This window comes from Tianweitania populi, assembly GCF_014652875.1.
Lineage (GTDB): Bacteria > Pseudomonadota > Alphaproteobacteria > Rhizobiales > Rhizobiaceae > Tianweitania > Tianweitania populi.
This window is the reverse complement of record NZ_BMZQ01000001.1, coordinates 1075401-1130665: the sequence shown is the minus strand read 5'-3', so window position 1 is coordinate 1130665 and position 55265 is coordinate 1075401. Positions and strand designations below refer to the sequence as shown.

Here is a 55265-nt window from a genome sequence, read left to right as displayed (position 1 = left end):
TACCAGCGCGCTCCTGGCCTGTCGGACGTTCCGTTCGCCGTGCAGATGGAACCGAACCTGGTGGTCGAGTTCTACTCGCGCTAATCAACGCCCTCGGGTGTACGAATTGGAAAGGCCGTGCTTCATGCGCGGCCTTTTTGCTATTCTCAGGCAGGTTGCTGCAAAATCCTTTGGCCGTGCTATAGGACGCCGCCATGAACATTCACGCGCCCATACAGCTCGACATCACCGACGAACCGGCGGATGCCTGCCATCCGATGTTTCGCGAGGTGCCGGGCTCGGTGGGATTCAACAAGCTTCGCAAGCGCTTGCTGCGCAATGTTCGCCAGGCGATCGAGGATTTTGCCATGGTCACGCCCGGCCAACGCTGGCTGGTGGCGCTGTCCGGCGGCAAGGATTCGTATGGGCTGATGGCGCTGCTGCTCGACCTGAAGTGGCGCGGACTGCTGCCGGTTGAGCTGATCGCCTGCAACCTCGATCAGGGCCAGCCGAACTTTCCCAAGCACATCCTGCCGGACTATCTGACCAGGCACGGCATTGCGCACCGGATCGAATATCAGGACACCTATTCGGTGGTGACGGATAAGCTGCCGGAAACGAGCACTTATTGCTCGCTGTGCTCACGCCTGCGCCGCGGCCATCTGTATCGCGTGGCGCGGGAAGAAGGCTGTCAGGCGCTGGTGCTGGGGCATCACCGCGAAGACATCCTCGAGACCTTCTTCCTCAACCTGTTCCACGGCGGACGGCTGGCTGCGATGCCGCCGAAGCTGTTGAACGATGAAGGCGACATGCTGGTGCTGCGGCCGCTCAGCTATTGCGCGGAAAGCGACATGACGAAGCTCGCCGATGCGATGGCGTTTCCGATCATCCCGTGCGACCTATGCGGCAGTCAGGAAGGGCTGCAGCGCAATTCCATGAAGGCGATGCTGAGCGACGTTGAAGCGCGGATGCCGGGGCGCAAGGACACGATGATCCGGGCGCTGTCGAATACCCGGCCGAGCCATCTGCTCGACCGTAACCTGTTTGATTTCAGCAGCCTGATGCCGAAGCCTTAGGCTGACTGACCGCGCTTAGTGCCCGCCGGCCGCCGGATCGAAGTGCTTCGTTCCGGCCTGGAAGAGCTTTCCCTTCTCCGCGATCAGAACCAGAATCAGCGACACGAAGCCGAGAACTGCAAAGCCGGCGATCAGCGGCTGCACCGTGCCGTTGAAGGACTGGCCGATAAAGGCGCCGAGCAGCGCGCCGCCGAGCGTCGTTACGAAGCCCTGGATCGACGAGGCCATGCCCGCGACGTGGCCGAGCGGCTCCATGGCGAGCGCGCCAAAGTTCGAGCCAAGCAGGCCGAACTGGAACATGCAGGCGGCGAAGAACAGCACGAACAGCCACAGCGGCATCGGTCCTGCGAGCGAGACGGCGAACCATACCACGGCAACCGTCAGGAAGCCGCACAGTGCTCCGTGTGAGAGACGCCGCATGCCGAAGCGGCCGACTAGACGCGAGTTGGTGAAGGACGACAGCGACATCATCGCTGCGACCGCCGCGAACAAGATCGGGAACCAGGCGCCGAGACCGTAGATGCCGACATAGATTTGTTGCGCGGAGTTGATGAAGCCGAACAGCGCTCCGAACACGAAGGTCGAGGCCAGCATATACCAGAGCGAAATGCGGTTGGTGACCACGATACGGAAGCCTTCGGCCAGCACCGATAGGCGGAGCTGACGGGTGTCTTCCGGGCGCAGGGTTTCCGGCAGGCGGGCGAAGATCCAGATCAGGAACACGAAGCCGAGGGCTGCCATGAAGCCGAAGATCAGGTGCCATTCGGCAAACAGCATGATGGCCTGACCGATCGAGGGCGCGATCACCGGGATGACCATAAAGACCATGAAGATCAACGACAGGACTTCCGCCATGGCGCGGCCGCCGAAGACGTCGCGTACGATCGACACGGCGATGACGCGCGTGGAAGCAGCGCCAACGCCCTGAATGGCGCGCAGGAGGAGCAGGGTCTCAAAATTGGGCGACAAGGCTGCGCCGATTGCTGCCAGCACATAGGTGGCGACACCGATCAGCAACGGAACACGGCGGCCGAAGCGGTCGGACAGCGGACCGAATACCAGCTGCGCGAAAGCCATGCCGAGGAGATAGGCGGTAATCACGAACTGGCGGTGATTCTCGCTGGCGACACCGAGGCTGGAACCGATTTCCTGCAGGCCGGGCAGCATGATGTCGATGGCGAGCGCGTTGAGCGACATGATCGCGGCACACAGCGCGATGAATTCAGTACGGCCGATCTGCCGTTTGCCATCACTTGCCACGGTGGGCGAGGGCTCGAGCTGCTGGTTCATAGCCAATCCATTCAACAAAAAAAGCCACAGGCCTGGCGGAGCGGCGAAGCGCCCCGCAAGCATGTGGATCAATGTGGTAACGAACGCGCCCTCGAAATGTGTGACGCGAAGAAGCGATATCTATAAAAAGCAAGGTGGCCGAAAGCGGCCACCCAACGTGTTCAGGCTATGAAGCAGCAGTTCGGCGAAATTAAGCAGCGCGCGCGGCAGCCCTTGTTTACGCCGCGCGGGCGGCGATGCCCTTTTCGCCGAAGAAGTCCTTCAACTCGCCGGCCTGGAACATTTCGCGGATGATGTCGCAACCGCCCACGAACTCGCCCTTGACGTAGAGCTGCGGGATGGTCGGCCACTGCGAATAGTCCTTGACGCCCTGGCGCAGTTCGTCCGACGTCAGGATGTTGACGCCCTTATAGTCGACGCCAAGATAATCGAGGATCTGCACGACCTGACCGGAGAAGCCGCACTGCGGGAAACCCGGCGTGCCCTTCATGAACAACACGACGTCGTTGCTCTTGACTTCATTTTCGATGAATTGGCTGATTGCGGTCATCTGGCTGATCCTCTGGCTGCCGGGTTCAAGGCCCGGTGACATTAGCAATATCCTCTATCTATTGCAGGCTGCAGCCTTCCGCAATCGGCGGAGGTGACGCAGCGTGCATGGCCGCTATTCGGGAACGCTGGTCTGCAAAGCGAGCGCGTGCAGAACGCCGCCCATGTTTCCCTGGAGCGCCTTGTAGACCATCTGGTGCTGCTGCACACGGCTCTTGCCCCGGAAGCTCTCCGAAACGACCTCCGCGGCATAATGATCGCCATCACCCGCGAGATCGCGGATGGTGACTTTGGCGTCCGGAATGCCCTGACGGATCAGGGCTTCGATGTCGCGTGAGTCCATTGCCATGATTGTCGCCCTCTAGATCGCCATGCGTCCTACGGGACGCATTAAGGACGATCTCATACGTTGATTCAGCATCGGAACAATCCAAAAACCGGATTCCACTTTTTGGTCCGATGCTACTCTTCCATGAATGCAGGGAACCAGGATTCGTGCGCGTTTGCCAAGTCGGCAACCGAAATCGCGCGCGCCTGACCCAGCTTGAGATCCGTGCCGCCCGTGGTGCCGATCCACGGCGCGAAGATGCCGGCAGCTTCGGCTTCACGAAGGATCGCACCGAACTCACTGCCTTGCGGATCGAGGTCGAGTGCCACGAGATAGCGGTTCTGATCTTCGCCGAAGAAGACGGGGACCGGATCGATGTCGGCCAGACCCGGCACGGTTGCGCCAATGCCGGACGCCATCGCCATTTCGGCGAGGCCGACCGCAAGTCCGCCATCCGACAGATCATGCACGGACTTGGCAACACCGCGCTCAATCAAGCCGCGCACGAAGGTGCCGACCTTGAGCTCGGCGTCGAGGTCGACCGGCGGGGGCGGGCCGTCGTTGCGGCCGTGAATGTCGCGAAGATAAACAGATTGGCCGAGATGCGTGCCCCATTGCTGCGGCGCGCCGACCAGAAGGATCGGCTGATTTTCGCCGGAGAAGGCAACGCGCGCCATGCGGTCCCAATCGTTCAGAAGACCAACGCCGCCGATCGTCGGGGTCGGTAGGATCGCTTGGCCGTTGGTCTCGTTGTAAAGCGAGACGTTGCCGGAGACGATCGGAAAATCGAGCGCGCGACAGGCTTCGCCGATGCCTTTGACCGCGGCTACCAGCTGGCCCATGATTTCGGGTTTTTCGGGATTGCCGAAGTTCAGATTATCGGTGGAAGCCAATGGCTTGGCGCCGGTTGCTGTAATGTTGCGCCAGCATTCTGCCACCGCCTGCTTACCGCCTTCGAACGGGTCGGCTTCGCAATAGCGCGGCGTGACGTCGGACGAGAAGGCGAGCGCCTTGGAGGCGTGGCCTTCCACGCGCACAACGCCGGCATCGCCGCCGGGGCGCTGCAGTGAATTGCCCTGGATCAGCGTGTCATACTGCTCGTAGACCCAGCGGCGCGACGACAGGTCGTGCGAGTTCAGGAGCTTCAACAGGGCATCGGCGATGTCGGCTTGCGGAATATCGTCAGCAGCCAGCGGCGCAGGCTTGTTGGGCTCGACATGCGGCCGGTCATATTCCGGCGCCTGATCGCCGAGATCCTTGATCGGCAGGTTGGCGACTTCGACGCCCTGATGCAGCACGCGAAAGCGCAGATCGTCCGTGGTCTTGCCGACGATGGCGAAGTCGAGGCCCCACTTCACGAAGATGGCTTCGGCTTCGGCTTCCTTTTCGGGCTTCAGCACCATGAGCATGCGCTCCTGGCTTTCCGACAGCATCATCTCGTAAGCGGTCATCGCGGTTTCGCGCACCGGCACCTTGTCGAGGTCGAGTTCGATGCCGAGATCGCCCTTGGCGCCCATTTCGACGGCCGAGCAGGTGAGGCCGGCCGCACCCATGTCCTGGATCGCGATGACGGCGCCCGATGCCATCAGCTCAAGACAGGCTTCCAGCAGGCACTTTTCGGTAAAGGGATCGCCGACCTGAACGGTCGGACGCTTCTCCTCGATCTTCTCATCGAACTCGGCCGAGGCCATGGTGGCGCCGCCGACGCCATCGCGACCGGTCTTGGCGCCGAGATAGACGACGGGTAGGCCGACGCCCTTGGCTTCCGATAGGAAGATGCCGTCTGACTTGGCAAGGCCGGCCGCAAAGGCGTTGACCAGGCAGTTGCCGTTGTAACGGGCGTCGAAGTTCACTTCACCGCCGACCGTTGGCACGCCGAAGGCATTGCCATAGCCGCCAACCCCGGCAACGACGCCGGAGACGAGGTGTCTGGTCTTGGGATGATCCGGTGCACCGAAACGCAGCGCATTCATGGCAGCGATTGGCCGCGCGCCCATGGTGAAGACATCGCGCAGGATGCCGCCGACGCCGGTCGCCGCGCCCTGATAAGGCTCGATATAGGAAGGGTGGTTGTGGCTCTCCATCTTGAAGACCACGACGTCGCCATCGCCGATATCCACCACACCGGCGTTTTCGCCCGGACCCTGAATGACCTGTGGCCCCGTGGTCGGCAGCGTGCGCAGCCACTTCTTGGAGGACTTATAGGAGCAGTGCTCGTTCCACATGGCCGAGAAGATGCCGAGTTCGGTAAAACTCGGCTCGCGCCCGATCAGATCGAGGATGCGCTGGTACTCGTCCGGCTTCAAACCATGCGAGGCAACGAGATCGGGAGTGATGGCCAATTCATTGGAAATCATGGGGGAGCGGGGCCTTGTGCGACGGCAAGGAAAGGGGATGCGTGTGTCCTTAGCCCAGACTGCGTTGGGATTGAACAGGAAAGGCCATAAAAAGCCGGCATGTCACCGCGTTTGCACGGCTTTGTCAGCCGAATGTGTCATAGCCTGCCGGACCTTCGTCGATCAGGCTGCGGATAGTCTGCAAGCCGCGCTGCACATCCTCGCGCGTGGCGACCGAAGAAATGCCGAGACGTACGCGGTGAAAGACTTGCTCGGTGCGCGCGGGCTTGAACTCGTCTTCATCATCGATCTGCACGCCACGCTCGGCGGCCGCGTTCTTGAAGGTGCTCGATAGCCAGGGTTCGGGCAGGGCCAGCCACAGAAACGGGATGTTGGGCGCGCTGGAAAACTCGAGGCCATCCAGGATGGTTCGCGCCATGTCGAGCCGCGCATTGACTTCGCCAAGGACGCGCTTGCGCAGTTCGGCTGCCGTGCCGGACAGGATCAGCCGAGCGCAAAGCTCGGCCAGAAGAAAGGGCATGCCGCCGGTCAGCATCTTGTGTGCCACGCGGATGCGCGGGGCATATTGCGGCGGACAGGCCAGCCAGCCGCCGCGGATGCCGGCAGCGACGGATTTGGATAGGCCGCCGACGAGGAAGGTGCGCTCCGGCGCGAGTGAGGTCAGCAGCGGTGCTGTGTCGTTCGACAGCGCGCCATAGATGTCGTCTTCCACCAGCCAGACATTGTGCGCGCGCGCGATCTCGGCGATCTCAACGCGCCGCTCGGCGGGCATGATGCGCACGGTCGGGTTCTGCGCCGTCGGCATCAGGAAAGCGAGCTTGGGGTGGCGTTGGGCGCAGAGGCGCTGGAAGTCTTGCGGGATGACGCCGTTTTCGTCTGAGGCGACGAGGCAGGGACGGCGACCGATCAGGCCCGCGCTGCGGGCGATCTGCGAATAGGTGGCGTGTTCGTAGACGATGTGGTCGCCGGGCGCCGTGACCGAGGCGATGACGGAAAGTACGGCGGGATGGGCGCCGAGCGTCGGCACGACATGCTCGGGATTGACCTCATGGCCAGCACGCGACAGCCAGATCGCGCCGGCTTCGAGCCAGCGGAACGGGAAGGTGCGGGTGTAGCTGGCAAGTTCGGCGGGGTGATCGCGCACAATGTCGGCGAGGATTGTACCAATTGGTTCGCTTTGCCCGACGTCGGGAGCGGCGGTGCTGTCGAAGCGCAGGATCGTGGCCGACGGCTCCTGGTGCCGCGTGCCTTCGAAGACGATGCCGATATGGGGCAGGTTTTTCTCGTGCGGGGTGTTGCGAGCAAGCACATAAGTGCCGCGGCCGACTTCACCGCTGACAAGGCCGCGTTCGCGCACCAAGGCGTAGGCTCGGCCGATTGTGCCAACCGTGGCGCCGAGTTCGTAGGCGAGGTCGCGCTGCGGCGGGAGCTTGGCGCCGGCTTCGAGGCGACCTTCGTTGATGTCGAGTTCAAGCTGATCGGCCAGGCGTGTGTAGAGCGGAGCGCGTCCGACGGGAAGCTGCGGTGTGTATTTTGTCATGGTGACAATAAACTGGATTGTCTTGGTTCAGGAGTCAATCCAAGACAATCCCTGTCACATTGTCTCTATGAAGGTGCAGTCAGATGCGCACAATCAATGCAATTTTTGTCGAACGCGTTCGCTCTCGGTCTTTCGGCGAGGTGATGATGCGGGTGCTGAACGCCATTGATATCAGGCTGGAGCGCCAGCGCAGCCGACGCGATCTGCTGGAGCTCACCGACGAGCAGCTGAAAGATATCGGCCTGTCGCGCAGCCAGGCGCATGAGGAAGCCTATCGCCCTCTTTGGGACTAGGCTTGTTCGCTCAGGCCGCCGATCCGCAGGATTGGTCGCCGGTGCTCCAGCGAGCGATGTCGCCGTTGATGCGGCGGCCGAGCGGCTGGTCGAGCAGTGGGCCGAATGTGTCGAGCCGGCCGGCGGCGCCTTCCGCCTGAACCACCAGCAGCGGACGTCCGCCGTAGTTGTTCTCAGGCACAAGCAGGAAGCGGGGGCGGCCGGAGAAGTTGTTCAGCTCGTTGGCGAAGCTGTAGTTGCGGAAGGCCGGGTCTTTCGAAGCGAACCAGCAGCGATGCGCAGCTTTCGCGACTTGTTCCATGTTGCGAAGCGCCGCACTCTTGTTGCTCGCAACCGGCTGCTGGCGTTTCGGCTGCGGCGCCTGAGACTGGCAGCCGGTAAAGCCGATCGCGAGCGCGAGGCCGAGGAAAGGCAGAAGGCGGAACAGTCGCAGCATGTGAGTCCCTGGCGAAAGCGCATCGTGGGCGGGAAGGTTGGTTTCTTCTACCCACGATGAATGAACGACTCGTTCGCGAGACGCTTAAGCGGCTTTCGCCAACACGCTTTCGAAGATGCCGCGGCCGTCATCGCCGCCATGAGCAGATTCGATGAGGTTTTCGGGGTGGGGCATGAGGCCGAGCACGTTGCCGGACGCATTCATGATGCCGGCGATGTCGTTGATCGAGCCGTTGGGGTTGGTGCCTTCGGCATAACGGAACACGACCTGACCTTCGCCTTCCAAACGCGCCAGCTCTTCCGGCTCCGCGAAATAGTTGCCGTCATGATGGGCGACGGGGCAACGGATGATCTGGTTGGGAGCGTACTGGCGCGTGAAGGCGGTGTTGGCGTTGGCGACCTGCAGCTTCACTTCGCGGCAAACGAATTTAAGCGAGGTGTTGCGCATCAGGGCGCCGGGCAGCATGCCCGCTTCAACCAGGATCTGAAAGCCGTTGCAAACGCCGAGCACGGTGACGCCGCGCTTCGCCGCATCGGCCACGGCCCGCATCACCGGCATCCGCGCTGCGATTGCGCCGCAGCGCAGATAATCGCCGAAGGAAAAGCCGCCGGGGATGACGATGAGGTCGAGACCTTCCGGCAGGGTGGTTTCTGTCTGCCAGAGGGTAGCGGGCGCATGGCCGGACACCTTGGTCAGCGCCGCGATCATGTCGCGGTCGCGGTTGAGACCTGGAACGAGAACGACTGCTGATTTCATGGTGCTTGCAACCTGCGTGGTACCGAGCAGCCCGGAGGGCCTCAGCTCATGCTGATGGAGTAGTTCTCGATAACGGTGTTTGCCAACAGACGCTCGCACATCTGCTTGATGTCGGCTTCGGCCTTGGCGGAATCGGTGCCTTCGACTTCGAGGTCGAAGACCTTGCCCTGGCGGACGCCGGCGACGCCGGAAAAGCCGAGGGTGCCGAGTGCACCCTCGATGGCCTTGCCTTGCGGGTCGAGGACGCCGTTCTTCAGCGTGACTGTCACGCGTGCCTTGATCACAGTTTTTGCTCCGAAATCAGTGCGGCCAAAATCAATGCGGCTTGCCGCGGCTGGTGTCCTTGCCGGCGACCAGCACGGGGCCGGACGGGCGAGGCGGCTCGTTTTCGTTCATGATGCCGAGACGGCGCGCGACTTCCTGATAGGCTTCAACCAGCCCGCCCATGTCGCGGCGGAAACGGTCCTTGTCCATCTTGTCGTTGGTGTTGACGTCCCACAAACGGCACGAATCCGGCGAGATCTCGTCGGCTACCACGATGCGCATCATGTCGCCTTCGAACAGGCGTCCGCATTCCATCTTGAAGTCGACGAGCTGGATGCCGACGCCGAGGAAAAGGCCCGACAGGAAGTCGTTGACGCGGATGGCGAGTGCCATGATGTCGTCGATCTCCTGCGGAGCCGCCCAGCCGAAGGCCGTGACGTGTTCTTCCGAGACCATGGGATCGTCGAGCGCATCGTTCTTGTAATAGAATTCGATGATCGAGCGCGGCAGAACCGTGCCTTCCTCGAGGCCGAGGCGTTTGGCCAGCGAGCCGGCGGCGATGTTGCGCACCACGATCTCGAGCGGGATGATCTCGACTTCCTTGATCAGCTGCTCACGCATGTTGAGGCGGCGGATGAAGTGGGTCGGAATGCCGATGCGGTTCAGATGCGTGAAGATGTGCTCGGAGATGCGGTTGTTGAGCACACCCTTGCCGTCGATCACTTCATGCTTCTTGGCATTGAACGCGGTCGCGTCATCCTTGAAGAACTGAACCAGAGTGCCCGGCTCGGGTCCTTCATAAAGGATCTTGGCCTTGCCTTCATAAATGCGGCGGCGTCGGTTGTTCATTGCAGCTTTCTCGGAGTCTGGAGGGCCCATCGCAGGTCAGGACGGGTCCTTGGCTGTCGGGCGTTTGCCGGAATGTCAACCCGGGTCCTATCGCAAAGCCCATCGCGGCTCAATCGCCAATTGTTCAAGGCCATGCGTTCTACCCATTCTTTCGATGGGGACGGCTCCTTGATTTGGCTGGGAAGAGCCCATATCCACAGCATCAACTGATTAGAGACCGGGAGAAGCAAAGTGGCCTCTTTGAAAGATCGTCAGGACGGATTCGAACGCAAGTTCGCCCATGACGAGGAAATGCGCTTCAAGGCCATGTCACGCCGCAACAAGCTGCTTGGTCTGTGGGCTGCGGAAGAGCTGGGTAAGGCCGGCGAGGAAGCGGACGAGTATGCTCGTTCCGTGGTGGCGGCCGACTTCGAGGAAGCCGGTGACGAAGATGTGTTCCGCAAGGTCCGCGCCGACTTCGACGCCAGCAATGTCGCGCAGACCGATCAGCAGATTCGCCAGAAGATGGTGGAGCTGCTCGGAACTGCCGTCGATCAGCTCAGCGCCTGACGGCGGGGCGATCGCATGACCCTGCGCGACCGCCTCCAGTCTGAAACCCTGATTTCCGCATGGTCGGGTATCCCCGATGCGTTGACGGTGGAGCTGCTGGCATCTCAGCCGTTCGATGCCGTGACGCTGGACATGCAGCATGGTGGCCATGACGAAGCGAGCGTATTGCGCTCGCTTCCGATGATCCTCGGCCAGCAAAAGCACGCGCTGGTCCGCATTCCCGTCGGCCGGTTCGACATGGCAAGCCGCGCACTCGATTTCGGCGCAGAGGCCGTGATCGCTCCGATGATCAATTCGGTTGCGGACGCGCAAGCGTTTGCGGCGGCGATGAAGTATCCGCCGCTTGGCGAGCGATCCTGGGGTCCGACCTTTGCTGCGGGGCGCAGCGGCAGGCCGAGCGATCCGCAGGTCTGGCTGGAAAACAGCAATGCCGACACGCTGGCGATCGCGATGATCGAAACGCGGCGGGCGCTGGATGTGCTGGACGACATTCTCGCCGTGGACGGTATCGACGCCATCCTTGTCGGCCCATCCGACTTCTCCATTGCCTGGACGAATGGGGCAACGGTCGATCCAGTACTGGACGACATGATGACTGCCATTGCCGACATCGCGCAGCGCGCCGGGGATGCCGGCAAGCTGGCATCGATCTTCGTGGTCGATCCCGGCCTCTGCGGTCGATACCGCGCGATGGGCTACCGCCTGATGGCCTGCGGCACGGAAGGTTCGCTGATGCGCTTTGGTGCGGCGGCGACGTTGAACGCGATCAAGACCTCGCTACAGGGCTGATCGCGCTACTCGTTAGGTCAGGCGCGTCAGGAAGTTGGCGAAGGTCATGGAGCCCTCGGGCCACGGACCATGGCCGGACTCGGCGTTGATGTGTCCGGCACCGCCCGCATCGATGAACATCGAGCCCCAGGCCGCTGCCGTATCTTCCGCCACCTCATAGCTCGTGAACGGATCGTTGCGGCTGGCGACGGTGATCGACGGGAAGGGCAGCGGATCGCGCGGATAGGGACCGAACGTCATCAGGTGCTTGGGGCGGATCTGAGGGTTGGTGACGTCGGGCGGGGCCACGAAGAAGGCACCGGCAACGCGGTTCTTGAACTGCGGGATGGCGTGAACGACGCTAGGGATGCCGAGGGAATGCGCCACGAACACGACGGGGCGCTCGGCCTCGTTCACGGCTTTGGCGACATTGGCGACCCAATCTTCGCGCACCGGTTTCGACCACTCCGCCTGCTCGACGCGGCGCGCGGTGGAGAGGCGGCTTTCCCAGCGGGTCTGCCAGTGGTCAGGTCCGGAGTTCGTGTAGCCGGGAACGATGAGGATATCGACGTCTTTGACTTTCATGGCGCCTGATGTAGCCACGCGGCCTTGCGCTCACAAGGTCGTGACGTTGGATGCAGGATCATGGGGCAAAGAAAAAGAGCGAGCCGGGCAGGGGAACGCGGCTCGCTCTTGACTGGAAGTCAGATGCATTGATCTGTCGGACTAGTAACGAGCGATGCGGAAAAGAGTTCCCCATCGATGATTTTTTGTCAGAAGGTTCAGAAAACCACTGGCAGAAGATCAAGATGAGCAACCACCGGCACGTGATCGGACGGCTTCTCCCAGCCGCGCACATGCTTCTCGATATCTGCTGATCTCAGGCGGTCTGATGCTTCCGGCGACATCATCAGGAAGTCGATGCGGATGCCATTGTTCTTCTGCCAGGCGCCGGCTTGATAATCCCAGAAGGAATAGGCGCCGCTGGCATCGTCCACTTCGCGATAGGCATCGATGAACCCCATATTGCTGAGGCGACGGAAGGAGGCGCGGCTTTCCGGCTGGAACAGCGCGTCATCCAGCCAGTTGTCGGGATAGCGCACGTCCGAAGGCATGGGGATGACGTTGTAGTCGCCGCCGAGGATCAGGGGTTCTTCGAGCGCCAGCCGGTCTTGCGCCCATTGTTCGAAGCGCTTCATCCAGGCGATCTTGTACGGGAATTTCTCCGTGCCGACCGGATTGCCGTTGGGCAGGTAAAGCGAGACGACGCGCAGAGCGCCGCGCGAGGTGGAAAACACACCTTCGATGAAACGGGCTTGTTCGTCGCTGTCGTCGCCGGGCAAACGGCGGTTCACCTCATCAAAGCGCAGCTTGGACAGAATGGCGACGCCGTTGAAGCCCTTTTGACCGTGAGTCTCGACATGATAGCCGAGCGCTTCGATCTCAAGGCGCGGGAAGGCCTCGTCGACGCTCTTGATTTCCTGCAAACAGACGATGTCCGGATCGCTTTCGCGCAGCCAGTGCAGGAGGTTGTCGATCCGCGCCTTGACGCCGTTGATGTTCCAGGTCGCGATTTTCAAGTCAGGCTCTGATTAAACGGAGAAGCTGGTGCCGCAGCCGCAGGACGCGACAGCGTTGGGATTGCGGATCTGGAAGGACTGGCCGATCAGGTCGTCAACGAAGTCGATTACCGATCCGCCCATATAGATCAGCGACATTTCGTCGATCAGAACGGTGGCGCCGTCTTTCTCGATGGCGGTGTCGTCGGTGTTGCGGCCACCGACCAGGTCGAACTTGTAGGAAAAGCCGGAACAGCCGCCGCCTTCCACGGAAACGCGCAGCGCTTCCTTGTCGGCTTCCTTGGCAATGATCTTGTTGATCCGGCGCGCCGCTGCCTCGGTCAGTTCGACGCCCTTCATCAGGGTTTTGGCATCCGTGCCCATGGTGTCACCTTGCGCTGGCATTCTTCTAGTAGGTATGAGCCGCGGAAGGTCTCGTCAACGGGTCCGGGCAAGAGCCGGCAACGGCAAAGGGAAGCGTGTGGCACTGACTGCGTCCGATATCGGCTTCGGCTACCGCCCGCGCGCCGTGTACGCGACGGACCCCGCAAAAACGCGGGGCCGCTTCGTGGATGAGCCGGAAAGCCTGACGCGCACGCCGTTTCAGCGCGACCGCGACCGAATCATCCATTCCACCGCCTTTCGGCGTTTGAAGCACAAGACGCAGGTCTTTGTTGCGCATGAGGGCGACCATTATCGCACGCGGCTGACGCATACGATCGAGGTGGCGCAGATCGCGCGGGCCTTGGCGCGGGCCTTGCAACTGGACGAGGATCTGGCGGAAGCGGTCGCGCTGGTGCACGACTTCGGCCACACGCCGTTTGGCCACACGGGCGAAGATGCGCTGAACCTGAAGATGCAGCCGTTCGGCGGCTTCGAACACAATGCGCAATCGCTACGGATCGTGACCAAGTTGGAACGGCGCTATGCCGAGTTCGACGGCCTCAACCTCAGCTGGGAAACGCTGGAAGGGCTGGTGAAGCATAATGGCCCGCTGGTTCACGCCGATGGCTCGCCGCTGGCCAAGCCGGTGCCGCAGGCGATCAGCACCTATTCCGAGCTGCATGATCTCGAACTCGACCGCTTTGCCGGGCCGGAAGCGCAGGCGGCGGCGATTGCCGACGACATCGCCTATAACACGCATGATATCGACGACGGTTTGCGCTCCGGTCTGTTGACGCTCGACATGCTGGAAGACGTGCCGCTGACGGCCGGCATTCTGCGGGCGGTGCGGATGAAATATCCCAAGCTCGACCCGGTGCGGATCGCCCATGAGCTGATGCGGCGGCAGATCACGCTGATGGTCGAGGACGTGATCGTCACGGCCAAGACCAAGCTTGCTGCCTTGCAGCCGCAAAGCGTGGAAGACATCCATTCGGCTGGGCAGACCGTGATCCGCTTCTCCGATGAAGTGGCGGCGGGCGAGCGGGAATTGAAGCGCTTTCTTTATGCCAATCTTTATCGCCATCCATCGGTGATGGAGGTGCGCGCCAGTGCCGACAGCATCCTTTTCGACCTGTTCGACGCCTATATGGCCGACCCCCGCGCGATGCCGGAAGGCTGGCGCGAAGGGCTTGATCGGGCGGCGGATGCCGTGAAGGCGCGGCATGTCGCGGACTTCCTGGCCGGCATGACCGACACTTATGCGGTCAAGGAACACCGGCGGTTGTTTGACCGCACGCCCGTTCTGAGCTAGGTCGCGGCCAACAAATTGCGGGCCAAGCGTTCGCGTCTTCTCCTTTCGTTCCCGAGTTGATTATGAACATTTTCGCCGAATTCAGCGCGCGCGTGATCAAGATCGTGCAGGCTCTCGATCTCCGAACGGAAAGCGGCGAGCCGGTCGATACCGCGCGCGTGGCCGTCGAGCTGCCGCGCGATGTGAGCCACGGCGATCTTGCGACCAATGCGGCGATGGTGCTGTCCAAGGCCGTCGGCGAGAACCCGCGCTTGCTGGGCGAGCGCTTTGCGGCGCAACTCGCCAAGGACGCGGACGTATCGGAAGCCTCCGTTGCCGGTCCGGGGTTCGTGAACATTCGGCTGGGCGACGGCTTCTGGCAGGCGCGGCTGGCGGACATGCTGGCGACCGGCACGGATTACGGCCGGTCCACCATCGGCGCGGGCCGCAAGATCAATGTCGAGTATGTTTCGGCCAACCCGACGGGCCCGATGCATGTCGGCCATTGCCGCGGCGCGGTAGTGGGCGATGCCTTGTCCAACCTGCTGGCCTTTGCCGGCAGCGAGGTGACCAAGGAATATTACATCAACGATGCCGGCGCGCAGATCGGCGTCCTCGCGCAGTCGGCCTTCCTGCGCTACCGCGAAGCGCTGGGCGAGACGATCGGCGAGATCCCGCCGGGTCTGTATCCCGGCGATTACCTCGTGCCGGTGGGGCGGATGCTGGCCGACACCTATGGCCGTGAACTCCTCGACAAGCCGGAAGACGAAGCGATCGCGTTGATTGCGGACAAGACCATCGACGCGATGATGGACATGATCCGTGAGGATTTGGCGGCGCTCAATGTGCATCACGACGTGTTCTTTTCGGAGCGCACGCTGCATGCCGAGAATGCCAAGCAGATCCGCTCGGCCATCAGCGACCTGACGCTCAAGGGACATGTCTATAAGGGCAAGCTGCCGCCGCCGAAGGGCCAGAAGCCGGAAGACTGGGAAGATCGCGAGCAGACGCTGTTTCGCTCGACCGAAGTGGGCGACGACATCGACCGGCCGCTGGTGAAGTCGGACGGCGCCTACACCTATTTCGCCGCCGACGTGGCTTATCTCAAGGACAAGTACGTCCGCGGCTTCGATCAGTTGGTTTACATCCTGGGCGCGGACCACGGCGGCTATGTGAAGCGGCTGGAAGCGCTGGCGCGCGCTGTGACCGATGGCAAGGTGGAGCTGACGGTGCTGCTGTGCCAGCTCGTTCGCCTGCTGCGCGCTGGCGAGCCCGTGAAGATGTCGAAGCGGTCCGGCGAATTCATCACGTTGCGCGATGTGGTGGACGAAGTCGGCCGCGATGCGATTCGCTTCATGATGCTTTATCGCAAGAATGGTGAACCGCTCGATTTCGATTTTGCCAAGGTGACCGAGCAGTCCAAGGACAATCCGGTTTTCTACGTGCAGTATGCTTCTGCGCGTTGTTATTCGGTGTTTCGTCAGGCCAAGGAGCAGATGGGGCTGGAGCGGCCGGATCGCGCGACGCTGGCCAAGGACACTGCGCTGCTGACCGATGCCGGCGAGATCCAGCTGATCCGCAAGCTGGCTGAATATCCGCGCATGATCGAGAGTGCTGCAGTAGCACTGGAGCCGCATCGGGTGGCTTTCTACCTTTATGATCTCGCCAGCAGCTTCCACGCGCACTGGAATCGCGGAACAGACAATCCGGATTTACGATTTGTAAGGGTTAACGAACCTACACTGACCATCGCCAGGCTGGGACTGGTGCAGGCGGTGTCGGATGTTCTGACATCGGGATTGGCGATCGTCGGGGCGGATGCCCCGGAGGAGCTACGCTGATCTAGCTGCCACCTTTTTCCCACAAAAGCTTGGTACGGGCCCAGCCCGTCGTGCGACGTCGCCGGCGTCCGACCGAGTTCAAGTACGGGAAAGATCATGGCAGACACTTCATCCAACCGTGCTTCCGCCGCGCCGATTGCGGAGGACGACCCGTTTGCGGAACTGACCCGTATCATGGGGTTCGATCCGCGGGTGAAGGTGCATCAGCCGCAGCAGCCGGTTGAGCCGGACTTCGGCCTGGATCTCGAACGCGAATTGCTGGGCGAGTTCCACGGCGACCAGGATAATGAGCCGGCATCGATGTCGCAGCGCGCTGTTGAAGCGCCGCGCCAGGAGCCGGTGTTTGCGCAGTCGGAAGCCGCAGCACCTGCCGTAGAGCCGGCCGACGATCTGCAGGACCATGCCTCGGCAGCGGCGATCCAGGCGTATCAGACCGATGATGAGACCGTTGACTTCCGCCAGGCTGCGGACGCCTTTGTTGCGGAGCCGGAACAGAGCGCGGTCGAGCCGGATGTCGACCCCTTTGCGGATTTCGAGCTGAGCTTCGACGAAGACGAGACGATCTCCACCAGCGACATGCTTCATCAAGGATCCGAGCCTCAGCCTGTTGAGGCTGTTGAGGTGTCGGCATCTTCGCAGGCGCCAGCCGAAGAGGATGACGAGATCGAAGCGGCCTATGCCGCTCTTCAGGCCTGGCAGGATGATCGCGACCAGCAGGCGGCAGATCACAGCCAGGCTGAGTCGATCGAAAGCGAAGCCGTAGAGAGCGAGCCTGAGGCGGTGTCTGTCGCCGAGCCGCAGCTTGAAGCCGTTGATGATGTTCAGGCGGTCGAGCCGGTCGCTGATGAGCCGGCTGAGGCATTTGATTCGCTCGATCTTCAACTCGCCGAGGAACTCGCCCGCGAGGCCGATGCGCCCGGTTCGGATGACGTTGCTTCGTTCGAGGACGAGCCGTCGGCTGCTGAAACGCAGCCTGCGTTGATTGTTGAGCACACGGCTGGTGTTGTCGAGGCGCAATCGGAGTCGGATCCGCTTGGTGACTTCGACTTGAATGGCTGGGATGACGCGCAGGCGGACGCATCGCCTGAGCGCGATGTTTTCACGGCTGAAGAAGGCTGGCTTGACGAAGGCTCCGTGGCGCTCGATGAGCCGCAGGTTCTGGCGCAAAACGATCATGACACCGCGCCAAGCGATGCTCAGTATGCCGCGCCGCAGTCCGAGCAGTGGGCGCTTGTCGAGGCCGAAGCCGAGCAAGAGCAGCAAGCCACGCCAGCGCATGACGAGGCGTTTGAGCGCGAATTGTTTGATCTGCTGGGCGGCGAGATGGACAGCCAGCAGGACGCGCAGTCCGCTTCTGCGCCTGAAGATGACAGCTGGCTCGAAGGCATCGATTTCGCCGACGCCGATGCGCAGGATGAGGCGCAAGGCATCGACGCCCCGGCTGCTCAGGGGGCAAATGCGGAAAATGATGATGCCTTGTGGCATCTCGACTTTTCCGAGGTTGATACGGCGCCTGCCGCCGCCGCCAACGCCGCTCCCGTGTCTTACGCCGCGCTCAACGCTGAGCCGGAAGTGCCAAGTGAGGACACCACGGCTGAGCCCGATCTCGGCGACTTCGAAATGGCCGAGCTTCTGGATGACGACGCGGTTGCGCGCGACATCGAGGCCGCGATGGAAGCCGAAACCGCGCAGCCGCCGGCACCTGCTGCTGCCTCCGTGGCTGCACTGTCTGCTGCTGCCGCTGTTTCAGCCGCTGCCGCTTCTTCCCCGTACACTGAGACACGCACCGGCACCGACCGTGCGCCCTCGACCCAAGCCCACACCAACACTGTCTCGACCACGGTCCCTGATCCCGTGGAAGAGTCCGCCCAACTCGATATGGAACCCGAAGCCATGCAGCCTTTTGATGAACGGGCTTTCGACGCCGCTCTCGCCGATGAACTGGCCGCCGATCCATATGGCCGGGACGATGATCATAACACCGGCTATCGCCAGCATGCGTCGGCCAGCTACGGCTATGCCTCGCAGGCGCGGCCGATGGTCAATGCGCCGAGCATGCGCGCGGATGTGCCGGATATCGAAACGGTCGACTTCGTGGATCAGCGCCTGGCGCATTCCGACGAGCTCGATCTGCCGGAAGTCGATTACGGCCGCGAGCCCGCGCCGCGCGCCAACGGCTTCGATGATTTCGATTCGCAGTTCGAGTCCTCCTTCCATTCGCTGAACGCAGAGCCGGCCGGTCAGGCAAGGCGCGAAGAGCAGGAAGCGCAGCGCCAAGCCAGCACGCAGAACTGGGACGAGCATCTCGACTTCTCCATGGGTGCGGCGGCCGCGGGGGCGGCGGCCGGTGCATCGGCCGGGCGCTATGAGTCCGACCTGTCGCGCGCGGGCATGTATGAGCCGGAAGACGACGACAACTATTACGAACAGTCAGCCCGATCCCAGCCGCGTCAGGGCATTCTTGGCCGTCGCGGCATGCTGATGGCCGGCGCTGTTGCAGCGATCGTTCTGATCGGCGGCGTCGCCATTCTGGCGATGCCGGGCGGATCGGTGGGCAGCGGAGGCGAGCCGACGCTTGTGCGTGCCGATGCCGATCCGATGAAGGTGCGTCCGGAAAATCCGGGTGGTACAACCGTGCCGAACCAGGACAACGTCGTTTATGATCGCGTCGGTTCCGGCCAGCCGCTCGGCGCGCCGACGCAGGAACGCCTGATCTCCGAAGACGCCGCGCCGGTGGATCTGGCCGCGCAGGAGGCCGACGAAGACTCGATGGCAAGCCTGTCCGCGCTTGATCCCGAAGGCACAGATCCCGAGGGTGCCGATGTCGGCGATGTCGATGAAGAAGCCGTCGGCACTGCAGGCAAGGCCGAAGATCGTTTGACGCCGGATACGACGGGCAATCAGCAGGTCCCGGAAGAGATGGTGGCCGTTGCGCCCCGCCGCGTCCGCACCATGGTGGTTCGCCCCGATGGCTCGCTTGCGCCGCGTGAGGAAGAAGCCGCTGCACCCGCACCACAGCTTGCTTCGGCCGCCGCAGCCGTAACGGCTGAGCCGGCCGCCGTGGCGCCGGCTGCCGCACCCAGCCTGCCCGAAGCGGACCCGATCGAAAGCGTGATCGACGAAACACCGGCGCAGCCTGCACCGCAGGCAGCACCTCAGGTTGCTGCCGTGCAGCCGACGGCGCAGTCTTCTGCAGCACCTGCTGCCGTTGAAGCCGCAGCCGCGCCATCCGGTTGGGCCGTGCAGATTGCCTCGCAGCCGAGCGAGGCTGCCGCACAAGCCAGCTATGACAATCTTTCCCGCCGCTATGCCAGCGTGCTGAGCGGCAAGAACGTCAACATCGTGCGGGCCGATATTGCCGGCAAGGGCACTTATTACCGCGTTCGCGTCGCGGCCTCTTCCCGTGCCGAAGCCAACACGATATGCGCCAGCTACAAGAGCGCGGGCGGCAGCTGCTTCGTTTCGCAGTAAGCGGAACTCTTTCCCGCAAAGCCCGTCGCGTTTATGCGTGGCGGGCTTTGTCGTATACGCACCACTTCTAAGCCTGTGAGAGCTTGAGCCATGAACGAATGCAAGGCGGTGATCCTTGGTGCGGCCGGTCCCGTGCTGACGCCAGAAGAAGAAACCTTCTTCCGCGAGCATAGACCCTGGGGCTTCATCCTGTTCGCACGCAATATCGTGGACGCCGATCAGGTGCGGGCGCTGGTTGCCTGCATGCGCAAATGCACCGATCGGCCCGATGCGCCCGTGTTCCTCGATCAGGAAGGCGGACGTGTTCAGCGGTTGCGCCCGCCGCTCGCCCCAAACTATCCGCCGGCCGCAGCGCTTGGGGCGCTTTATGCAAGCGACCAGAAGTCCGGCTTGCGCGCGACCTGGCTGCTCTCGCGGCTGCATGCCTTCGATCTGCTCAAGCTTGGCATCAACGCCGACTGCCTGCCGGTGCTCGACGTGCCGGTTGCCGGCGCGCATGACGTGATCGGCAACCGCGCCTATGGCACCGAGCCTGAGGTTGTCGGGACTCTCGGGCGCGCGGCGGTGAATGGGTTGCTGGCCGGTGGCGTTCTGCCGGTGATGAAGCATGTGCCTGGCCACGGGCGTGCGACGGCCGATACGCATCTGGCGCTGCCGACCGTGGATGCTTCGCTGGAGGAACTGCGTGCCCGCGACTTCGCGCCGTTCAAGGCGTTGTCGGATGTCGGCATGGCGATGACCGCGCATGTCATCTATTCCGCCATCGATCCGGATCTGCCGGCGACCACATCGCCGATCGTGGTCGACGAGATCATCCGCAAGGAGATCGGCTTTGACGGCCTGCTGATGAGCGATGACGTTTCGATGAAGGCGCTGTCGGGCGATTTCGCCAGCCGCAGCCGGGCGATCCTGGCCGCCGGCTGTGACATCGTTCTGCATTGCAATGGCGTGATGGGCGAAATGGAAGCCGTGGTTGCCGAAACGCCGCGCCTGACGGACGGGGCATTGGCGCGAGCCGAACGCGCTCTGTTGCCGCTGGGTATGCGCGACAATTCCGTTGAGGACGACGTGCGCGCCGAGTTTGCCGAGCTGATGCAGTTGGTGGCATAAGACCGCCGACCTTGCGTGAGGGGTCGCGCGAGGTCGATGCTTGAACAGCACACGGAATGAGGGAGAGACGGCGCAGCCGGTTCCTGCCGAGGAACTCTGGGCCGACGCCAAGACACAGGGCTTGAGCGAGCCGGAGCTGGTGGTGGATGTCGCCGGCTTCGAGGGCCCGCTCGACCTTCTGCTTCATCTTGCCCGCAACCAGAAGGTCGATCTTTCGCAGATCTCCGTGGTGGCGCTGGCCGAGCAATATATCGGCTTCATCGATCAGGTACGCGCCATGCGGCTGGAGCTTGCGGCCGACTATCTCGTGATGGCGGCGTGGCTGGCTTTCCTGAAATCCAAGCTGTTGATCCCCAAGCAGCGCGACGAGGAAGGCGAAAGCGGCGAGGAACTCGCCGCCGTGCTGCAGTTTCGCTTGAAGCGACTTGAGGCCATGCGCGAAGCTGCAGCCCGGCTCGTCAACCGCGATCGGCTTGGGCGTGACGTGTTTGCGCGCGGTGCGCCCGAAGCTTTGGAGATGGATCGCAGCGTCACCTTCGAGGCCAGCCTGTATGATCTCCTCGCCGCCTATGCGGTGCAGCGCCAGCGGCAGGCGGTGAGCAATGTGCAGATCGCGGCGCGGGGTGTGTGGTCGCTGCAAGATGCGCGCGATCTGCTGGTGCGGATGGTTGGCCGTTCGGGACAATGGAGCGCGCTGGACCGCTTCCTCGCACAGTATCTGACCGAACCAGCCCAGCGTCGCAGCCTTCTGGCTAGTTCCTTTGCCGCCAGTCTCGAGCTGATCCGCGAGGGCAAGCTGGAAGTGCGCCAGGACGGTGCCTTCGAGCCGATCTATATGCGGCCGGGTCAGCCGCGGCCGCGGCTTGTCGGAGACGTGAATTGAACCAGGCGAATATCGACAACGACTTGTTTGCCGAACAGCGTATCGGTCAAGCGATTCGTATTGCCGAGGCGATCCTGTTCGCCAGTGCCGAGCCTGTTACGGGCAAGATGCTCGCGGAGCGGCTGCCGGACGATGTTGCGCTCGACGCCGTGATGGAGCGGCTGGTTGCGGCTTACGCCAATCGCGGCGTCAATGTCGTGCGTGTGGACGATGCCTGGGCGCTGCGCACCGCGCCGGATCTCGGTTTTCTTCTTCGCCGCGATGCGCCGCAGCAGAAGAAGCTGTCGCGGGCGGCGCTCGAAGTGCTTTCTACCATAGCCTATCATCAGCCGGTGACCCGTGCCGAGATCGAGGATGTGCGCGGCGTGGAAACGTCGAAGGGGACGCTCGATCTTCTCCTTGAAAGCGGCTGGGTGCGCATGCGCGGGCGCCGTCGCACGCCGGGACGGCCGGTGACCTATGGCACGACTCAAGGCTTTCTCGATCATTTCGGCCTGGCCGAACTGCGCGATCTGCCGGGCATGGAGGAGCTGAAAGGGGCAGGGCTCCTGTCGCCCCGCATGCCCAGCAACTTCGCCGTGCCGGTGCCGCCGGTCGATGGCGATCTGCTTGGCCCCGATGAAGACGAATTGACCGACATCGATCTCGAAGAACTCGGCCTCCTTACGCCCCGCGTCACGGAGGATTGATGAGGCGGCTCCGCGGCTTGGCTTCATCGAAACCGTTGGAGAACCGACCGTGCGCATGGTAACAAGGCTTCGAAGCTGTATAGTTTCGCGCTGAAGCCGTGCTTCGGTTCGAGCAGTACGGTAAACCACCCGCATGGGATGCGGCGCATTGTCTTTACCCGGCGCGATGACTTCCTCTCGCCTGAAATGTCTGATGTGCTGTTGACGATGAAGGGATTTGCAAAGGCCTGACGTAAGGCCTAGCTGTTTCCCGGGTTAAGAATTCGAAAGAGAGTGATCATGGGTTCCTTTTCGATCTGGCACTGGCTGATCGTGCTTGTTGTTGTCCTGCTGCTGTTCGGCCGCGGCAAGATCCCCGAGCTGATGGGCGACATGGCCAAGGGCATCAAGAGCTTCAAGAAGGGCATGACCGACGACGATACGCCGGATGAAGTTCGCCCGGTCGATCCGCGCACCGTCGAGCACCGCCCCGGCGAGACTGTGGTGACCCCGGACCGCAACGTCACCAAATCCTGACGCGTTCCGCGCCGAGTTCTTAAGCGGGAACAGTTCTGATGTTCGAGATCGGTTGGACCGAGATGCTCGTGATTGCGATCGTCATGATCGTGGTCGTGGGCCCGAAGGACTTGCCGAAGATGCTGCGCACCTTCGGCAAGTTCACTTCGAAAATGACGTCGATGGCGGGCGACTTTCGCAAGCAGTTCGATGAGGCTTTGAAGGAAGCCGAGTTGGATGATGTCCGCAAGTCGGTCAACGACCTGCGCTCGCTCAATCCGAAGAACGAAATCCGGAAGGCGTTCAATCCGATGGAGAAGGCTGCCGCCGACGTTCGCGCGGGCATGGATTCGATCATGCGGCCTTCGACGCCGGCACCATCGACGCCCGCTCCGACCGAAGCCTCGGCTGCCGAACCGCTGAAGACCGGTGCGACGGCTGTGCCGGCCGCTTTGACCGGCGAGGCACCGAAGGAAGCATCGGGCTTGGCGGTACCTGCATCGGCTCAGCCGGTCGAAGTTGTGGCACCGGTTGCGCCGGTGGCTTCGGCAGCACCAGCGCCATTGGCTAGGCCAAGCACAGCGACTGCTGCGCCGGCCGCAACGCCCGTTGCTGCTGCAGACCCGGTGAAGAAGGTGCGCGCGCCGCGTGCGACCAAGGCACCGGCTGTTGCAGGCTCGGACGCTCCGAAGGTGAAAGCGCCTGCCAAGAAAACCGCTGCTGCTTCCACCGGCATGAACGGAGCGGCCGTTGAAAAGCCTGTTCGCGTTCGCAAGCCCAAAGAAACCGGAACAGACACGTGACGACGTCGAACGACGAAATCGAACAGTCCTCGGCGCCGTTGCTCGATCATCTGATCGAGCTGCGTTCGCGCCTGATCTGGGCCATCGGCGGCTTCTTTGTCGCCTTTCTGATCTGCTTCTTCTTCGCGCAAAAGCTGTTCGATCTGCTGGTCATCCCGTTCAAATGGGCGACGATCTGGGCCGGCCTGAATGATGGCCGAGTCGAGCTGATCTATACGGCGCCGCAGGAATTTTTCTTCACGCAGATCAAGCTCGCAATGTTCGGCGGCTTGGTTCTGTCATTTCCGATGGTGGCCGCGCAGATCTACAAGTTCGTGGCGCCGGGCCTCTACAAGAACGAGCGCGCTGCCTTCCTGCCGTTCCTGATCGCATCGCCCATCCTGTTCCTGATGGGTGCGGCGCTGGTGTACTTCTTCTTCACGCCTATGGTGATGTGGTTCTTCCTTGCCATGCAGCAGGTTGGACCGGGGCAGGACATCCAGATTTCGCTGCTGCCGAAAGTGTCGGAATATCTCAGCCTCATCATGACGCTGATCTTTTCCTTCGGCCTTGTGTTCCAGCTCCCGGTGGTCACGACGCTGCTGGCGCGCGTTGGTCTGCTGACGGCGGAGTCGCTTGCGGGCAAGCGCAAGTGGGCGATCGTGCTGGCCTTTATCGCGGCCGCAGTTCTCACGCCGCCGGATCCTGTCAGCCAGATCGGCTTGGCGCTGCCGACGATCCTTCTTTACGAAGCCTCGATCTGGATGGCGCGATTGATCGAACGCAATCGTGCCAAGGAGCAGCACGTCCGCGACGAAGCGGCAGCTGTGGAAGTCGTTCCGGCGGTTGTCGATCCGGATGATGTGAAGCCGGCTTAACGGCTTCGTTGATGAGTGTTTGCTGATTGAAGGGGCGTCGAAAGGCGCCCCTTTTGCTATCTCGGTCTTGCATGGGGGCGGCGCGCGGTTTACGCCCGGCTGAAATAGTACCGGACGTTCTGACATGCTCGACATCAAGTGGATTCGCGAAAACCCGGCCGTTCTCGATGCTGCTCTGGCATCGCGCTCGGCCGCGCCCCAGGCCGAGGCTTTGATCGCGCTGGATGAAGCGCGCCGTGCCCATCTCGGCCGGCTGCAGGAAGCGCAGGAGCGCCGCAATGCCGCGTCCAAGGAAATCGGCAATGCGATGCGATCGGGCGATTCCGCCAAGGCCGAGGCGCTGAAGGCTGAAGTTGCTGACATCAAGGCCTTCATCCAGGGCGGCGAGGCGGAAGAGCGCCGGCTCGACAACGAGCTGAATGACGCGCTTGCCAACATCCCGAACCTGCCGCTCCCGGAGGTGCCGAAAGGCAAGGACGAGCATGACAATGTGGAAGTGCGCCGTTTCGGCAACGAGCTGATCGAAGCGCGCAAGGCCAACATGCCGAACAAGCCGCGCGAGCATTACGAGCTCGGCGAGGCGATGGGGCTGATGGACTTCGAGGCGGCTGCCAAGATTTCCGGCTCGCGCTTCACGGTGCTGAAGGGCGATCTGGCAAGGCTGGAGCGGTCGATCGGCCAGTTCATGCTCGATCTGCACACAACCGAGCACGGCTACACGGAAGTGCAAGTGCCGCTGATGGTGCGCGACAATGCGCTGTTTGGAACCAACCAGCTGCCGAAATTCGAGGAAGACCTTTTCTTCACGCCGCACGGTGAAACACGGCTCGGCTTGATCCCGACGGCCGAGGTTCCGCTGACCAACCTGGTGCGGGAGCAGATCCTGAACCAGGAACAGCTGCCCTTGCGCTTTACGGCGCTGACGCCATGCTTCCGCTCGGAAGCCGGTTCGGCCGGACGCGACACCCGGGGCATGCTGCGCCAGCATCAGTTCAACAAGGTCGAGATGGTGTCGATCACCGATGCCGACAGCTCGCTTGCCGAGCATGATCGCATGACCGACTGCGCGGAAACCGTGCTGAAGAAGCTTGAACTGCCGTTCCGCACGGTGGTGCTTTGCACCGGCGATATGGGCTTCGGTGCGCGCAAGACCTATGACATCGAGGTCTGGCTGCCCGGCCAAAACACCTATCGCGAGATTTCGTCCTGCTCGGTTTGCGGTGATTTCCAGGCGCGCCGCATGGATGCGCGTTATCGCGTCAAGGACGAGAAGGGCACGCGCTTCGTTCATACGCTGAACGGTTCGGGCACGGCTGTGGGCCGCGCTCTGATTGGCGTCCTCGAGAATTACCAGAATGAGGATGGCAGTGTCACTGTTCCGCAGGTGCTTCGCGCCTACATGGGAGGCAAGGAGCGGATCGGCGGCCGTTGAGTTGCCAGTCAAGCCGCCAGCGGGACAGGCTTCGGGGATAGGCTTAGCATGCGCATTCTTCTGACCAATGACGACGGCATTCATGCCGAGGGCCTTGCCTCGCTCGAGCGGATCGCTCGCACGCTGAGCGACGACATCTGGGTCGTCGCGCCGGAAACGGACCAGTCCGGCTTCTCGCATTCGCTGTCGATTTCCGAACCGCTGCGCATGCGCCGCATCGACGACCGGCATTATGCGGTGCGCGGTACGCCAACGGATTGCGTCATCATGGGCGTGCGTAACCTCATGCCCGAGCCGCCGGACCTCATCCTGTCCGGCGTCAATTCCGGCTCGAATGTCGCCGATGACGTGACCTATTCCGGCACCGTGGCGGGTGCGATGGAAGGCACGCTGCTCGGCATCCGCTCCATTGCGCTCAGCCAGGGCTATACGTTCGCCAATGATGGGCGCGTCGTGCCGTGGAACACGGTTGAAGCCCATGCGCCGGCGCTTTTGAAGCGCCTGATCGATATCGACCTGCCGCAGGGCGTTCTGCTCAACGTCAACTTCCCGAACTGCCAGCCTGATGCGGTGCAGGGTCATGTCGTAACACGGCAGGGCAAGCTCGTTTACGGCATCACGGTTGATGCTCGAAACGACGGTCGCGGGTTGCCTTATTACTGGCTGCGCTTTGGACGCGGCGAGACCGAGATCCCGGAAGGGACGGACCTGCATGCCCTGCGCGCCGACCACATTTCCGTCACGCCGCTGAAGCTCGATCTTACGGCCTACGAGGTTCAGGACCTCGTGCGAGCTGCGCTTCAATGACACCCGACGCGCTGGATCGCGAAGGCTTTGCCGCATTCATGCTGCGGCTTCGCGGAAAGGGGCTGACGGACAAGACCGTCTTGTCGGCCTTTGAAGCCACGCCGCGCCGCGGTTTCGTGCCGAACCAGTGGCAGGACCATGCTTGGTCGGACCGGATGCTGCCGATCCCTTGCGGCGAGGCGCTGGAAGGCGTCGATATTCAGGCAACGGTGATTTCGGCGCTCGATCTGACGAGCAGTGTCCGCGTGCTCGAGATCGGAACGGGCACCGGCTACACGGCGGCCGTGATGGGACGTCTATCGGGCCGCATTCTTTCTCTCGATCGCTACAAGGCCCTGGTGCAGCAGGCACGTGCCAGGCTGGAAGCGCTCGGTATCGGCAATGTGCTTCTTCGCCAGGCCGACGGCGCGCACGGCGTTGCTGCCGAAGGTCCGTTCGACCGGATTATTTCCTGGGCTTCCTTTGACGAACTGCCGCGCGGCTTCGTGGATCAGTTGTCGAGCGGCGGCGTGATGATCGCGCCGATCGGGCCGCCGGACGAGCCGCAGATGCTGGTACGGCTCACCAAGACCGGCAGCCGCTTCGAGGAACAGGAAGTGGGTCTGGTGCGGTTGCAGCCGATTGCCCACGGCATGGCGGAAGCGCTCTAAGATCTTCTGCTAAAACTTGCTGACATAATCCCTGAATTAACCGGCCAGTAACGCTAATCGCGCTTAATACACTCCATAGTTTGTAACGGGTGGGTGCGGGTCGGTACCATGCAATTAAAAGTCCTGAACGGGAATGGTCGCCTCATGCTTCGGGGCGCCGCACTTCTTCTGGCGGGCGTTGCCGCTGGTTGCTCCTCCGGCGTGTCGCGCTTTACGAGCGACATGTTCACAACCTCTTCCACGGGAACGCAGACGGCTACGGCCGCGCCGGCGAACCGGTCTTACAGCCAGGCGCCGTCGGCTCTCCCGGCCGCACCGAGCGGAACGGTTCAGCGCAGCGCGATGGCGCCGGTGAGCATGTCCGGCGGTCAGTCCGGCCGCTCCAGTCTGCCGCCCTTGTCGCCGGCCGCCAGCGACGCACCGATGGGGTCGCGCAGTGCAGCGCTTCCGCCGGTTTCAAGCCAGCCACAGCCGGTTCAGGTCGCGTCGCTTCCGAAGCCCGCTCCGTCTCTTCCGAGTACGCCGACCAGGGCACAGGCTCGCGGCGGCAGCTATACGGTTGAATCAGGCGATACCCTGTCTTCGGTTTCCCGCAAGACCGGCGCCAGCGTCGACAGCATCAAGGCCGCCAATGGGTTGAGCGACGGCAATATCCGCATCGGCCAGACCCTCACCGTGCCGGGCGCCGGATCGAAGCCGGCACTGCCCGCGCAGGCCCAGGTTGCCGCCGCAGCACCGAAGCCGCTGGCTCCGCCGGTCGCCGCTCCGGCAGCACCTGCCGTCGCGCCAGCTGCCCCGCAGGTCGCAACCGCAAAGCCTGCCGAGGCTCCGGCTCAACAGGCATCCTATACGCCGCCGAAGCAGACGGCCCGCGCGATCGTGGAAGACTCGGACGCGGAAGCACCAGGCGGCACTGGCATTGGCAAGATGCGCTGGCCGGTACGCGGCAAGGTCATCTCCAACTACGGCAAGGGTGGCGGCAAGGCTGGCGACGGCATCGACATCGCCGTGCCGGAAGGCACGCCGGTGAAGGCTGCCGAGAATGGCGTCGTGATTTATGCCGGCGACGGCCTCAAGGAATTCGGCAACACCGTTCTGGTGCGCCACGAGAATGGTTTGGTCACGGTGTACGGCCATGCCAGCTCGCTGAAGGTTCAGCGCGGCCAGACCGTCAAGCGCGGTCAGGAACTGGCGCTGTCTGGCATGAGTGGTTCTACCGAGAGCCCGAAGCTCCACTTCGAAGTGCGCAAGAATTCTTCGCCGGTCGATCCCTCGACCTTCCTGGAATAGTACCTTCCTGGAATAGCAAGGCTACAATCCACGACCGGGGGCCGTTTTCTCCAGTCCGGCTCCCAGAATTGCCCGCCCGCTTTCACGCGTGGCGGGCTTTTTCGTTTCAGCCTTTCAGTGGCTGACCCAGCCGTCCGGCAAGATCCTGCACGAACTGCCATGCAACGCGGCCGGAACGACTGCCGCGCGTGGTGGCCCATTCCAGCGCCTCGGCAATCAGGCGATCGGCGTCGATGCTAAGGCGGTAGTGCTCGGCATAGCCTTTGACCATCGCTAGGTAATCGTCCTGGCTGCATTTATGGAAGCCGAGCCAGAGGCCGAAGCGGTCGGACAGCGAGACCTTTTCCTCGACCGCCTCGCCGGGATTAATCGCGGTGGACCGCTCATTGTCGATCATGTCGCGCGGCAGGAGGTGGCGGCGGTTGGAGGTCGCATAGAAGATGACGTTTTCCGGCCGGCCCTCAACCCCGCCTTCAAGCGCGGCCTTCAGCGACTTGTAGGAGGTGTCGTCATGATCGAAGGAGAGGTCATCGCAAAACAGGATGAAGCGGTCGTCCGAGCTTTTCAGCATGCCGAGCAGCTTGGGCAGCGTGTCGATGTCCTCGCGGTGGATCTCGATCAGCTTCAGCGGGCGATCTGACGCATGATTGATCGCGGCGTGAGCGGCCTTCACCAGCGATGACTTGCCCATCCCGCGCGCACCCCAAAGCAGCACGTTGTTGGCAGGCAAACCCCTAGCGAAGCGTTCGGTGTTGTCGACCAGGATATCGCGCACGTGATCGACGCCCTTGATCAAGCCGATCTGTACACGATTAACGTTCGGAACGGGGTCCAGCGCGGTTTTTTCGGCCGACCAGACATAGCAATCGGCCTGCGCGAAGTCGGGGGCGAGGGCGGGTTGGGGCCCCAGCCGTTCGATCGCCGCGATGAGACGATCCAGCTTGGAACCCAGCGCTTGAAGGTCTGCTCCGTTCATAATCACTCGTAACTCTCTTGCGGAAAGGGGTTAGCAACGAGGTGTACCACGCGGTACGGCATGCGAAAAGCGCGGGAGTGAGCGGGTGAGGCGGTTGCTTCTACGCGGCGGGCGACTATAGTCCGCGCACTTTCGGGAGGCCTCGGGCCTGCCGCCTATCGCTTTGTCTGGAGATTCGCAGCATGTTCGTCACACCGGCCTATGCCCAATCCGTAACCGGCGGGACACCTGAAATCCTGATGAGCGTTCTGCCGTTCATCCTGATCTTCGTCATCATGTACTTCCTGATCATCCGTCCGCAGCGCGCCCAGCTGAAGAAGCGTGGCGACATGCTGTCGAATGTGCGGCGCGGTGATACGGTTGTTACCGGCGGCGGTCTGATCGGCAAGGTCGTCAAGGTGATCGACGACAACGAACTCGAAGTCGATCTCGGCAACGGCCTCAAGGTGACGGCCTTGCGCTCCACGATCGCCGATGTGCGCGTGAAGGGCGAACCAGTCGCCAACCAGAACGCCAAGAAATAACCGCATTCGCGGCGGCATGCCCGCCGTAACGACTTTGCGCCGATAGAGGCAACATGCTTTATTTTTCCCGCTGGAAGACCTTCGCGATCTGGCTCGTCGTAGCCTTGGGCGTTCTGGTCTCGATCCCGAACATGTTGTCTCAGCAGGTCATCGACTCGCTGCCGAGCTGGTTGCCGAAGCGCGCGATGACGCTCGGCCTCGATCTGCAGGGTGGCTCGCACATCCTGTTGCAGGTCAGCCAGCAGGATCTGATCAACGATCGTCTTGAAGCGACGCGCGATTCGATCCGCAACACGCTGCGCGATGCCAAGATCGGCTATTCCGGCCTTTCAGGCACCAATCGCGCAGTACAGGTGCGGGTTCGCGACTCGCAGCAGATCGATGCCGCGCGCACCGCACTTGAAGGTCTAACCGCGCCGATCTCCACCAGCCTGTTCAGCGCCGGCAGCGTGTCGGAATTGGCACTCGACGAGCCGGAGCAGGGGCTATTTCGGCTGACGCTGACGGATGCCGGCATCACCTATCGCACCAGCTCTGCTGTTCAGCAGTCTGTTGAAGTGATCGGCCGCCGCGTCAACGAGCTCGGCACCACCGAGCCGATCATCCAGCGCCAGGGCACAGACCGCATTCTGGTTCAGGTGCCGGGTCTGCAGGATCCGCAGCGTCTGAAGGATATTCTCGGCCAGACCGCGAAGCTGACCTTCCAGATGGTGGATCAGACCGTGCCGGTGCAGGAAGCCGTCAATGGCCGCCCGCCGGCTGGATCGACGGTGATGTATTCGACCGATGATCCACCCGTACCGTATCTCATCGAAAACCGCGTCATCGTCTCGGGTGAAAACCTGACCGACGCGCAGCCTTCGCTCGACCAGCGCAGCAACCAGTGGACCGTGTCGTTTCGCTTCGACAGTCAGGGCGCACAGCGCTTTGGTCAGGCGACGCAGCAGAATGTCGGCAAGCTGTTTGCCATTATCCTCGACAACCAAGTTGTGTCGGCGCCGCAAATCCGCGAGCCGATCCTTGGCGGTCAGGGGCAGATTTCCGGCAACTTCAATGCACAGAGCGCCAGCGATCTGGCCGTTCTGCTGCGTGCCGGCGCTCTGCCTGCCGATTTGACGATCGTTGAAGAGCGCACGGTCGGTCCGAGCCTCGGTGAAGACTCCATCAATGCCGGCAAGCTGGCTTCAGCCGTCGGCGCCGTGCTGGTGGTGGTCTGCATGCTGCTGGTTTACGGCAAGCTCGGCGTGATCGCCAACATCGCGCTGGCTGCGAACGTTGCGCTCATCGTGGCCTTGCTGACCCTGCTTGGCGCTACGCTGACGCTTCCCGGTATTGCCGGTATCGTGCTCACCATGGGCATGGCGGTGGACTCCAACGTCATCATCTTCGAGCGCGTCCGTGAGGAGCGCGCGCAAGGGAAATCGCTGGTTCAATCCTTCGACCAGGGTTTCAAGCAGGCGCTTGCGACCGTCGTGGACGCCAATGTCACGACCTTCATCGTGGCGGCGATCCTGTTCTATATGGGCACCGGTCCTGTGCGTGGCTTCGCCGTGACGCTGGGCATCGGCATCATCACCACCGTGTTCACCGCGTTTACGCTGACGCGTTGGCTGGTGGCGCTGTGGGTGCGTCGCTCGCGGCCGAAGGAGTATCCGGCGGGTCTCGTTCATTACCTGCCGCTTAATCCTTCGATCCCCTTCATGCGCTATCGCAATGTCGGCTTTGCGCTTTCCGGCCTGATCTCGCTGGTCGTGATCGGCATGGTCGCGGTCACTCCGTTCAACTACGGCATCGACTTCCTCGGCGGCTCGCTGATCGAGCTTCAGGCCAAGGACAAAACGGCCGATGCGGCCGACGTTCGCGCTCGCTTGAGCGAGCTGAACATGGGCGAAGTCCAGGTTCAGGAGTTCGGCAATGAAGGCGCGATGATCGTGCGCGTCGGCACGCAACAGGCCGGCGACAATGCCGAACAGTCGGTTGTCGCCAAGGTGCAGGGTGAACTCAGCGAAGATTATGACTTCCGCCGCGTCGAGGTGGTCGGGCCGACTGTGTCGGGCGAGCTTGCCTGGACGGGTACGATGGGCATCGTTTTGTCGATGCTCGCGCTGTTGATCTATATCTGGTTCCGTTTCGAATGGCAGTTCGGCGTCGGCGCAGTGATTTCTACGATCCACGACGTGATCGTAATCGTCGGCGTGTATGTGTTCTTCGGCCTGGAGTTCAACCTGTCGAGCATTGCCGCGATCCTGACGGTGATCGGCTATTCGATCAACGACACGGTGGTGATCTACGATCGTATCCGCGAAATGCTGCGGCGCTACAAGAAGATTCCGATCGACCAAGTGCTGGACCTCGCGCTCAACCAGACGCTGTCGCGTACGATCTTGACCGGCCTGACGACGCTTCTTGCCTTGACGTCGCTCTACTTCTTCGGCGGTGAGGTGATCTCGTCCTTTGTGTTCGCTATCATCATCGGTGTTTTTGTCGGCACCTACTCGTCGCTGTTCATCGCGGGACCGCTTCTGATCCTCTTCAAGCTGCGGCCCTCCATGCTCGACAAGGATGCCGACGCCAAGCGGGGTCTTCCTGCCGGGGCTCCGGCCGCGAAGTCTTGAGGCCAGGCTGATGGCAAGGGGGCTGGAAATACGCCAGTCGCATTTCCCTGGGCGGGCGCCGATTGAAGCCTATGGCGATGGCGGATTCCGCTTTGCGGACATGTCGCATCGCGGCTCAATCCTGTGCCTGCCATCCGGCATATACGGTTGGGAGCCGGCCGATCGGGCGGCTCTGACAGAGGGCGACTTCGAGCGTCTTCTGGATGAGGCGAAGAGCGTTGAAGTTCTGCTTGTGGGAACCGGATCGTCGTTGCAGCCGCTGCCCAAGAGCCTGAAGACGCGGTTCCGCGAACTCGGCATCTCGTCCGACCCGATGTCGACGGGTGCAGCAGTTCGGACCTACAACGTGCTCCTTGCGGAAGATCGTGCAGTCGCTGCGGCTCTGTTCAGCGTGGAGTGATGGACTCCGCTGACGCCGACATCTGCCGCGAGCATGTCGCGCAGTCCGACCGCGACCGTTATCTGAGCGTTCTTTACGCGCCGGAAGAAAAGCGGCCGCATCTTTTCGCGCTTTACGCCTTCAATGCGGAAGTAGCCGAGATCACCGCGCGGGCGCGTGAGGCACTTCCCGGCGAGATCCGCCTGCAATGGTGGCGCGATGTTCTGACCGGCGGCGACTATAGCGGCGAGGGCGTTCCGCTCGCCAATGCGCTGCTGACCACCATCAACGAATTCAAGCTGCCGCCCTTTGCGTTCGAAGCCTATCTCGATGCCCGCATCGGCGACCTCTATGCCGATCCCTTCCAGGACCGCACGGAGCTGGAGGCCTATTGCGGGCAGACGGCATCGGCAACGATCCAGCTCGCAAGCCTGGTGCTTGATCCGGCGGCAGCGCGCCTTGCGGCCGAAGCAGCGGGTCACGGCGGATGTGCCGTGGGGATTGCGGGTCTGATCCGGTTGATGCCGCTTCACCGCGCCCGCGGCAAATGCAGCGTTCCGCTCGATCTGCTCAAGGCTGCCGGTTTGACGCCGCAGAGCTTTCTTGCCGGCGACAATCCGGTCGGTGTGGCATCGGCCGTCGACATGATGGCAACGCTGGCGCGGGAGCACTACGGCAAGTTTGCTGCTGCAGCATCAGCCTTGCCGACATCCTTGCGGCCGGCTCTGCTTCCGGTTGCCTTGACGCCGGCGCATCTCGGCAAGGTCAAGGCGGACAAGCCGTTCGATGAAGCCCGTCCGCTGTCTGATCTTCGCCGTCAGTGGATCTTGATGCGCAGCGCGGCGCGCGGCTGGTAGCTGTTGCTACTCAGCCGCTTCGGCAACCTCTTCCACAACCGGTAGTGCCGGAAGGCCCAGCCATTCCCGGCAATCTGCGATGGCACGCGACGTGATCGCATGGCGCTTGGCGACGATCTTGTCCTTGCCACGCAAACGCTTGCTGGCCGTCTTCGGCGCTTCTACCGGTGGGAACAAGCCGAAATTGACGTTCATCGGCTGGAACGAGCGTTTGCCGGGCTCATCGTCTGACACGATGTGGCCGCCGGTGATGTGGCCGAGCAGCGCACCAAAGGCCGTCGTGTAAGGCGGCACCGAAACTGGGGTGCCGTTCCGTTCGGCTGCTGCGAAGCGGCCGGCCAGCAGTCCGATCGCTGAACTCTCCACATAGCCTTCGCAGCCGGTGATCTGGCCGGCGAAACGCAGGCCTGGGCGCGACGCCAGCTGAAGGGAATGATCGAGCAAGGTCGGCGAGTTCAGGTAGGTATTGCGGTGCAGACCGCCAAGGCGCGCAAAGTCTGCATTTTCCAAACCCGGAATCATGCGGAAAATGCGGACCTGCTCGGCATGCTTCAGCTTCGTCTGGAAGCCGACCATGTTGTAGAGCGTGCCAAGCGCATTGTCCTGCCGAAGCTGAACGACGGCGTAGGCCTTGGTTTGGGGATCATGGGCATTGGTGAGGCCCATTGGTTTCATCGGCCCATGACGCAGCGTCTCGACGCCGCGCTCCGCCATCACCTCGATCGGCAGACAGCCATCGAAATAGGGTGTGCCTTCCCATTCCTTGAACTCGGTTTTGCCGCCATCGATCAGAGCCTGGACGAAGGCGTAGTACTGATCCTTGTCCATTGGGCAATTGATGTAATCCTTGCCCGTGCCGCCCGGTCCGACCTTATCATAGCGCGATTGGAACCAGGCCTTGTTCATGTCGATCGTGTCGAAATGGACAATGGGCGCGATGGCGTCGAAGAAGGCCAGCGCAGCTGCGCCGGTTTGAGCCTGGATGGCGCCGGCTAGGCTTGGTGCGGTCAGCGGGCCGGTGGCAATGATGACCTGATCCCAGGCTTCAGGCGGCAGGCCGGCGACTTCCTCGCGTTCGATCGTGATCAGCGGATGGGCTTCGAGCTTGGCCGTGACTGCCTGCGAGAAGCCGTCGCGATCGACTGCCAGCGCACCGCCAGCGGGAACCTGGTTGGCGTCGGCGCAGGCCATGATCAGCGAGCCGGCGAGCCGCATCTCGGCATGCAGCAGACCGACGGCATTGGCTTGCGCGTCGTCGGAGCGGAAGGAATTCGAACAAACGAGTTCGGCTAAGCCGTCCGTCTTGTGCGCTTCGGTACCGCGGACGGGCCGCATTTCGTGCAGCACAACGGGAATGCCGGCGGAGGCGATCTGCCAGGCTGCTTCGGAGCCGGCGAGACCGCCGCCGATGATTTGAATGGGATTTGATGTCATGGGGTCCAAATACGCTCTTGCCGTGTGCCGCGCAATCGAATGCGGGCCGGGAGGAGATCAAGATGCGATGAGGATCCTCCGCATACGACAACGCCCGCCGGGGGAGGAGATCCGGCGGGCGTCGTATGGGTGACCGGTTCCTGGGAGGAGGTAGGTTCCGGTCGTATCCGCTGAGACCTGGGAGGAGGTAGGCTCAGCGAAATATCGTTGCGGTTCTCACCGCATGCCGCTGGAAGCGGCTTAATTCATGGTCCCAGATGCGACACCTGCCCAGGGAGGAGGTTGGGCAGGTGTCGTTTGGGTGACCGGTTCCTGGGAGGAGGTAGGTTCCGGTCGTATCCGCTGAGACCTGGGAGGAGGTAGGCTCAGCGAAATTTCGTTTGCGGTTCTCACCGCGTGCCGCTCGAGGCGGCTGAATTCCTGGTCCCAAATGCGACACCTGCCCAGGGAGGAGGTTGGGCAGGTGTCGTTTGGGTGACCGGTTCCTGGGAGGAGGTAGGTTCCGGTCGTATTCGCTGAAGCCTGGGAGGAGGTAGGCTCAGCGAAATCTCATGCGGCCAATTAGACCGTCTTGCGTGCCACGAACGGGATGTCGCCGCGGGCAATGCCGAGGTCGGAGAGTTCGCGGTTGGAAAGGCGGCTCAGCTCGGAAACCGTGTCACGGTAGCGGCGCCAGTTGCGGTAGTTACGGATGATGTTCATTGTTTCGTACCCTAGGTGTCTTTTTTTCTTGCTGTCTGTCGGCGTCTTGGCTTCGGACAAGGCGGAAGATATGCGTAGGCCCTCGGGATTGAAACAGACGATGTTGCATGGCAGCGATGCGCTTTGTGCAACGCAACATTAATGGATTTAGATGCCGCGTTTGCGCGGGTGGCTTTCTCTCGTGAGTAAGCCCTGAACACTTAAGAACAGGCAGCGATGGCGTCCTATGCAAGCAATGTAAAAGCCGAGATCACCCGTTGGCAGAGCCAGGGAATGATTGACGGCGAAACCGCGCTTCGTCTTACTCGGGATATCGAGGCTCGCCGCAGCAAGGGCATCAGCTTTGGCGGTGTGATCGGGGCGCTGGCTGCCATTTTGCTGGCAGCAGCCATTCTTCTCTTCGTTGCGGCGAACTGGGAAGCGTTTCCGCGCTTGGTGCGGGTCACGCTGTTGTTCCTGCTGATCGCTGCTGGTTACCTAGGCGGGGCCGTCACCAAGCTGCGCGGCGCACCTGTTTGGGGCGAGTCTCTTTATATGATCGCCGCGGCCTCGTTCGGGGCGTCGATCGCGTTGATCGGCCAGATGTATCATCTGTCCGGCGATGAGGTTCAGGCGATCGCGATCTGGGCGGCTGGTACGGCCTTCGCGGCTGCCATGCTGCGCTCGCCCATCCTGACCGTCGGCAGCGTGATGCTCGCCGCCTATTGGATGGTCAGCACCAGCAACGGTGTGTGGACGAGCACGCTGCCATCGGCCTGGTTCCTGCCGGCGGCTTTGGTGTTGTGGCTGCTCAGCTTCTGGACGGGCAGTCCTTACGGACGGGTGCTGGTGCTGCTTTCGTTGCTGCTCTACGGCACCTTGATTGCGCTCGATCAGCAAGATTCGGTCAGTGCGCCTTTGGTAATGGCGATTGTCTCATCGGCAGTGTTTGCTTTCGCCGTGTTCCGCCTGCAGCTGGCAGAGCGTGTTGCACGTTTGGGCGCGGTCCTGCCGGTGCTCGGCCTGTTCGGCTTCCTTTTATCCATGGCCCTGCTGCAGTTGATGCGGATCGAACAGCTCGGCACGGCCTTCCTTTTGGCCGTCCTCGTCTTCGCCGGCATCATCGCGGCGCTGCTTGCCGGAGGGCGTGAAAGCCGTCGGCTGCGCCGGTTGGCTTATGCCGGCTTCACGGCCGAGCTCATCTATCTCTACGCGGTGTATCTCGGCACGATGCTCGATACCGCGAGTTTCTTCCTGGCTTCCGGATTGGTGCTGGCCATCATCGCCGTCGTGATTCGACGGTTCGAAAAGCGCTTCAGCCGGGACGTCGAGCGGCCAGCCGATCAGGACGCGGTGGTGACAGGAGCCAAGCCATGAACAGCCGCAGCAAGCTTTTGGTCGCCGCATCCGTTGTCGCGCTGGTTCAGATCGGCTTCCTCGCGTCAGCCATCTACAGCCGTGCGTCCCTGCTGCGGAACGGGCAGGAGATTACCCTGCGCACCGCGCCTGTCGATCCGCGTGATCTTCTGCGTGGCGACTATGTTGCGCTCAGCTACGATATCTCGCGGGTGCCGGTCGATCATATCCAGACCGCACGCCCGCGTGACAACGAGGTGGTCGGCACCGTTTATGTCAGGCTGAAGCGCGGCAAAGGCCATGCACTGGCGCAGATCATTGCCGCCGGCCTGGGTGCTCGGGTCAATCAAACGCCGGGCGAGAATGAGATCGACCTCAAGGGAACGAGCCTCGATCGCTGGCAGGATGATCTGGACTCCATCAACGTTCAGTACGGTTTGGAGCGCTTTTATGTGCCGGAAGGGGACGGCCGGGAGATCGAGCAGGGGCTTGGAGAGCGCCAGTTTACGATGCGGGTTGCGGTTGGCGAAACGGGCGACGCGCAGATCAAGGCGCTCTATGATGGCGACACTGCGCTCTACAGCGAACCGCTTTATTGAGCCGGCGCACCCGCTTTTTCAGGAGAAAGCGGCAAATTGGCCGGACGAAGAGGCAAAATTCCTTTTGAACGCTGCAATCGCGATGATATAGGAACCCCGCTTTGAGGGCTGTCCGCTCCGAGGCGGGTGTGGTGGAATTGGCAGACACACTTGGTTTAGGTCCAAGCGCCGCAAGGCATGGGGGTTCAAGTCCCTCCACCCGCACCATCGGTTCCGGCTCCATCCACGGAAACGCCCTGACGGAATTTCGCCGTGCCATCGGTGGCACGCAACGACAAGAAGGTTTCAAGAATGCAGGTTACCGAGACGCTCAACGAGGGGCTGAAGCGCGAGATCAAGGTGGTTGTGCCCGCCAGCGACATGGAAACGCGCCTGAACGGCCGCCTTTCCGAAGCTCAGGGCAAGGCCCGCATCAACGGCTTCCGTCCCGGCAAGGTGCCGATGGCGCATATGCGCAAGATGTACGGCAAGTCCTTCATGGCTGAAGTCGTCAACGAGATCCTGAACGATTCCACGCGCTCGATCCTGGCCGACCGCGGCGAGAAGGCCGCGATGCAGCCCGAGGTCAACATGACCGAGGACGAGGCAGAAGCCGACAAGATCCTGGCCGGTAAGTCCGATTTTGAATTCTCGCTCGCCTATGAAATCATTCCGGCGATCGAACTGCAGGATTATTCCGGCATCAAGGTCACGCGTCCGGTGTATGACGTGGCCGATGAGGAGATCGAGGAAGGTCTGCAGCGCGTTGCAGAATCTGCTCGCTCCTACGAGACCAAGGACGGCGCAGCCGAAGACGGCGACCGCGTTACGATCGATTATCTCGGCAAGGTCGATGGCGAAGCCTTCCAGGGCGGCCAGGACTCCGATGCACAGCTCGTGCTCGGCTCCAAGCAGTTCATCCCGGGCTTCGAGGAACAGCTGATCGGCGCCAAGGCTGGCGACGAGAAGGTGATCAACGTCACATTCCCGGCGCAGTACAATGCCTCGCATCTGGCCGGCAAGGACGCGACCTTCGACATCACGGTCAAGGAAGTGTCTGCACCTGCCAAGCTCGAACTGACGGACGAAGTCGCCAAGAACCTCGGCATCGAATCGCTCGAGCGCCTGCGCGAAGTCGTGAAGGGCCAGCTGGAAAGCCAGTACGGCCAGATGACGCGCCAGAAGGTGAAGCGCGAGCTGCTCGACGCACTCGACGGCACCTACCAGTTCGAAGCGCCTTCCAAGCTCGTGGAAGCCGAATACGAAAACATCTGGAACCAGGTGCAGCGCGACCTGCAGTCTGCCGGCCAGACCTTTGAGGACGAAGGCACGACCGAGGAAGAGGCTCAGGCCGAATACCGCAAGCTGGCCGAGCGCCGCGTGCGCCTTGGCCTCGTGCTTGCCGAGATCGGCGAAAAGGCCGGCGTGACGATCTCCGACGAGGAGATGCAGCGCGCTTTGTTCGACTTCGTGCGCCGTTATCCCGGCCCGCAGCAGCAGGACGTGTTCGACTTCTATCGCAAGAACCCGAGCGCGCTCGCTTCCATCCGCGCGCCGCTTTACGAGGAGAAGGTTGTTGACCATCTGCTTGGCCAGATCGACGTCACCGACAAGAGCGTTTCCAAGGAAGAGCTGATGTCGGAAGACGAGGCTGGCGCTGACGGCGAGACCAAGGAAGCCGCGGCGGAAGAAAAGAAGCCGGCCAAGAAGAAGGCTGCGCCGAAGAAGAAGGCTGCCAAGGCCGACAAGGAAGAGGGCGCCACGGACGTGGAAGAGCCCGCTTCGGAAGCCTGATCGGCTTCGTGACCTGATTGAAAAGGCCGCCCTTGAGGCGGCCTTTTTGTTGGCGGCGGGTTAGCGGTGGTCGATGTATTGCGAGGGTGAAACGGTGATCGTGGAGCCAGGCAGCGCAATTGTCAGGTCGCCGGTCTCTGCGCTCCAGTTAATCTGGATGTGGGCTTGCGAGAACGGCATCGTATAAACAACCCCGCGATCCGCCTCGCGGCCGATCGTTAGGCGGTAGGTGGCGGAGAACAGCGCCGGGCGTTCGTCGTAATAGACGCAGTAGGGCGTCTCTCCGGCGATGGGCGCATCTTGGCACGACAGGGTTGCCGTGGTGCGGAGCAGGTAGGGCGTCCAGCTTGCCAGGGCGGCTATGGCAAGCCCGAGCAAGAGGCCGGTCAGGATAGATCGCGGCATCATCGAGCAGCACCACCTTCGTTGAGCATCTTACTGGCTATGTAGTGGCCTCAGATGTAGCCCTGACCGCGCAGGCTAGCATGGCCGTTGCGGCCGATGATGATGTGGTCGTGGACGACGATGTTGTGGCCCTTGGCGGCAGCGATGATTGCCTTTGTCAGCTCGATGTCGGCCTTTGACGGCTCGGGATCGCCGGAGGGGTGGTTGTCGACGAGCACAATGGCGGTGGCGCCCAGATTGTAGGCACGGTTGACCACCTTGCTGGGATAGGCGGGCGTGTGATCGACGATGCCTTCCTGCTGCACCTCATCGGCGATCAGCAGGTTCTTCTTGTTGAGATAGAGCACTCGGAACTTCTCGATGGCGTCGAACGCCATCGAGGCGCGAAGGTAGTCTAGAATCAGGTGCCAGGATGTGAGAGCGTCACGCTGGATGACAGCGCCCTTTGTTATGCGCTGCGCAACAGCCGCCAGAACCTTCAGATGGATGGCTGTAGCCGGACCAACGCCCTCGACTTCTTGTAAGAGATGCGTGGGTGCGCCAACGACTTCGGCGAAAGTGCCAAAGCGCTTCAACAGCAATTTGGCTGTATCTTTGGTGTCACCTTGCGAGATCACGCCGAACAACGCGATCTCGAGCAGTTCATAATCCTCGAATGCTTCGCCGCCTATCTTGTCGAACCGCTTGCGGACTCTGTCGCGGTGGCCGTGATAGAGCGGCACTTCGGGAGTGGGTGCGTCGTCCTCAGGAAGCGTGTCACCTGTTTCAGCCTCTGCTGGCGTGATCGCGGTCGACACGTTCTGCGGCGGCGCGGCAGGCACTTTGTCGAAAAGCGTCCCTGCCTTCTGCGTCTTCGTTCCCTTTGAGCGTGCCTTCGCCACCTTTGCAGGCTGGACTGGGAACGGAGAACCGGTGTTCAGGCTCTGGAAGAAGCTCGCTTCGTCGAAATCTTCATCCGCCCCAGCCATGCCTTAGACCGAGATACCCGGAGCGAACAAACCGGCCGGCGAGGTCGTGAAGATTTCGCAGCCATTGTCGGTGACGCCGACGCTGTGTTCGTATTGCGCGGACAGGGAGCGGTCGCGCGTGACTGCGGTCCAGCCGTCGGACAGAACTTTCACATGGGGGCGGCCGAGATTGATCATAGGCTCGATCGTGAAGATCATGCCCTTGCGCAGTTCGACGCCCTCGTTGGGGCTGCCGTAATGCAGGATGTTCGGCGAGTCGTGGAAGATCTGGCCGACGCCATGGCCGCAGAAATCGCGCACCACGGAACAGCGCTCGGCTTCGGCATAGGACTGGATGGCGTGACCGATCGCGCCGGTGCGGGCGCCTGGCTTTACCGCTGCGATGCCACGCATCAGCGATTCATGAGTGACTTCCAGAAGGCGCTCGGCAGCGCGCTTGATCTGCCCGACGGGGTACATGCGGCTGGAGTCGCCGTGCCAGCCATCGACGATGAAGGTGACGTCGATGTTGACGATATCGCCTTCACGCAGCGGCTTGTCGTCGGGAAAGCCATGGCACACGACATGGTTGATCGACGTGCAAGTCGACTTCTTGAAGCCGCGATAGTTCAGCGTCGCCGGCAGGCCGCCGTGATCCATGCCGAACTCGAACACGAAACGATCGATCTCGTTGGTTGGAAGACCGGGCTTGACCATGTCGACCAGCGCATCGAGGCAGCGTGCTGTCAGCTGCGATGCTTTGCGCATGCCTTCAAAGGCCGCTTCATCATAAAGCCGGATCTGACCCGTATTGCGCAATGGTGCGGCGGCTGCGTCGAGATAGGTGACCATGGTAACTTCTTCAAATCTGTCAAAGACATCATGTGCCACTCGCATCGCTTGTCTTCAAGCCTGAAGCGACTTGAAGGATGGCGTGCATTTGCCATATCGGCTGGATGACACCGGATACCCGACTGAATGACTGACACGTCCACGCTGGCCTTGCCCCTGTCGCGCCGCTTGAAGACCGAAACTCAGGCCGCGCATGAAGGGCTCGATGGTCGCATCATGGCGAGCCGGCCCTTTCACTCACGCGATCACTACGCGTTGTTCCTCGGCATGCAGCATCAGTTTCATCGCGACATCCAGCCCCTCTATCTTGATCCTCGGCTGGCCGCACTCGTGCCGGATCTGGCATCGCGCTGCAGGCTGTCCATGATTGAATCGGATCTCGACGATCTCGGGCTTGTGTCCTCGGCGACGAAGCGTGGTGTCGCCTTGAGCGACGATCTGGCGACGCGCTTTGGCTGGCTGTATGTCGCCGAAGGTTCGAACCTCGGGGCTGCATTTCTGATCAAGGAGGCGGCAAAGCTTGGGCTAGGCGAGGATTTTGGGGCCCGCCATCTTGCAGCTTCACCGGAAGGGCGAGGGAAGCCTTGGAAAACGTTTCAGGCCGCCCTTGATGGTGCCGATTTCGACCGAGCGGAGGAAGCGCGCGTCATTGATGGGGCGGTTGCGGCTTTCAAGCGCGTGCAGACGCTTGCCGAAGATGCGTTTGCGGCGTGATGCATCATCCTGTCGACTTGCCTCCAAATGAGCCGCCTGCATCACATGGCGGTGCGGAAGCGATTATGCCCGTTGGGAATAAGTGGGCGCGCGGCCTTTATCTCACCGCGGGCATTATCCTTACCGGAGTTGGCATCGTCGCCGCCTTCCTGCCGTTGCTGCCGACCACGATCTTCCTGATCATGGCCGCTTGGTGCTTTGGACGCTCTTCGCCACGCTTTGAAGCCTGGCTGCTGAACCACAAGCAATTCGGTCCATCCTTGAAGGCGTGGCGCAGTTCCGGCGCGATCCCTCGGCAGGCCAAGTATCTGGCCTTTACAGGAATGGCGGCCGGCTATGTCATCTTCTACGTGTCGGCCTCGCCGCGATGGCCCACCGCCCTGGCTGTGGCGGTGGTTATGCTTTGTTCGGCGCTTTACGTTGGTACCCGCCCCGACGGGGCCTGAGGACCGCCCGCATTGGGATCAACGGAGTCGTTGTCGGCTGTCCGCACAGCGTGCTTTTCGGCCCATTCGCGCGGTGAGGTGAGCGCTTCCAGGAAGCTTTCCTGCCACGCCTTCACGTCATAGCGGCGAATGCGCTCGAACAAAGCCCTGTGCCGCTCCTTGCGCTCTTCAAGCGGCATGTTGAGCGCCTGAAAATACATCTCGGCCATTTCGTCGATGTCGAATGGATTAACCAGCAGCGCTTCCGGCATTTCTTCCGCCGCGCCGGCAAAGCGCGACAGAACGAGCACACCGGGATCTTCAGGGTCCTGCGCGGCGACATATTCCTTGGCAACGAGGTTCATGCCGTCGCGCATGGGCGTGACCAGGCCGACCTCGCTCGCGCGCAGCATTGCAGCCAGGCGGTCTCGCGACACGGAGCGGTGGATATAGCGGATCGGCGTCCAGTCGAAGTCTGCGTGGGCGCCGTTGATCATACCCGAAAGGCGTTCGAGCTCTTCGCGAATCTCGGCATAGGCCCCGATATCGCCGCGCGATGGCGGCGCGATCTGCAGGAAAGACACCTTCTTGCTCATCTCTGGATAGCGGGTCAGCATTTGCGCAAAGGCCTGGAAGCGCGCGGGAATGCCCTTCGAGTAATCCAGCCGATCCACTCCGATCATCTGTTTGTCGGCAACAAGGTTGTGCTTGAACGCGTCGATAAATGCGGCTTCGGCCTTTGACGCGGCCATTTCCTGGAAGGAGTCGACATCGATGCCGATCGGAAAACGCTCTGCCACACAGGTGCGATCGTGGAAGCGGATCAGGCCGGTTTCGTCGACCTCGGCGCTGGTGAACTCCTCGACGCAGCGCTTGAAGTTGGCGACGTCGGCCGAGGTCTGGAAACCGACCACATCATATTGCAGCAGGTCTTCGATGAAGCCCGCATGGTTGGGCAAAGCTGCAAGCAGGTCCGGCCCCGGAAAGGGAATGTGGAGGAAGAAGCCAATTCGCGAATCGCAGCCGAGATTGCGCAGATAGGTGCCGAACGACATGAAATGGTAGTCGTGGATCCAGACGAGATCGTCGGACTTCAGATGCGGCATGAGGGCGTTGGCGAACTGCTCGTTCACCCGCAGATACCCTTCGTAGTAATCCTGCTGGAAGCGCACGAGATCGGCGCGGTAATGGAACAGCGGCCAGATCACGCTGTTGGCGAAGCCGAGGTAAAAGGCTTCGTAATCGACCGCCTGCATCGGGTTGAGGATGGTCTGAACGCTACCCACCGTGTCGACCGTGGTTGTTCCGTCACCACTGTCGTCAGTGACACCATCCCATCCGAACCAGATGCCGCCGCGGCCCTTGATGGCTTCCGATATGGCGACTGCCAGGCCGCCGGTCTGCGCGGGGTTGCTGAGGTTGCCGACGCGGTTCGAAACAACAACGAGCCGGCTCACGCCCGCTTTCCCTTGATGACTTGCATATTTTCCGATGTCCCTTTGCGCGGCGAACTCACGGCAGCAGTGCCGTGTTCCACTCGCTGCTGAAACTATAGGGCCGGTGCGGCTGCCGTCCATGTCTGAGACAGCTGCCGCAGCCAATCATGGAAATCGTGAAGCGTGCCGACGCGGTGCGTTGCCGAGGTGGTTCCGGCTCCGATCTTGATGCCGATGCCGTTCAGCTTGCGCACGGCGACAAAGCCGTCCTCGTCGGTTACGTCGTCACCAACAAAAATCGGGAGACGTCCCGCAAAGGGCGCTTCGCGCATGAAATCTTCAAGCGCGTCGCCCTTGTTGCGGTGGCTGGCACTGAGTTCGGCAACCATCTTGCCGCGCAGCAGGCGAAATTCCGGGTACTGGCTGGCGATGTCGGTCATCAAGCTCAGCGCTTCGCCTTCCAGTTCGGGGCACATGCGGTAGTGGATCGCCACCGAAGCAGATTTGACTTCGCTTACTAGGCCTTCGTGCTGGGTTGCAAACTCGTCCAGCCGCGCTGCGATCTGCAACACGGCTGCGGCATCGAACTCTGGCCGGTAGATCGTGCCTGCGCCGTCGCGGCGTTCCACTCCGTGTACGCCGGCTGCCGGCAAAACGAGCGGTGCCAGCATCACGTCGAGTTGCGCGATGGAGCGGCCGGATACAACTGCCAAGGCGCCGTCGGTGGCTTCATGGAGAATGCGTACAAACTCGACGATCTCGGTTTCGACGCGCGCGGCGTCCGGCTGGTCGACGATGGCCGCAAGCGTGCCGTCGCAGTCGAAGAAGAACGCGGTTTTTGCGGGATGAAGGCTGTCCCGCGGCAAAGTTTCTGTCATGAGGTCCCCGCCTGATGATCGAGCGGCAGCGCCGCATTGCCTCCGATCATCTAGTCAGAATGGCCAATGCGGCAACCCGCTTCAAGGCTTAAGACGGGCAAGGAAACGCTGTGCGATGGCCTCATATTCACCATCGAAGTGGTGTCCGCCTTCGGTTGCCACAACCGTCACGGTTTTCAGCGCGGGATCAGGGCAGGCGGCGTCATCTTCTTCCTTGCCGTAGACGCAGATGACCCGGTCGGCAGGAAGTGCGGCGATGGCCGGCACGATGTCATAGCCGCTGTCGTCGATACCTAGCCAGCCCGAAACCGTGACCTGGAACGAGGTATGCTGGCCGGGCGCCATCAGGGCCAGCACCTTGGTGCGATCCTGCATTTCCTTGGGCAGGAGCGGAAAGGCGAAGGGGATCGTGTCGGCGCCGAAGGAATAGCCGATCAGCATGATCGGCAGTTCCCTGGTCGGATCGGCCTCGTTGATGATGTTGGCGAGATCGCGCGACAGTTCGGCCGGGTTTTTCTTGGCCCAGAAATAATGCAGCGAATCCAGGCCGACGACATGGATGCTCTGCGTGGAGAGATAATCGCCGATCGTCTTATCCAGATCGCGCCAGCCGCCATCGCCGGAAACGAGGATAGCAAGCGCCTTCGGGGCATCTTCGGAAGGCAGATCGATGGCCGGTAGATCGCCGAAGGGGTGGGTCGCGCCGCTGATTTCGCTCACCGCTTGGACGATCTGCTCGGCCGGATCGTCATCCAGCGCGGTGACCGTGATCGTGTCCTGCGCCTCGGCATCCGCTTCCACCTGATCGAGATCGGCCTCGGCTACGAAGAGATGCGCGTCGTTCGGCAGTTCGCTATCGAAGCGGTACGAGAAGCCGCCATTTGTGAGGGGCTTCGAGGAAGCGCCGGGGCAGAAGGGCAGGCGCAGGCTTAGGCGGTTGGCGAAGCCGGATCCGACGGCGCCGCCAAGCGTATTAACCGGTGAGTCGGCGATCGTGGCATAGGCGAATGTCGCGCCCTCGCCGGAGCCGACGATAACGGGCTGGCGATAGGTTTGCAGGCCAAGCTGGCGTTGGGCCGCTTGTGCAAGGTCGGTGATCTCGCCCACGACATAGAGGCACTCGCCGTCGTCAGCGTCGAGCTTCACGGCGTATTTTGCGAAGTCGACGGCCAGCACGGCATCGTCGTTGCCGAGGAGCGCTTGCACGGCTAGGTCATCTCCAGCGCTCCAGCCGGCCTTGTCGGAGATGTAGACGACGATTGCCTTCACCCGGCCGGCCGGGCGGTAAACCGGAACCTCTTCCAGCCGGCTTGCCGTCAGCTTGGCCACGGGCGCGGGCAGGGGCGTGGTTTGTGCCCAGGCTGAACCGGTGCAACCGCAGAGAAGCGCAAGGACAAGCGTGGCGGCGGTTTTCATCGTTTGAGGATCCTGATCGGATTTCCGGAAATGAGGCTGGTGACGTCGAACAGGACCTGCGGCATGCGCAACCCGTTCGGCGACGCGAGATATTGCGGCGTCCAAACCGGATCGAACTTCTGCTTGAAGGCGCGCAGACCCTCGAAGTTGTAGAACTCGTCGCCGCGCCGGTAGATGAAGGTGCCGAGCCGGTTCCAGGTCGAGGCAAGCGGGTGGTCGGCGAGGCCTGCAAGGGGGGCGGCGCCGAGGTTGAACCACTGGTAGCCTTCCGCTTTTCCATAAAGCAGCAGATGGGCGAACAGCGCGTCCATCAGGATCTTCGACACGCCGTAGCGGTAGCGCATGAGGTCGACGGACAGTTCGGTCTTGTCACCGCTGCGCCAGAGATTGGCGAAGGCGACGATGGCCCCTTCCTTGCGGATCACCGCGCAATCGAATTCGGCCATGTAGGTGTCTTCGAAGCGGCCGAGCGAGAATCCTTTCTCGTGGCCGACCTTGGTGGACAGCCAGGCATCCGAGACGGACCGAAGTTCTTCCATATGCGCTGGCACTTCGGCCTGCGGGATGATGGAGAATTCCAGGCCTTCACGCGTTGCGCGCTTGTAACCATAACGGAAGTCGGCGCGTGCCTGACCGTCTAGGGTAAAGGTTGGAAGCTCGACGCGCGCCACTTCGCCGATCTTGAGTATGGCGAGGCCGAGATCGAGATAGGTGGTCAGCCATTCGGGCGTCACGCCGTAGAAAACCGCGCGTCCGCCCGCACGATCCGCAGCCTCGGCGAAGCGCCAGACCAAGCGGCGTCCTGAGCCTGGATCGCCCACCGGATCGCCCATTGTGATCCAGCTGCGGCCGGACACGGCATACATCAGGAAGGCTTTCTGGTCGTCGGAAACAAGGAAGGACTTGTCGCCAAGAAGCGCGATGCTGGGCTGTGTGTCGCGCGTCGTCTTCAGGATCGGCCATACAGCCGGTGGGATCGCCGTTTCGGTGAGTTTTGGCTGACGCGGGCGATTGACGACACCATCAACCGCAATGGCTGCTCCGACGATGATCAGCGCGAGCGTTGCGCGCAGGAAGCGCGAGGCGTCACCATCCCAGGCAAACTGCCACCACAGCTCGGAGTCATAATCGACATGGCGGTAGGCCAGGAAGCCGATCAGCGTCAGCAAGGCCAGCACGATCGCCATCAGCGCCAGGACGGTCACATTAGGGCGAAAGCTGCGCCAGTCGCCTTTGCGGTAGAACACCGAGCGATAAACGAAGAGGAGGCCGGCGACGGCCGTGAGGATGACGGCTTCTTCCCAATCCAGGCCCTTCAACAGCGAGAACACGGCGCCGGCGAGCAGAAGGCCGATCGCAACGCTGCGGGCGCGTGCGATGCGGCGGTACAAGCCGCGCGAGAGGATGATGAGGAGCAGGCCGACAAGGCTGGCGAGAAGATGCGAGGCCTCGGCAAAGGGCAGCGGCAGGACATCGCTCAGGAAGCCCGTGCGATCGCCCTCCGCCGGCAGATTGCCCGACAGCAGCAGCACGACCCCGCCCAGGAACACCATAACCGCAAGGATCGGCGGCACGATGCGACGCGACACCCGGTAGGTCTTGTTTGAAGCCGCAAGCACCGAGTGACGGGCGCGGTAGATCTCGAAGACCAGCAGCGCGGCTGCAGCCAGCGCCAGAGGCAGCACATAGTAGATTAGGCGGAAGATGATCAGTGCTGCAACCACGTCCGGCCGGGTGCCGGCACCGAGGCCAAGCAGGACAGTCGCTTCCAGAACGCCGATGCCGCCCGGCGCATGGCTGACGATGCCGGCCAGGATGGCGGCAACGAACAACAGCAGGAAGACAGCATAGCCTGGGGCAATGTCAGCTGGCAGAAGGACATAGAGTGCGCCTGCGGCCGCGCCTATGTCCACGGCTCCGATTACGATCTGCGCCAGTGCTGCTTTGGCAGAAGGCAGCGGCAGCCGCCAGCCGAACAGCGCCAGTTCACGCGGCGATCGTGATAGCCAGATAATGGCGCCTGCCAGCAGCACGAGGATCGCCGCGCCCAGCAGCCGGTCGGTGCCCGGGCCGAACACATGCAGGAAGGGCAGGCCGGTTCGGTCCAGCATCATCGCAGCGCCCAGAACGGCCACGACGCCCGAGGTAAAGGTCAGAAAGGAGATGCCCACGATGCGCCCGACATCCGAGGCATCCAGACCTGCTGCCTGATAAATGCGGTAGCGGACAGGACCGCCTACGATGACGTTGAAGCCGATCGCGTTTGAAATGCCGTAGCCGACCAGACCGGCAAACACTGCAAGCTTTGTCGGGACGCGTTCAGGGGCTACGCGGTGCACCGCCATTACGTCGTACATGCCCATCGCAAAGAAGCTGACCAGCGTCAGAGCCAAAGCCGGTGCGACGGTGGGCAGGGTGACAGCGGCGAGGGCTGCCTTAATATCATTAAGGTGGATCTGCCCGCTGATCGCGTGGATGACCAAGGCCGCGATGACCACAAGGCCAGCGCCCACCGCAGGACCCAGGATCCGCGGTTCCGCCAGCCGCCCCACGGCCAGGACAAACTTCCCTCGTGCCGGCTGTGGCTCGGCGGCGGCTTCAACTGTCGACATTGGGATTGGACCTGATTGCGGCCTCGGATGCGCGACGCGTTGAGCCGGGATTTAGGCGCGTTTGTGGCGGCGGCGAGTGGACTGCACTCGATCAGCCTTTTGCACGGTGAACGGAAACTTTCGTCAAACTGCCGCATTGCATGCGTAGGAATGCTGCATTGCAATATACAGGCGCACGACCAATGTGCGCTTTCAACCGGACGAGGAAGTCGCCATGAACGACATCATCGCGAGGCTCAATTGGCTGCCGGGCTGGGTGGTCGGCATCAGCCTTCTTGTTTTCGCCGCCATCATCGCGGTTTCGCTGCATGGCCTGGTCGTGCGCGCGATCCGCGCTTTGCTGCCGAAGGATCATGTGTTCGGGCACAAGCTGCTGTCGAAGACAAAAGCCCCGATCCGCTGGGCGCTGATCAACTTTGCCGTGGCGATTGCGTTGCCCTTCGCGCCGTTCGACTGGCAGGTCACGGTGATTATCGGCAAGCTGCTGACGGCGTCCTTCATCTGCTTGGTGGGTCTGGTCGCCATTAGGGCGCTGGACCTGGCGGTTTCGCTGCACCTGCGCCGGTATCGCATCGATGTCGAAGACAACCTTCTGGCTCGCAAACATCTGACCCAGGCCAACATTCTGCGGCGCGCGCTTGTCTTCGTGCTGATCGTCGTGACCGCAGCGGTGGCGCTGATGACGTTCGAATCGGTGCGCCAATATGGCGTTAGCCTGCTGGCGGCAGGTGGCGCAGCCGGTGTGATCGTCGGCCTGGCGGCGCAGCCGGTTCTGTCCAACCTCTTCGCCGGCCTGCAGCTTGCCATCACGCAGCCCATCCGCATCGATGATGCCGTGATCGTTGAAGGTGAATGGGGCACGATCGAGGAAATCACCGCGACCTATGTGGTGGTAAAGATCTGGGATTGGCGGCGGCTCATCGTACCGCTGCGCTATTTCATCGAGCAGCCATTTCAGAACTGGACACGTGAAAACGCCTCGCTGATTGGGGTGGTGATGCTCTATCTCGATTACCAGGCGCCGCTCGGTCGCATACGCGAAAAGCTCACCGAGATCGCACATGCGTCGCCGCATTGGGACAAGCGAGTGATCAACCTGGCCGTCGTGGAAACGACGGAGAACACGATGCAGGTTCGCGTGCTGGTCAGTGCCCGCAACGCGCCAACCGCCTTCGATCTGCGATGTGAGGTTCGCGAGAAGCTGATCGCCTTTATCCAGGAAGAAGCACCCGAAGCGCTGCCGCGTCATCGCAACGATATCCGGTTACCTACGCGCCAGCGGCAAACATCCGTGATTGTTGCAGATCACGGCCCGGAGGAACACCAAGATACCCGCTTGGCCGCGGAATAAAGGTTGCGTTCGATCATGGGAATGGCCGCGGCCGCGTTCAAGGCCGTGAGCCGGCTTCATTGTTCACAGTGGGGTGCCGAACCGTCAAGGAGATCGGTTCTGGTGGATACAGGCTGAAAGGACCATTTCAACCCCGTGGCCAATTGATGGCCCAATAAGAACAAAGCCTAAGGATATTTGTTATGAATACCAAGATTTTAGCTATTGCTGCCGCCGCTCTCGCAATTTCCGCTGGTGCGGCTTCCGCGCAGGTTGCCAACACGACGCGCCAGAATGGCGCTGCGCCGTTCGACCAGGGCGGTGTTTTCAACCGCGACACCACCAACTCTGCTGCGCCTGCCGTTCATGTTTCGTATGACCGACTGACCACTGCTTCGACCACGAACGAGCCGCGCACGATCCGCTCGGCAACCGACAACCCGACCGGCGTTCCGTCCGACACTCGCAACGAAAGCGGTCTCGGCCTGTTCGATCGCGTTTCGAAGTAATCTGCTTTCGAGCAACGACGATCGCGTAGAGCGATCATTTGATTTAACGGCGGGCATCCAGTGCCCGCCGTTTTTGTTTGTGGGCACGGCTGCTTCGCGGTCGGGAACTTCCTGTTGGCGATGGCTGTTGCGTTAGCGGAGGTAGCCATCATGACCAATGACGATCGCAACAACCATAATCTGCGTGAAAGCCGGGCTGAAAAGCTGAAGCCAAGCAGCGACAATGAAGAGAGCGCCAAGTTCCCGGACACTGGGGACGCCGGTGACCGGCCGAAGGAGCCTTATGGCTTGACTGAGGGTTCCGAGGAAACGATCGAGAAGACCCGGACTTCCGAGGGTGTGAACCCGCCAGGTGCCGAGCCGCCGGAAGAAGACTTCATCGACAAGAGTGTTCAGCGCAGCCGCACTCTCTAACAGCTAAGAAAAAGGCCTCTTCACCGTCACAATGAAGGGGCCTTTTCTACGCTCCTGCTTGATCGGCTTGGATGCCGATCAGCTTTCAGTGGCGGCTGGCTTCCTGCTTGCCGAGGGGTGTTGGCTGCGGGGAGCCGGTTACATCCTCATGCAATTGCGCGCTGCCCTCATTGCCTTCCTGAAGAAGCGCTTCGTTGCTGGCCGTCGCGCCGCCTTCCTCGTTGGGAACAAGAGCGTCCGCCTGCGCTGTGCTAGCGAGGGCTGCGCCGGTTTCCTCGTTGCCGCCTTGTTGGGCGGCCTCCGAGTCGAGTTCGCGTTCGGCACGCTCCCAGTGATCCGAAGAGCGCTGGTCCGGACGACCCTCTTCTTCCCAGATCGCGTGCGCGCGTGCCTTGATCTTGTCTTCTCTATCCATGATCTGCTCCCTGTTCCCAAACTCCCGACTAAAGCCGAGACTGAAACAAACACGCCGCGCGGAAACAATGTTCCTGACGCGCGGCGCATTCCTGCCAGTGCCGGTCAGTTGCCGCTGCCGGGCTCGGCCATTTTGCGATGTTGGCTGGCCAGTATACCGGCAGGCGTGACATTCGCGATGGCGCTTTGCAGCTTGTTCTTCCAGCCGCTGACGATGTCGCCGTCGCCTCGCATCATGGCATCATAGCCGACGCGGGCAACCATGGCGGGATCATCCTTCTTGGCCTGCCCAACCGACGTGTCCATCATGTCGGCACGCTCGAAGAACTCCGTGTCCGTCGCGCCAGGCATCAGGCAGGTGACGGTGACTTCCGTGTCTTCCAGCTCGTTGCGCAAGGCAAACGCGAAGCTGTCCACGAACGCCTTGGTGGCATTGTAAACGGCTTGAAACGAGCCGGGCATGAAGCCGGCGATCGAGCCGGTGAACAGGATCTTGCCCTCGTTGCGCGAGCGCATGTCCCTGCCGATTTTGTGGACGAGATAGATCGTGCCCGTCACGTTGGTGTCGACCACATGCTGGATCTCGTTGAAGTCCTGATCGAGAAAGCCGTGGCCAAGGCCATGGCCGGCATTTGCCATAAGCACATCCACCGGGCGGCCATCCGCCTTCACAAGATCATAGAGCCGGTCCACGCCGTCAAGGGTCGCGAGATCGGCCTGCAAGGTCTTCACGTCGTTGCCGGAACGACGGAATTGATCCGCCGCATCTTCGATCTTGGCCTGATCGGCTGCGATGATGAGGTCGTAGCCTTCTTCGGCGCAGATCTTGGCCAGTTCGAAGCCGATGCCCGCCGAGGCGCCGGTAATGACGGCCAGTTTGTTCGTGCCTGCCATTGTTCGTTTCCTTACGGCTTGAGAACGACTTTGATGCAGCCGTCCTTCTTGTTGTTGAAGGTGTCATACAAAGCCGGGCCTTCTTCGAGGCTGGCCGTGTGCGTGATGACGAAGGAGGGGTCGATCTCGCCCTTTTCGATCCGGCTCATGAGCAGGGGCAGGTAGGACTGCACTGGGGTCTGAGCCATGCGGAAGGTCAGGCCGCGATTGATCGCCGAACCGAACGGGATTTTGTCGAGGAAGCCGCCGTAGACGCCGACGATCGACACCGTGCCGAAGTTGCGGGTGCAGTGGATTGCCTGCCGCAGCACATGCGGGCGATCGGTGCCCATGAAGGTTGCGACCTTGACGCGGTCGATCACCGCATCAAGGCCGGAACTCATCAAGGGCTCGGTACCAACGGCGTCGATACAGGCATCCGCGCCGCGACCTTTGGTTAGGTCCATAATGCGCTCGTAGATGTCCTCCTTGCGGAAATCGAGCGTTTCGGCGCCGCCTTTGCGGGCCATCTCCAACCGTTCCTCAACCGTGTCGATCGCGATAACGCGTTCGGCGCCGAGCAGGAAGGCGCTGCGGATCGCCATCTGACCGACCGGGCCGCAGCCCCAGATCGCGATCGTATCGCCGGGCTGAATGTTGCAGAAGTCGGCGGCCATGTAGCCGGTCGGAAAAATGTCCGACAGGAACAGCGCTTGCTCGTCCGTCATGCCGTCCGGCACCTTGATCGGGCCGACATCAGCGTAAGGGACGCGAATATATTCAGCCTGGCCGCCGGAATAGCCGCCGAGCAGATGCGAGTAGCCGAACAGGCCTGCGGGCGAGTTGCCCCAAACTTCTGTCGCCTTCTTGCTGTCGGGGTTCGAGCGTTCACAGCCAGAATAGAAACCGCGCTTGCAGAAGAAGCATTCGCCGCACGAGATGGTGAAGGGGATGACGACACGATCACCAACCTTCAGATTACCACCGGCCTCCGAGCCGAGCTCCACAACCTCGCCCATGGCTTCGTGGCCGATGATATCGCAGCTGTGCATCTCGGGAATAACGCCGTTGTAGATGTGCAGATCCGAGCCGCAGATGGCGCAAGACGTCACCTTGATGATTGCGTCACGGGGCTGCTCGATCTTGGGATCCGGCACGCTTTCGCACCGAATGTCATGTTTGCCGTGCCAGGTGAGAGCCTTCATCGCGTCTGAATCCTTTGCTGCGGGGGTAGAACCCTCCTAATTCCTTAACGCGACGAGTTGTTCCTCCAGATCTCGACAGCCGCCCACTTCTGGCTTGGGCATTTAATTAATGAACATTGTCACTGGATTGTCGTGAAAGGTGACCTATATTCCGATTGTGACTTCCACCGGTGACCGCGGATGTACCGGCACCAGTGTAGAGGCACAAAGAGAAGGTCGGCACATGCCGACCTTTTTGCTTTTTAGTTCCTTGAACAGCACGTCGAACCTTTCGGCATATTCTTGAAAATGTTTTTCGAGACGCGCCTTGTTCCCGCTGCAATGTCCGGCTATAAAGCTCAAATCGATCTTGCTTGACGAACTTTGTTGGCGCTTCGGCGCTCCTGACGAATTTCCCTTCGACATCGGTGATGACTACGTTCGGGACAAGTGTCCGGGACGAACGCGAACGGGAGAAAACCGTCATGACTATCGGAACCGTAAAGTTCTTCAACACCACCAAGGGTTTTGGTTTCATCGCTCCGGAAGACGGCGGCAACGATGTGTTCGTTCACATCTCGGCTGTTGAGCGCGCTGGCATGCGCACGCTCGTTGAGGGCCAGAAGGTCAACTTCGAAGCCGTGAACGACCGCCGCACCGGTAAGGTCGCTGCTGACAACCTGTCCGCAGCATAAAGAAAATCGCTTCCGAGACCTGACCACGGATGTACTGGCAGGTTTCGTCGAGGTGATTGTGAGAAGGTCGGGTTCGCCCGGCCTTTTTTGTTTTTGTGGCCGGCCTGCTTGTAGACTTGGATACAGCGGAGTTCTTGCTCGCTTTCTCCTGCTCGATCGCAGTGGATTAATTGGCGGTCCGCCCTAATTTCTTATCCAAGAGACAAAGGGAGAGTTCCATGTCCGAATCCATAGCCGTTCCGAGAAGCAATGCATCGAAGGCCGATAAGGCCGAGGCAACAACTCGGGCCGCGCAGCAAATCATGTCGGCGGAAGTCAACGCGCGGGAAACAAAGACCCAGAAGCTACGCGAGGCCCGCATGGCCAAGGAA

The 55265-nt window shown here is 61.8% G+C and carries 57 protein-coding genes and 1 tRNA gene (2 of these 58 cut by a window edge); 33 read left to right on the top strand and 25 right to left on the bottom strand.

The window, feature by feature from the left end; translation table 11 throughout:
- Positions 1–84 carry the 3' end of a 30S ribosomal protein S4 gene (gene rpsD, locus IE166_RS05590; protein WP_189502356.1) on the top strand. The gene continues 534 nt to the left of window position 1, outside the view, so the window shows 84 of its 618 coding nt (coding positions 535–618); the start codon falls outside the window, past its left edge; the stop codon is at positions 82–84.
- Positions 85–194: 110 nt separating this feature from the next.
- Positions 195–1055: a tRNA 2-thiocytidine(32) synthetase TtcA gene (ttcA, locus tag IE166_RS05585; protein ID WP_189502354.1), complete on the top strand. Its 861-nt coding sequence runs from the start codon at positions 195–197 to the stop codon at positions 1053–1055.
- Between the two features lie 15 nt (positions 1056–1070).
- Here ttcA and IE166_RS05580 read toward each other — a convergent pair whose 3' ends face one another.
- The 5 genes from IE166_RS05580 to IE166_RS05560 form a co-directional block, all read right to left on the bottom strand.
- The gene (locus IE166_RS05580; protein ID WP_189502352.1) at positions 1071–2345 is read right to left on the bottom strand and encodes a multidrug effflux MFS transporter; all 1275 of its coding nucleotides are present in this window, start codon (positions 2343–2345) and stop codon (positions 1071–1073) included.
- Positions 2346–2562: 217 nt separating this feature from the next.
- On the bottom strand, positions 2563–2895 hold the full coding sequence (gene grxD / locus IE166_RS05575) for a Grx4 family monothiol glutaredoxin (RefSeq protein ID WP_189502350.1): 333 nt from the start codon (positions 2893–2895) through the stop codon (positions 2563–2565).
- A 114-nt stretch (positions 2896–3009) separates the two neighbouring features.
- Positions 3010–3243 carry a BolA family protein gene (locus tag IE166_RS05570; RefSeq protein ID WP_189502348.1) on the bottom strand — a complete coding sequence of 78 codons (234 nt, stop codon included), beginning with the start codon at positions 3241–3243 and terminating at the stop codon, positions 3010–3012.
- Between the two features lie 113 nt (positions 3244–3356).
- Complete coding sequence (gene purL / locus IE166_RS05565; RefSeq protein ID WP_189502346.1) at positions 3357–5579, bottom strand: phosphoribosylformylglycinamidine synthase subunit PurL; 2223 nt, start codon at positions 5577–5579, stop codon at positions 3357–3359.
- A gap of 124 nt (positions 5580–5703) precedes the next feature.
- Positions 5704–7119 (bottom strand): aminotransferase-like domain-containing protein, encoded by a 1416-nt coding sequence (locus IE166_RS05560; RefSeq protein WP_189502344.1) that lies wholly within the window; start codon positions 7117–7119, stop codon positions 5704–5706.
- An 83-nt stretch (positions 7120–7202) separates the two neighbouring features.
- Here IE166_RS05560 and IE166_RS05555 point away from each other — a divergent pair, with 83 nt between their 5' ends.
- On the top strand, positions 7203–7412 hold the full coding sequence (locus IE166_RS05555) for a DUF1127 domain-containing protein (protein WP_189502342.1): 210 nt from the start codon (positions 7203–7205) through the stop codon (positions 7410–7412).
- A 10-nt stretch (positions 7413–7422) separates the two neighbouring features.
- Here IE166_RS05555 and IE166_RS05550 read toward each other — a convergent pair whose 3' ends face one another.
- From IE166_RS05550 to purC, 4 genes are all read right to left on the bottom strand, one after another.
- Positions 7423–7848 carry a hypothetical protein gene (locus tag IE166_RS05550; RefSeq protein WP_244641336.1) on the bottom strand — a complete coding sequence of 142 codons (426 nt, stop codon included), beginning with the start codon at positions 7846–7848 and terminating at the stop codon, positions 7423–7425.
- A gap of 84 nt (positions 7849–7932) precedes the next feature.
- Complete coding sequence (purQ, locus tag IE166_RS05545) at positions 7933–8604, bottom strand: phosphoribosylformylglycinamidine synthase subunit PurQ (protein ID WP_189502340.1); 672 nt, start codon at positions 8602–8604, stop codon at positions 7933–7935.
- Between the two features lie 41 nt (positions 8605–8645).
- A complete protein-coding gene (gene purS / locus IE166_RS05540) occupies positions 8646–8888 on the bottom strand; it encodes a phosphoribosylformylglycinamidine synthase subunit PurS (protein ID WP_189502338.1) in 243 nt (80 codons plus the stop codon).
- Between the two features lie 31 nt (positions 8889–8919).
- Entirely contained in the window at positions 8920–9717 is a 798-nt protein-coding gene (purC, locus tag IE166_RS05535) for a phosphoribosylaminoimidazolesuccinocarboxamide synthase (RefSeq protein WP_189502337.1), read from the bottom strand.
- A gap of 231 nt (positions 9718–9948) precedes the next feature.
- Between purC and IE166_RS05530 the strand changes: the two genes are divergently transcribed.
- Both IE166_RS05530 and IE166_RS05525 read left to right on the top strand, forming a co-directional pair.
- Positions 9949–10266: a DUF1476 domain-containing protein gene (locus IE166_RS05530; RefSeq protein ID WP_189502335.1), complete on the top strand. Its 318-nt coding sequence runs from the start codon at positions 9949–9951 to the stop codon at positions 10264–10266.
- Between the two features lie 15 nt (positions 10267–10281).
- Positions 10282–11055, top strand: coding sequence for an HpcH/HpaI aldolase family protein (locus IE166_RS05525; protein WP_189502333.1), 774 nt, complete (start codon positions 10282–10284; stop codon positions 11053–11055).
- 12 nt (positions 11056–11067) lie between these two features.
- On the opposite strand, the gene IE166_RS05520 is transcribed toward IE166_RS05525, so the two are convergent.
- The 3 genes from IE166_RS05520 to erpA all read right to left on the bottom strand — a co-directional run bounded on the left by IE166_RS05520 (position 11068) and on the right by erpA (position 12977).
- Positions 11068–11619, bottom strand: coding sequence for an RBBP9/YdeN family alpha/beta hydrolase (locus IE166_RS05520; protein WP_189502331.1), 552 nt, complete (start codon positions 11617–11619; stop codon positions 11068–11070).
- Positions 11620–11816: 197 nt separating this feature from the next.
- Entirely contained in the window at positions 11817–12614 is a 798-nt protein-coding gene (gene xth / locus IE166_RS05515) for an exodeoxyribonuclease III (RefSeq protein WP_189502329.1), read from the bottom strand.
- 12 nt (positions 12615–12626) lie between these two features.
- Positions 12627–12977, bottom strand: a complete 351-nt coding sequence (gene erpA / locus IE166_RS05510) for an iron-sulfur cluster insertion protein ErpA (protein WP_189503250.1) — start codon at positions 12975–12977, stop codon at positions 12627–12629.
- Positions 12978–13074: 97 nt separating this feature from the next.
- Here erpA and IE166_RS05505 point away from each other — a divergent pair, with 97 nt between their 5' ends.
- The 13 genes from IE166_RS05505 (at position 13075) to IE166_RS05445 (ending at position 28596) form a co-directional block, all read left to right on the top strand.
- A complete protein-coding gene (locus IE166_RS05505) occupies positions 13075–14289 on the top strand; it encodes a deoxyguanosinetriphosphate triphosphohydrolase (RefSeq protein ID WP_244641335.1) in 1215 nt (404 codons plus the stop codon).
- A gap of 62 nt (positions 14290–14351) precedes the next feature.
- The gene (gene argS / locus IE166_RS05500; protein WP_189502325.1) at positions 14352–16109 is read left to right on the top strand and encodes an arginine--tRNA ligase; all 1758 of its coding nucleotides are present in this window, start codon (positions 14352–14354) and stop codon (positions 16107–16109) included.
- Positions 16110–16205: 96 nt separating this feature from the next.
- Positions 16206–19580: an SPOR domain-containing protein gene (locus tag IE166_RS05495; protein WP_189502323.1), complete on the top strand. Its 3375-nt coding sequence runs from the start codon at positions 16206–16208 to the stop codon at positions 19578–19580.
- A gap of 90 nt (positions 19581–19670) precedes the next feature.
- A complete protein-coding gene (gene nagZ, locus IE166_RS05490) occupies positions 19671–20690 on the top strand; it encodes a beta-N-acetylhexosaminidase (RefSeq protein ID WP_189502321.1) in 1020 nt (339 codons plus the stop codon).
- A 40-nt stretch (positions 20691–20730) separates the two neighbouring features.
- A complete protein-coding gene (locus IE166_RS05485) occupies positions 20731–21573 on the top strand; it encodes a segregation and condensation protein A (protein ID WP_189502319.1) in 843 nt (280 codons plus the stop codon).
- The gene (gene scpB, locus IE166_RS05480; protein WP_189502317.1) at positions 21570–22262 is read left to right on the top strand and encodes an SMC-Scp complex subunit ScpB; all 693 of its coding nucleotides are present in this window, start codon (positions 21570–21572) and stop codon (positions 22260–22262) included. Before IE166_RS05485 ends, scpB begins: the two co-directional genes overlap by 4 nt.
- A 279-nt stretch (positions 22263–22541) precedes the next feature.
- Positions 22542–22778 carry a twin-arginine translocase TatA/TatE family subunit gene (locus IE166_RS05475; RefSeq protein WP_189502315.1) on the top strand — a complete coding sequence of 79 codons (237 nt, stop codon included), beginning with the start codon at positions 22542–22544 and terminating at the stop codon, positions 22776–22778.
- Between the two features lie 38 nt (positions 22779–22816).
- A complete protein-coding gene (gene tatB, locus IE166_RS05470) occupies positions 22817–23560 on the top strand; it encodes a Sec-independent protein translocase protein TatB (RefSeq protein WP_189502314.1) in 744 nt (247 codons plus the stop codon).
- On the top strand, positions 23557–24417 hold the full coding sequence (gene tatC / locus IE166_RS05465; protein WP_189502312.1) for a twin-arginine translocase subunit TatC: 861 nt from the start codon (positions 23557–23559) through the stop codon (positions 24415–24417). Before tatB ends, tatC begins: the two co-directional genes overlap by 4 nt.
- A gap of 124 nt (positions 24418–24541) precedes the next feature.
- Positions 24542–25849 carry a serine--tRNA ligase gene (gene serS, locus IE166_RS05460; protein WP_189502310.1) on the top strand — a complete coding sequence of 436 codons (1308 nt, stop codon included), beginning with the start codon at positions 24542–24544 and terminating at the stop codon, positions 25847–25849.
- Positions 25850–25897: 48 nt separating this feature from the next.
- Positions 25898–26656: a 5'/3'-nucleotidase SurE gene (surE, locus tag IE166_RS05455; RefSeq protein WP_189502308.1), complete on the top strand. Its 759-nt coding sequence runs from the start codon at positions 25898–25900 to the stop codon at positions 26654–26656.
- A complete protein-coding gene (locus IE166_RS05450; RefSeq protein ID WP_189502306.1) occupies positions 26653–27306 on the top strand; it encodes a protein-L-isoaspartate(D-aspartate) O-methyltransferase in 654 nt (217 codons plus the stop codon). The genes surE and IE166_RS05450 overlap by 4 nt, the downstream gene beginning before the upstream one ends.
- A gap of 108 nt (positions 27307–27414) precedes the next feature.
- The gene (locus IE166_RS05445) at positions 27415–28596 is read left to right on the top strand and encodes a peptidoglycan DD-metalloendopeptidase family protein (protein WP_189502304.1); all 1182 of its coding nucleotides are present in this window, start codon (positions 27415–27417) and stop codon (positions 28594–28596) included.
- A 106-nt stretch (positions 28597–28702) separates the two neighbouring features.
- Here IE166_RS05445 and IE166_RS05440 read toward each other — a convergent pair whose 3' ends face one another.
- Positions 28703–29572, bottom strand: coding sequence for an ATP-binding protein (locus IE166_RS05440; RefSeq protein WP_189502302.1), 870 nt, complete (start codon positions 29570–29572; stop codon positions 28703–28705).
- Between the two features lie 182 nt (positions 29573–29754).
- On the opposite strand from IE166_RS05440, the gene yajC reads away from it, so the two are divergent.
- Genes yajC through IE166_RS05420 form a run of 4 tightly spaced genes read left to right on the top strand, consistent with a single transcriptional unit; the run spans position 29755 to position 33947 of the window.
- Positions 29755–30096: a preprotein translocase subunit YajC gene (gene yajC / locus IE166_RS05435; RefSeq protein ID WP_189502301.1), complete on the top strand. Its 342-nt coding sequence runs from the start codon at positions 29755–29757 to the stop codon at positions 30094–30096.
- Between the two features lie 53 nt (positions 30097–30149).
- Positions 30150–32711, top strand: coding sequence for a protein translocase subunit SecDF (gene secDF / locus IE166_RS05430; protein WP_189502299.1), 2562 nt, complete (start codon positions 30150–30152; stop codon positions 32709–32711).
- Positions 32712–32721: 10 nt separating this feature from the next.
- Positions 32722–33111, top strand: a complete 390-nt coding sequence (locus tag IE166_RS05425; RefSeq protein WP_189502296.1) for an Mth938-like domain-containing protein — start codon at positions 32722–32724, stop codon at positions 33109–33111.
- Entirely contained in the window at positions 33111–33947 is an 837-nt protein-coding gene (locus tag IE166_RS05420; protein WP_189502295.1) for a phytoene/squalene synthase family protein, read from the top strand. Before IE166_RS05425 ends, IE166_RS05420 begins: the two co-directional genes overlap by 1 nt.
- A gap of 6 nt (positions 33948–33953) precedes the next feature.
- Here IE166_RS05420 and trmFO read toward each other — a convergent pair whose 3' ends face one another.
- Positions 33954–35381: a methylenetetrahydrofolate--tRNA-(uracil(54)-C(5))-methyltransferase (FADH(2)-oxidizing) TrmFO gene (gene trmFO / locus IE166_RS05415; RefSeq protein ID WP_189502293.1), complete on the bottom strand. Its 1428-nt coding sequence runs from the start codon at positions 35379–35381 to the stop codon at positions 33954–33956.
- Between the two features lie 561 nt (positions 35382–35942).
- Positions 35943–36083: a DUF1127 domain-containing protein gene (locus IE166_RS05410; RefSeq protein ID WP_189502291.1), complete on the bottom strand. Its 141-nt coding sequence runs from the start codon at positions 36081–36083 to the stop codon at positions 35943–35945.
- Positions 36084–36299: 216 nt separating this feature from the next.
- Here IE166_RS05410 and IE166_RS05405 point away from each other — a divergent pair, with 216 nt between their 5' ends.
- The 4 genes from IE166_RS05405 (at position 36300) to tig (ending at position 39790) form a co-directional block, all read left to right on the top strand.
- The gene (locus IE166_RS05405; protein WP_189502289.1) at positions 36300–37439 is read left to right on the top strand and encodes a DUF2157 domain-containing protein; all 1140 of its coding nucleotides are present in this window, start codon (positions 36300–36302) and stop codon (positions 37437–37439) included.
- Positions 37436–38017: a GDYXXLXY domain-containing protein gene (locus IE166_RS05400; protein WP_189502287.1), complete on the top strand. Its 582-nt coding sequence runs from the start codon at positions 37436–37438 to the stop codon at positions 38015–38017. Before IE166_RS05405 ends, IE166_RS05400 begins: the two co-directional genes overlap by 4 nt.
- 122 nt (positions 38018–38139) lie before the next feature.
- A tRNA-Leu gene (locus IE166_RS05395) sits at positions 38140–38224 on the top strand.
- Positions 38225–38308: 84 nt separating this feature from the next.
- Positions 38309–39790 carry a trigger factor gene (gene tig / locus IE166_RS05390; RefSeq protein WP_189502286.1) on the top strand — a complete coding sequence of 494 codons (1482 nt, stop codon included), beginning with the start codon at positions 38309–38311 and terminating at the stop codon, positions 39788–39790.
- A gap of 60 nt (positions 39791–39850) precedes the next feature.
- Here the strand turns inward: tig and IE166_RS05385 are convergent, their stop codons facing one another.
- The 3 genes from IE166_RS05385 to map are packed head-to-tail and all read right to left on the bottom strand — an operon-like array spanning position 39851 to position 41994.
- Positions 39851–40198 (bottom strand): hypothetical protein, encoded by a 348-nt coding sequence (locus IE166_RS05385; RefSeq protein WP_189502284.1) that lies wholly within the window; start codon positions 40196–40198, stop codon positions 39851–39853.
- Between the two features lie 47 nt (positions 40199–40245).
- Positions 40246–41163, bottom strand: a complete 918-nt coding sequence (radC, locus tag IE166_RS05380) for a RadC family protein (protein ID WP_189502282.1) — start codon at positions 41161–41163, stop codon at positions 40246–40248.
- A 3-nt stretch (positions 41164–41166) separates the two neighbouring features.
- Positions 41167–41994 (bottom strand): type I methionyl aminopeptidase, encoded by an 828-nt coding sequence (map, locus tag IE166_RS05375; RefSeq protein ID WP_189502280.1) that lies wholly within the window; start codon positions 41992–41994, stop codon positions 41167–41169.
- A 126-nt stretch (positions 41995–42120) separates the two neighbouring features.
- On the opposite strand from map, the gene IE166_RS05370 reads away from it, so the two are divergent.
- Both IE166_RS05370 and IE166_RS05365 read left to right on the top strand, forming a co-directional pair.
- Positions 42121–42708: a biliverdin-producing heme oxygenase gene (locus tag IE166_RS05370; protein WP_189502278.1), complete on the top strand. Its 588-nt coding sequence runs from the start codon at positions 42121–42123 to the stop codon at positions 42706–42708.
- A gap of 65 nt (positions 42709–42773) precedes the next feature.
- Positions 42774–43154 (top strand): YbaN family protein, encoded by a 381-nt coding sequence (locus tag IE166_RS05365; protein WP_189502276.1) that lies wholly within the window; start codon positions 42774–42776, stop codon positions 43152–43154.
- Here the strand turns inward: IE166_RS05365 and IE166_RS05360 are convergent.
- The 4 genes from IE166_RS05360 to mprF form a co-directional block, all read right to left on the bottom strand.
- On the bottom strand, positions 43124–44590 hold the full coding sequence (locus IE166_RS05360; protein ID WP_189502275.1) for an alpha,alpha-trehalose-phosphate synthase (UDP-forming): 1467 nt from the start codon (positions 44588–44590) through the stop codon (positions 43124–43126). The genes IE166_RS05365 and IE166_RS05360 overlap by 31 nt on opposite strands.
- A gap of 92 nt (positions 44591–44682) precedes the next feature.
- Positions 44683–45447 carry a trehalose-phosphatase gene (gene otsB, locus IE166_RS05355; protein WP_189502273.1) on the bottom strand — a complete coding sequence of 255 codons (765 nt, stop codon included), beginning with the start codon at positions 45445–45447 and terminating at the stop codon, positions 44683–44685.
- Positions 45448–45528: 81 nt separating this feature from the next.
- On the bottom strand, positions 45529–46863 hold the full coding sequence (locus tag IE166_RS05350) for a virulence factor family protein (RefSeq protein ID WP_189502271.1): 1335 nt from the start codon (positions 46861–46863) through the stop codon (positions 45529–45531).
- Positions 46860–49475 carry a bifunctional lysylphosphatidylglycerol flippase/synthetase MprF gene (gene mprF, locus IE166_RS05345; RefSeq protein WP_189502269.1) on the bottom strand — a complete coding sequence of 872 codons (2616 nt, stop codon included), beginning with the start codon at positions 49473–49475 and terminating at the stop codon, positions 46860–46862. The genes IE166_RS05350 and mprF overlap by 4 nt, the downstream gene beginning before the upstream one ends.
- 214 nt (positions 49476–49689) lie before the next feature.
- Between mprF and IE166_RS05340 the strand changes: the two genes are divergently transcribed.
- From IE166_RS05340 to IE166_RS05330, 3 genes are all read left to right on the top strand, one after another.
- A complete protein-coding gene (locus IE166_RS05340) occupies positions 49690–50826 on the top strand; it encodes a mechanosensitive ion channel family protein (RefSeq protein WP_189502267.1) in 1137 nt (378 codons plus the stop codon).
- 182 nt (positions 50827–51008) lie between these two features.
- Entirely contained in the window at positions 51009–51314 is a 306-nt protein-coding gene (locus IE166_RS05335) for a hypothetical protein (RefSeq protein ID WP_189502265.1), read from the top strand.
- Positions 51315–51464: 150 nt separating this feature from the next.
- Complete coding sequence (locus IE166_RS05330; RefSeq protein ID WP_189502263.1) at positions 51465–51728, top strand: hypothetical protein; 264 nt, start codon at positions 51465–51467, stop codon at positions 51726–51728.
- Positions 51729–51813: 85 nt separating this feature from the next.
- On the opposite strand, the gene IE166_RS05325 is transcribed toward IE166_RS05330, so the two are convergent.
- The 3 genes from IE166_RS05325 to IE166_RS05315 form a co-directional block, all read right to left on the bottom strand.
- Complete coding sequence (locus tag IE166_RS05325) at positions 51814–52143, bottom strand: DUF2934 domain-containing protein (RefSeq protein WP_189502261.1); 330 nt, start codon at positions 52141–52143, stop codon at positions 51814–51816.
- 104 nt (positions 52144–52247) lie between these two features.
- Positions 52248–53036 (bottom strand): SDR family NAD(P)-dependent oxidoreductase, encoded by a 789-nt coding sequence (locus IE166_RS05320; RefSeq protein WP_189502259.1) that lies wholly within the window; start codon positions 53034–53036, stop codon positions 52248–52250.
- A gap of 11 nt (positions 53037–53047) precedes the next feature.
- The gene (locus tag IE166_RS05315) at positions 53048–54220 is read right to left on the bottom strand and encodes a zinc-dependent alcohol dehydrogenase (RefSeq protein ID WP_189502257.1); all 1173 of its coding nucleotides are present in this window, start codon (positions 54218–54220) and stop codon (positions 53048–53050) included.
- Between the two features lie 464 nt (positions 54221–54684).
- Here IE166_RS05315 and IE166_RS05310 point away from each other — a divergent pair, with 464 nt between their 5' ends.
- Both IE166_RS05310 and IE166_RS05305 read left to right on the top strand, forming a co-directional pair.
- On the top strand, positions 54685–54894 hold the full coding sequence (locus IE166_RS05310; RefSeq protein ID WP_189502255.1) for a cold-shock protein: 210 nt from the start codon (positions 54685–54687) through the stop codon (positions 54892–54894).
- Between the two features lie 218 nt (positions 54895–55112).
- Positions 55113–55265: the 5' portion of a hypothetical protein gene (locus IE166_RS05305; protein ID WP_189502254.1), read on the top strand. The gene runs 90 nt beyond the window's last position; only the first 153 of its 243 coding nucleotides appear in the window; it begins with the start codon at positions 55113–55115; the stop codon falls past the right edge of the window.

Bases quoted from the DNA above. Each gene is read 5' to 3' on its own strand.
- ttcA (WP_189502354.1), top strand. From the start codon at position 195: ATGAACATTCACGCGCCCATACAGCTCGACATCACCGACGAACCGGCG.
- IE166_RS05580 (WP_189502352.1), bottom strand. From the start codon at position 2,345: ATGAACCAGCAGCTCGAGCCCTCGCCCACCGTGGCAAGTGATGGCAAA.
- grxD (WP_189502350.1), bottom strand. From the start codon at position 2,895: ATGACCGCAATCAGCCAATTCATCGAAAATGAAGTCAAGAGCAACGAC.
- IE166_RS05570 (WP_189502348.1), bottom strand. From the start codon at position 3,243: ATGGCAATGGACTCACGCGACATCGAAGCCCTGATCCGTCAGGGCATT.
- purL (WP_189502346.1), bottom strand. From the start codon at position 5,579: ATGATTTCCAATGAATTGGCCATCACTCCCGATCTCGTTGCCTCGCAT.
- IE166_RS05560 (WP_189502344.1), bottom strand. From the start codon at position 7,119: ATGACAAAATACACACCGCAGCTTCCCGTCGGACGCGCTCCGCTCTAC.
- IE166_RS05555 (WP_189502342.1), top strand. From the start codon at position 7,203: ATGCGCACAATCAATGCAATTTTTGTCGAACGCGTTCGCTCTCGGTCT.
- IE166_RS05550 (WP_244641336.1), bottom strand. From the start codon at position 7,848: ATGCTGCGACTGTTCCGCCTTCTGCCTTTCCTCGGCCTCGCGCTCGCG.
- purQ (WP_189502340.1), bottom strand. From the start codon at position 8,604: ATGAAATCAGCAGTCGTTCTCGTTCCAGGTCTCAACCGCGACCGCGAC.
- purC (WP_189502337.1), bottom strand. From the start codon at position 9,717: ATGAACAACCGACGCCGCCGCATTTATGAAGGCAAGGCCAAGATCCTT.
- IE166_RS05525 (WP_189502333.1), top strand. From the start codon at position 10,282: ATGACCCTGCGCGACCGCCTCCAGTCTGAAACCCTGATTTCCGCATGG.
- IE166_RS05520 (WP_189502331.1), bottom strand. From the start codon at position 11,619: ATGAAAGTCAAAGACGTCGATATCCTCATCGTTCCCGGCTACACGAAC.
- erpA (WP_189503250.1), bottom strand. From the start codon at position 12,977: ATGGGCACGGATGCCAAAACCCTGATGAAGGGCGTCGAACTGACCGAG.
- argS (WP_189502325.1), top strand. From the start codon at position 14,352: ATGAACATTTTCGCCGAATTCAGCGCGCGCGTGATCAAGATCGTGCAG.
- IE166_RS05495 (WP_189502323.1), top strand. From the start codon at position 16,206: ATGGCAGACACTTCATCCAACCGTGCTTCCGCCGCGCCGATTGCGGAG.
- nagZ (WP_189502321.1), top strand. From the start codon at position 19,671: ATGAACGAATGCAAGGCGGTGATCCTTGGTGCGGCCGGTCCCGTGCTG.
- IE166_RS05475 (WP_189502315.1), top strand. From the start codon at position 22,542: ATGGGTTCCTTTTCGATCTGGCACTGGCTGATCGTGCTTGTTGTTGTC.
- tatB (WP_189502314.1), top strand. From the start codon at position 22,817: ATGTTCGAGATCGGTTGGACCGAGATGCTCGTGATTGCGATCGTCATG.
- serS (WP_189502310.1), top strand. From the start codon at position 24,542: ATGCTCGACATCAAGTGGATTCGCGAAAACCCGGCCGTTCTCGATGCT.
- surE (WP_189502308.1), top strand. From the start codon at position 25,898: ATGCGCATTCTTCTGACCAATGACGACGGCATTCATGCCGAGGGCCTT.
- IE166_RS05450 (WP_189502306.1), top strand. From the start codon at position 26,653: ATGACACCCGACGCGCTGGATCGCGAAGGCTTTGCCGCATTCATGCTG.
- IE166_RS05445 (WP_189502304.1), top strand. From the start codon at position 27,415: ATGCAATTAAAAGTCCTGAACGGGAATGGTCGCCTCATGCTTCGGGGC.
- IE166_RS05440 (WP_189502302.1), bottom strand. From the start codon at position 29,572: ATGAACGGAGCAGACCTTCAAGCGCTGGGTTCCAAGCTGGATCGTCTC.
- yajC (WP_189502301.1), top strand. From the start codon at position 29,755: ATGTTCGTCACACCGGCCTATGCCCAATCCGTAACCGGCGGGACACCT.
- secDF (WP_189502299.1), top strand. From the start codon at position 30,150: ATGCTTTATTTTTCCCGCTGGAAGACCTTCGCGATCTGGCTCGTCGTA.
- IE166_RS05425 (WP_189502296.1), top strand. From the start codon at position 32,722: ATGGCAAGGGGGCTGGAAATACGCCAGTCGCATTTCCCTGGGCGGGCG.
- IE166_RS05420 (WP_189502295.1), top strand. From the start codon at position 33,111: ATGGACTCCGCTGACGCCGACATCTGCCGCGAGCATGTCGCGCAGTCC.
- trmFO (WP_189502293.1), bottom strand. From the start codon at position 35,381: ATGACATCAAATCCCATTCAAATCATCGGCGGCGGTCTCGCCGGCTCC.
- IE166_RS05410 (WP_189502291.1), bottom strand. From the start codon at position 36,083: ATGAACATCATCCGTAACTACCGCAACTGGCGCCGCTACCGTGACACG.
- IE166_RS05405 (WP_189502289.1), top strand. From the start codon at position 36,300: ATGGCGTCCTATGCAAGCAATGTAAAAGCCGAGATCACCCGTTGGCAG.
- IE166_RS05400 (WP_189502287.1), top strand. From the start codon at position 37,436: ATGAACAGCCGCAGCAAGCTTTTGGTCGCCGCATCCGTTGTCGCGCTG.
- tig (WP_189502286.1), top strand. From the start codon at position 38,309: ATGCAGGTTACCGAGACGCTCAACGAGGGGCTGAAGCGCGAGATCAAG.
- IE166_RS05385 (WP_189502284.1), bottom strand. From the start codon at position 40,198: ATGATGCCGCGATCTATCCTGACCGGCCTCTTGCTCGGGCTTGCCATA.
- radC (WP_189502282.1), bottom strand. From the start codon at position 41,163: ATGGCTGGGGCGGATGAAGATTTCGACGAAGCGAGCTTCTTCCAGAGC.
- map (WP_189502280.1), bottom strand. From the start codon at position 41,994: ATGGTCACCTATCTCGACGCAGCCGCCGCACCATTGCGCAATACGGGT.
- IE166_RS05370 (WP_189502278.1), top strand. From the start codon at position 42,121: ATGACTGACACGTCCACGCTGGCCTTGCCCCTGTCGCGCCGCTTGAAG.
- IE166_RS05365 (WP_189502276.1), top strand. From the start codon at position 42,774: ATGCCCGTTGGGAATAAGTGGGCGCGCGGCCTTTATCTCACCGCGGGC.
- otsB (WP_189502273.1), bottom strand. From the start codon at position 45,447: ATGACAGAAACTTTGCCGCGGGACAGCCTTCATCCCGCAAAAACCGCG.
- IE166_RS05350 (WP_189502271.1), bottom strand. From the start codon at position 46,863: ATGAAAACCGCCGCCACGCTTGTCCTTGCGCTTCTCTGCGGTTGCACC.
- mprF (WP_189502269.1), bottom strand. From the start codon at position 49,475: ATGTCGACAGTTGAAGCCGCCGCCGAGCCACAGCCGGCACGAGGGAAG.
- IE166_RS05340 (WP_189502267.1), top strand. From the start codon at position 49,690: ATGAACGACATCATCGCGAGGCTCAATTGGCTGCCGGGCTGGGTGGTC.
- IE166_RS05335 (WP_189502265.1), top strand. From the start codon at position 51,009: ATGAATACCAAGATTTTAGCTATTGCTGCCGCCGCTCTCGCAATTTCC.
- IE166_RS05330 (WP_189502263.1), top strand. From the start codon at position 51,465: ATGACCAATGACGATCGCAACAACCATAATCTGCGTGAAAGCCGGGCT.
- IE166_RS05325 (WP_189502261.1), bottom strand. From the start codon at position 52,143: ATGGATAGAGAAGACAAGATCAAGGCACGCGCGCACGCGATCTGGGAA.
- IE166_RS05320 (WP_189502259.1), bottom strand. From the start codon at position 53,036: ATGGCAGGCACGAACAAACTGGCCGTCATTACCGGCGCCTCGGCGGGC.
- IE166_RS05315 (WP_189502257.1), bottom strand. From the start codon at position 54,220: ATGAAGGCTCTCACCTGGCACGGCAAACATGACATTCGGTGCGAAAGC.
- IE166_RS05310 (WP_189502255.1), top strand. From the start codon at position 54,685: ATGACTATCGGAACCGTAAAGTTCTTCAACACCACCAAGGGTTTTGGT.